Origin of the sequence: Rhodococcus sp. UNC363MFTsu5.1, from assembly GCF_000686785.1 — a bacterium.
Lineage (GTDB): Bacteria > Actinomycetota > Actinomycetes > Mycobacteriales > Mycobacteriaceae > Rhodococcus_G > Rhodococcus_G maanshanensis.
This window is the reverse complement of the sequence record NZ_JMLO01000006.1, coordinates 51,360-106,782: the sequence shown is the minus strand read 5'-3', so window position 1 is coordinate 106,782 and position 55,423 is coordinate 51,360. Positions and strand designations below refer to the sequence as shown.

Annotated in this window: 51 protein-coding genes and 1 pseudogene (2 of these 52 only partly in view); 25 read left to right on the top strand and 27 right to left on the bottom strand. The window is 70.7% G+C overall.

The features are described from left to right. Positions 1-544, bottom strand: partial view of an acyl-ACP desaturase gene (locus tag BR31_RS0110270; protein ID WP_027500881.1) — the 5' portion only. Its footprint begins 413 nt before the window's first position; the window shows 544 of its 957 coding nt (coding positions 1-544); it begins with the start codon at positions 542-544; its stop codon lies beyond the left edge, outside the window. Positions 545-645: 101 nt separating this feature from the next. Here BR31_RS0110270 and BR31_RS0110265 point away from each other — a divergent pair, with 101 nt between their 5' ends. Beyond that, on the top strand, positions 646-1,296 hold the full coding sequence (locus BR31_RS0110265) for a response regulator (RefSeq protein ID WP_027500880.1): 651 nt from the start codon (positions 646-648) through the stop codon (positions 1,294-1,296). Here the strand turns inward: BR31_RS0110265 and BR31_RS0110260 are convergent. Next, entirely contained in the window at positions 1,293-2,945 is a 1,653-nt protein-coding gene (locus tag BR31_RS0110260) for a sensor histidine kinase (protein ID WP_027500879.1), read from the bottom strand. The two genes, BR31_RS0110265 and BR31_RS0110260, sit on opposite strands and share 4 nt — an antisense overlap. An 81-nt stretch (positions 2,946-3,026) precedes the next feature. Between BR31_RS0110260 and BR31_RS0110255 the strand changes: the two genes are divergently transcribed. Beyond that, positions 3,027-3,668 (top strand): Tat pathway signal protein, encoded by a 642-nt coding sequence (locus tag BR31_RS0110255; protein WP_027500878.1) that lies wholly within the window; start codon positions 3,027-3,029, stop codon positions 3,666-3,668. On the opposite strand, the gene BR31_RS0110250 is transcribed toward BR31_RS0110255, so the two are convergent. After that, complete coding sequence (locus BR31_RS0110250) at positions 3,665-4,393, bottom strand: SRPBCC family protein (RefSeq protein WP_027500877.1); 729 nt, start codon at positions 4,391-4,393, stop codon at positions 3,665-3,667. The two genes, BR31_RS0110255 and BR31_RS0110250, sit on opposite strands and share 4 nt — an antisense overlap. A gap of 81 nt (positions 4,394-4,474) precedes the next feature. Then, the gene (locus BR31_RS0110245) at positions 4,475-5,110 is read right to left on the bottom strand and encodes an alpha/beta hydrolase family protein (protein WP_027500876.1); all 636 of its coding nucleotides are present in this window, start codon (positions 5,108-5,110) and stop codon (positions 4,475-4,477) included. A gap of 166 nt (positions 5,111-5,276) precedes the next feature. Here BR31_RS0110245 and BR31_RS0110240 point away from each other — a divergent pair, with 166 nt between their 5' ends. Both BR31_RS0110240 and BR31_RS28160 read left to right on the top strand, forming a co-directional pair. Continuing rightward, on the top strand, positions 5,277-6,743 hold the full coding sequence (locus tag BR31_RS0110240; RefSeq protein WP_051637296.1) for an APC family permease: 1,467 nt from the start codon (positions 5,277-5,279) through the stop codon (positions 6,741-6,743). Positions 6,744-6,757: 14 nt separating this feature from the next. Then, complete coding sequence (locus BR31_RS28160; RefSeq protein WP_037176180.1) at positions 6,758-8,095, top strand: FAD-binding oxidoreductase; 1,338 nt, start codon at positions 6,758-6,760, stop codon at positions 8,093-8,095. Here the strand turns inward: BR31_RS28160 and BR31_RS28155 are convergent. After that, entirely contained in the window at positions 8,038-8,955 is a 918-nt protein-coding gene (locus BR31_RS28155) for a DUF4873 domain-containing protein (protein WP_156042432.1), read from the bottom strand. The genes BR31_RS28160 and BR31_RS28155 overlap by 58 nt on opposite strands. Further along, the gene (locus BR31_RS0110225) at positions 8,955-9,851 is read right to left on the bottom strand and encodes an AurF N-oxygenase family protein (RefSeq protein WP_027500873.1); all 897 of its coding nucleotides are present in this window, start codon (positions 9,849-9,851) and stop codon (positions 8,955-8,957) included. Before BR31_RS0110225 ends, BR31_RS28155 begins: the two co-directional genes overlap by 1 nt. Positions 9,852-10,097: 246 nt before the next feature. Here BR31_RS0110225 and BR31_RS0110220 point away from each other — a divergent pair, with 246 nt between their 5' ends. Then, entirely contained in the window at positions 10,098-10,724 is a 627-nt protein-coding gene (locus BR31_RS0110220) for a TetR/AcrR family transcriptional regulator (RefSeq protein ID WP_081830412.1), read from the top strand. A gap of 19 nt (positions 10,725-10,743) precedes the next feature. On the opposite strand, the gene BR31_RS0110215 is transcribed toward BR31_RS0110220, so the two are convergent. The 3 genes from BR31_RS0110215 to BR31_RS0110205 all read right to left on the bottom strand — a co-directional run bounded on the left by BR31_RS0110215 (position 10,744) and on the right by BR31_RS0110205 (position 12,407). Next, entirely contained in the window at positions 10,744-11,076 is a 333-nt protein-coding gene (locus BR31_RS0110215; protein WP_027500871.1) for a cupin domain-containing protein, read from the bottom strand. 87 nt (positions 11,077-11,163) lie between these two features. After that, positions 11,164-11,649 carry a dihydrofolate reductase gene (locus BR31_RS0110210; RefSeq protein WP_027500870.1) on the bottom strand — a complete coding sequence of 162 codons (486 nt, stop codon included), beginning with the start codon at positions 11,647-11,649 and terminating at the stop codon, positions 11,164-11,166. Further along, complete coding sequence (locus BR31_RS0110205; protein WP_231496442.1) at positions 11,649-12,407, bottom strand: thymidylate synthase; 759 nt, start codon at positions 12,405-12,407, stop codon at positions 11,649-11,651. Before BR31_RS0110205 ends, BR31_RS0110210 begins: the two co-directional genes overlap by 1 nt. A 124-nt stretch (positions 12,408-12,531) precedes the next feature. Between BR31_RS0110205 and cobF the strand changes: the two genes are divergently transcribed. Further along, positions 12,532-13,272 (top strand): precorrin-6A synthase (deacetylating), encoded by a 741-nt coding sequence (cobF, locus tag BR31_RS0110200; protein WP_027500868.1) that lies wholly within the window; start codon positions 12,532-12,534, stop codon positions 13,270-13,272. A 76-nt stretch (positions 13,273-13,348) separates the two neighbouring features. Next, positions 13,349-14,227, top strand: coding sequence for an Fpg/Nei family DNA glycosylase (locus tag BR31_RS0110195; protein WP_027500867.1), 879 nt, complete (start codon positions 13,349-13,351; stop codon positions 14,225-14,227). A gap of 10 nt (positions 14,228-14,237) precedes the next feature. On the opposite strand, the gene BR31_RS0110190 is transcribed toward BR31_RS0110195, so the two are convergent. Continuing rightward, positions 14,238-15,728 (bottom strand): carboxylesterase/lipase family protein, encoded by a 1,491-nt coding sequence (locus BR31_RS0110190; protein WP_027500866.1) that lies wholly within the window; start codon positions 15,726-15,728, stop codon positions 14,238-14,240. Further along, the gene (locus BR31_RS0110185) at positions 15,721-17,193 is read right to left on the bottom strand and encodes a dihydrolipoyl dehydrogenase family protein (protein ID WP_037176263.1); all 1,473 of its coding nucleotides are present in this window, start codon (positions 17,191-17,193) and stop codon (positions 15,721-15,723) included. Before BR31_RS0110185 ends, BR31_RS0110190 begins: the two co-directional genes overlap by 8 nt. Positions 17,194-17,347: 154 nt before the next feature. Here BR31_RS0110185 and BR31_RS0110180 point away from each other — a divergent pair, with 154 nt between their 5' ends. After that, positions 17,348-17,824: a nuclear transport factor 2 family protein gene (locus BR31_RS0110180; RefSeq protein ID WP_027500864.1), complete on the top strand. Its 477-nt coding sequence runs from the start codon at positions 17,348-17,350 to the stop codon at positions 17,822-17,824. 88 nt (positions 17,825-17,912) lie between these two features. Here the strand turns inward: BR31_RS0110180 and BR31_RS32140 are convergent, their stop codons facing one another. Further along, entirely contained in the window at positions 17,913-18,533 is a 621-nt protein-coding gene (locus BR31_RS32140) for a class I SAM-dependent methyltransferase (RefSeq protein WP_231496441.1), read from the bottom strand. Between the two features lie 36 nt (positions 18,534-18,569). Then, positions 18,570-19,517, bottom strand: a pseudogene (locus tag BR31_RS32135) (NAD(P)/FAD-dependent oxidoreductase); the annotation flags it as partial. Between the two features lie 96 nt (positions 19,518-19,613). Here BR31_RS32135 and BR31_RS0110170 point away from each other — a divergent pair. Next, positions 19,614-20,198, top strand: coding sequence for a helix-turn-helix domain-containing protein (locus BR31_RS0110170; protein ID WP_027500862.1), 585 nt, complete (start codon positions 19,614-19,616; stop codon positions 20,196-20,198). Between the two features lie 29 nt (positions 20,199-20,227). Next, complete coding sequence (locus tag BR31_RS0110165; RefSeq protein WP_027500861.1) at positions 20,228-20,992, top strand: SDR family oxidoreductase; 765 nt, start codon at positions 20,228-20,230, stop codon at positions 20,990-20,992. Positions 20,993-21,008: 16 nt separating this feature from the next. Here BR31_RS0110165 and BR31_RS0110160 read toward each other — a convergent pair whose 3' ends face one another. The 3 genes from BR31_RS0110160 to BR31_RS0110150 all read right to left on the bottom strand — a co-directional run bounded on the left by BR31_RS0110160 (position 21,009) and on the right by BR31_RS0110150 (position 24,268). Continuing rightward, positions 21,009-21,254: a DUF2630 family protein gene (locus tag BR31_RS0110160; RefSeq protein WP_027500860.1), complete on the bottom strand. Its 246-nt coding sequence runs from the start codon at positions 21,252-21,254 to the stop codon at positions 21,009-21,011. A 266-nt stretch (positions 21,255-21,520) separates the two neighbouring features. Continuing rightward, positions 21,521-23,251 (bottom strand): FAD-dependent oxidoreductase, encoded by a 1,731-nt coding sequence (locus tag BR31_RS0110155; RefSeq protein ID WP_027500859.1) that lies wholly within the window; start codon positions 23,249-23,251, stop codon positions 21,521-21,523. 30 nt (positions 23,252-23,281) lie between these two features. Beyond that, positions 23,282-24,268 carry an AurF N-oxygenase family protein gene (locus BR31_RS0110150; protein ID WP_027500858.1) on the bottom strand — a complete coding sequence of 329 codons (987 nt, stop codon included), beginning with the start codon at positions 24,266-24,268 and terminating at the stop codon, positions 23,282-23,284. Between the two features lie 245 nt (positions 24,269-24,513). On the opposite strand from BR31_RS0110150, the gene BR31_RS0110145 reads away from it, so the two are divergent. Continuing rightward, complete coding sequence (locus BR31_RS0110145; protein WP_027500857.1) at positions 24,514-25,323, top strand: FAD:protein FMN transferase; 810 nt, start codon at positions 24,514-24,516, stop codon at positions 25,321-25,323. Between the two features lie 15 nt (positions 25,324-25,338). On the opposite strand, the gene pgi is transcribed toward BR31_RS0110145, so the two are convergent. After that, positions 25,339-26,988 carry a glucose-6-phosphate isomerase gene (gene pgi, locus BR31_RS0110140; RefSeq protein WP_027500856.1) on the bottom strand — a complete coding sequence of 550 codons (1,650 nt, stop codon included), beginning with the start codon at positions 26,986-26,988 and terminating at the stop codon, positions 25,339-25,341. A gap of 184 nt (positions 26,989-27,172) precedes the next feature. Here pgi and BR31_RS0110135 point away from each other — a divergent pair, with 184 nt between their 5' ends. Together BR31_RS0110135 and BR31_RS0110130 are read left to right on the top strand one after the other, a co-directional pair. Further along, a complete protein-coding gene (locus tag BR31_RS0110135) occupies positions 27,173-28,624 on the top strand; it encodes an NAD-dependent succinate-semialdehyde dehydrogenase (protein ID WP_027500855.1) in 1,452 nt (483 codons plus the stop codon). 144 nt (positions 28,625-28,768) lie between these two features. Next, positions 28,769-29,692: an esterase/lipase family protein gene (locus BR31_RS0110130; RefSeq protein WP_027500854.1), complete on the top strand. Its 924-nt coding sequence runs from the start codon at positions 28,769-28,771 to the stop codon at positions 29,690-29,692. A 58-nt stretch (positions 29,693-29,750) separates the two neighbouring features. Here BR31_RS0110130 and BR31_RS0110125 read toward each other — a convergent pair whose 3' ends face one another. Next, the gene (locus BR31_RS0110125; protein ID WP_027500853.1) at positions 29,751-30,059 is read right to left on the bottom strand and encodes a chorismate mutase; all 309 of its coding nucleotides are present in this window, start codon (positions 30,057-30,059) and stop codon (positions 29,751-29,753) included. 127 nt (positions 30,060-30,186) lie between these two features. Here BR31_RS0110125 and pcrA point away from each other — a divergent pair, with 127 nt between their 5' ends. After that, positions 30,187-32,643, top strand: coding sequence for a DNA helicase PcrA (gene pcrA / locus BR31_RS0110120; RefSeq protein WP_027500852.1), 2,457 nt, complete (start codon positions 30,187-30,189; stop codon positions 32,641-32,643). A gap of 23 nt (positions 32,644-32,666) precedes the next feature. Here the strand turns inward: pcrA and BR31_RS0110115 are convergent, their stop codons facing one another. Together BR31_RS0110115 and BR31_RS0110110 are read right to left on the bottom strand one after the other, a co-directional pair. Continuing rightward, on the bottom strand, positions 32,667-33,065 hold the full coding sequence (locus BR31_RS0110115; protein WP_027500851.1) for a hypothetical protein: 399 nt from the start codon (positions 33,063-33,065) through the stop codon (positions 32,667-32,669). A gap of 100 nt (positions 33,066-33,165) precedes the next feature. Continuing rightward, positions 33,166-34,239, bottom strand: a complete 1,074-nt coding sequence (locus BR31_RS0110110; RefSeq protein ID WP_027500850.1) for a M23 family metallopeptidase — start codon at positions 34,237-34,239, stop codon at positions 33,166-33,168. 231 nt (positions 34,240-34,470) lie between these two features. On the opposite strand from BR31_RS0110110, the gene BR31_RS0110105 reads away from it, so the two are divergent. The 7 genes from BR31_RS0110105 to purH all read left to right on the top strand — a co-directional run bounded on the left by BR31_RS0110105 (position 34,471) and on the right by purH (position 43,601). Then, positions 34,471-36,357: a hypothetical protein gene (locus tag BR31_RS0110105; RefSeq protein WP_156042431.1), complete on the top strand. Its 1,887-nt coding sequence runs from the start codon at positions 34,471-34,473 to the stop codon at positions 36,355-36,357. A gap of 145 nt (positions 36,358-36,502) precedes the next feature. Continuing rightward, positions 36,503-37,672: an ADP-forming succinate--CoA ligase subunit beta gene (gene sucC, locus BR31_RS0110100; RefSeq protein ID WP_027500848.1), complete on the top strand. Its 1,170-nt coding sequence runs from the start codon at positions 36,503-36,505 to the stop codon at positions 37,670-37,672. A 13-nt stretch (positions 37,673-37,685) separates the two neighbouring features. Next, positions 37,686-38,600, top strand: coding sequence for a succinate--CoA ligase subunit alpha (gene sucD, locus BR31_RS0110095; protein ID WP_027500847.1), 915 nt, complete (start codon positions 37,686-37,688; stop codon positions 38,598-38,600). Between the two features lie 198 nt (positions 38,601-38,798). Next, positions 38,799-39,731: a DUF5336 domain-containing protein gene (locus BR31_RS0110090; RefSeq protein WP_027500846.1), complete on the top strand. Its 933-nt coding sequence runs from the start codon at positions 38,799-38,801 to the stop codon at positions 39,729-39,731. A 107-nt stretch (positions 39,732-39,838) separates the two neighbouring features. Further along, positions 39,839-41,353, top strand: coding sequence for a cell division protein PerM (locus BR31_RS0110085; protein WP_231496430.1), 1,515 nt, complete (start codon positions 39,839-39,841; stop codon positions 41,351-41,353). A gap of 56 nt (positions 41,354-41,409) precedes the next feature. Then, positions 41,410-42,051 (top strand): phosphoribosylglycinamide formyltransferase, encoded by a 642-nt coding sequence (gene purN, locus BR31_RS0110080; protein WP_027500844.1) that lies wholly within the window; start codon positions 41,410-41,412, stop codon positions 42,049-42,051. After that, positions 42,048-43,601, top strand: a complete 1,554-nt coding sequence (gene purH / locus BR31_RS0110075) for a bifunctional phosphoribosylaminoimidazolecarboxamide formyltransferase/IMP cyclohydrolase (protein ID WP_027500843.1) — start codon at positions 42,048-42,050, stop codon at positions 43,599-43,601. Before purN ends, purH begins: the two co-directional genes overlap by 4 nt. 131 nt (positions 43,602-43,732) lie before the next feature. Here purH and BR31_RS0110070 read toward each other — a convergent pair whose 3' ends face one another. The 3 genes from BR31_RS0110070 to BR31_RS0110060 form a co-directional block, all read right to left on the bottom strand. Beyond that, a complete protein-coding gene (locus BR31_RS0110070; RefSeq protein WP_027500842.1) occupies positions 43,733-43,924 on the bottom strand; it encodes a hypothetical protein in 192 nt (63 codons plus the stop codon). Between the two features lie 376 nt (positions 43,925-44,300). After that, positions 44,301-45,170, bottom strand: coding sequence for a DUF559 domain-containing protein (locus tag BR31_RS0110065; protein WP_027500841.1), 870 nt, complete (start codon positions 45,168-45,170; stop codon positions 44,301-44,303). A 182-nt stretch (positions 45,171-45,352) separates the two neighbouring features. Further along, on the bottom strand, positions 45,353-46,318 hold the full coding sequence (locus tag BR31_RS0110060; protein WP_027500840.1) for an alpha/beta hydrolase family protein: 966 nt from the start codon (positions 46,316-46,318) through the stop codon (positions 45,353-45,355). Between the two features lie 109 nt (positions 46,319-46,427). On the opposite strand from BR31_RS0110060, the gene BR31_RS28150 reads away from it, so the two are divergent. Together BR31_RS28150 and BR31_RS0110050 are read left to right on the top strand one after the other, a co-directional pair. Beyond that, a complete protein-coding gene (locus tag BR31_RS28150) occupies positions 46,428-47,645 on the top strand; it encodes a PucR family transcriptional regulator (protein WP_051637273.1) in 1,218 nt (405 codons plus the stop codon). A gap of 202 nt (positions 47,646-47,847) precedes the next feature. Continuing rightward, positions 47,848-48,717, top strand: a complete 870-nt coding sequence (locus tag BR31_RS0110050; RefSeq protein ID WP_037176175.1) for an alpha/beta hydrolase family protein — start codon at positions 47,848-47,850, stop codon at positions 48,715-48,717. 31 nt (positions 48,718-48,748) lie between these two features. Here the strand turns inward: BR31_RS0110050 and BR31_RS0110045 are convergent, their stop codons facing one another. Genes BR31_RS0110045 through BR31_RS28145 form a run of 3 tightly spaced genes read right to left on the bottom strand, consistent with a single transcriptional unit; the run spans position 48,749 to position 51,340 of the window. Next, entirely contained in the window at positions 48,749-49,321 is a 573-nt protein-coding gene (locus tag BR31_RS0110045; RefSeq protein ID WP_027500838.1) for a DUF4126 domain-containing protein, read from the bottom strand. A 55-nt stretch (positions 49,322-49,376) separates the two neighbouring features. Beyond that, the gene (gene mctP / locus BR31_RS0110040) at positions 49,377-51,050 is read right to left on the bottom strand and encodes a monocarboxylate uptake permease MctP (protein ID WP_269321338.1); all 1,674 of its coding nucleotides are present in this window, start codon (positions 51,048-51,050) and stop codon (positions 49,377-49,379) included. After that, on the bottom strand, positions 51,047-51,340 hold the full coding sequence (locus BR31_RS28145; RefSeq protein WP_051637293.1) for a DUF3311 domain-containing protein: 294 nt from the start codon (positions 51,338-51,340) through the stop codon (positions 51,047-51,049). Before BR31_RS28145 ends, mctP begins: the two co-directional genes overlap by 4 nt. A 183-nt stretch (positions 51,341-51,523) precedes the next feature. Between BR31_RS28145 and BR31_RS0110030 the strand changes: the two genes are divergently transcribed. Next, a complete protein-coding gene (locus tag BR31_RS0110030) occupies positions 51,524-52,921 on the top strand; it encodes a sigma 54-interacting transcriptional regulator (RefSeq protein ID WP_027500836.1) in 1,398 nt (465 codons plus the stop codon). Next, positions 52,918-54,957: a vWA domain-containing protein gene (locus BR31_RS28140; protein WP_231496429.1), complete on the top strand. Its 2,040-nt coding sequence runs from the start codon at positions 52,918-52,920 to the stop codon at positions 54,955-54,957. The genes BR31_RS0110030 and BR31_RS28140 overlap by 4 nt, the downstream gene beginning before the upstream one ends. A 22-nt stretch (positions 54,958-54,979) precedes the next feature. Here BR31_RS28140 and BR31_RS0110020 read toward each other — a convergent pair whose 3' ends face one another. Then, positions 54,980-55,423, bottom strand: partial view of a hypothetical protein gene (locus BR31_RS0110020; RefSeq protein ID WP_027500835.1) — the 3' portion only. Its footprint extends 27 nt past the window's final position; only the last 444 of its 471 coding nucleotides appear in the window; its start codon lies beyond the right edge, outside the window; it ends in the stop codon at positions 54,980-54,982.

The following is a 55,423-nucleotide window of genomic DNA, read 5'->3' as shown; positions in this document are numbered from 1 at the left end:
TGCGGTCCGCGATCGGGTCACCGCAGGCCTTGCCGGTGTTGCGGTGCGAGACCCGGGTCGCCAACTCCTGGAACGTCACGTACGAGACCGAGTCGAGCAGTCCGGCGTTCCCCCCGGACGCGAACCCGTTGGTCATGTGGGCCATCCTGGCGTTCTCCAGCGCCACCGGGTCGACGCCGCGGGTGACCACCAGATAGTCCCGCATGACGATCGAGTGCTTGTTCTCCTCCGCCGTCCACCGGCCCACCCAGGTGCCCCAGGCCCCGTCGAGGGAGAAGTGCTCGGCGATCTCGCGGTGGTACGAGGGCAGGTTGTCCTCGGTGAGCAGGTTCGTGATCATCGCGGCCTTCGCGGTGTCGCTGAGCGTGGACTGGCCTGGGTCCCAGTCGATGCCACCGAGCGCCGCGAAGTTCTGCCCGTCGTCCCACGGCACGTAGTCGTGCGGGTGCCAGTCCTTGGTCATCGACAGGTGCCGGTGCACGTTCTCCTCGGCCACGGCCTCCAGTTCGTGCAGCAATTCGAGCTCGGTCAGTTCGCGGGTCACGATCGATCCCCATTCGCAGTGCCGGTGGTCCGCGTCAAGGATTCCCGGGACCGGTGGACCGGGCTAGGGCCGAAGGTCCCCGATGTGCTGGGATCGATGCCATGAGCATGCGGATCTTCCTGGTCGACGACCACGAGATCGTGCGCCGCGGTCTGGTGGACCTGCTCGCGGGCGTCCCCGACTTCACCGTGGTCGGCGAGGCGGCCTCGGTGGGTGAGGCGCTGGTGGCGGTGCCGAAGGCGGAGGTCGACGTCGCGGTCCTCGACGTTCGGTTGCCCGACGGCAGCGGCGTCGAGCTGTGCCGGGACCTGCGCTCGGCGCAGCCGGACCTGCGATGCCTGATGCTCACCTCGTATTCGGACGACGAGGCGCTGTTCGACGCGGTGATGGCCGGTGCATCGGGGTACCTGCTCAAGCAGATCCTCGGCACGGACCTGGTCGCGGCGATCCGGACGGTCGGCGCCGGCGGCTCCCTGATCGACGCCGATGCCACCGCCGCGGTGCTGGGCCGGATCCGCGCGCAACGCGATCAGGGCGCCGCTGTGTCCGGGCTGTCGGAGCAGGAGCGGGCCGTGTTCGAGCTCATCGGCGAGGGGCTGACCAACCGGGAGATCGGCGGGCGCCTGTTCCTGGCCGAGAAGACCGTGAAGAACTACGTGTCCCGGATTCTCGCGAAGCTCGGCATGCAGCGCCGGACCCAGGCCGCGGTGCTGGCCACCGAGCTGCGAGGCAGGCCGGGACGGGACCGCTAGCCTGGCCCGCCCATCGGCACCCGCCAGGTCAGGACGGTTCCGCCGCCCGCCGCCGTGGTCACCTCGCACCGCCCGGCGCACGTGGCCGCGCGACGGTCCAGGTTGGCCAGTCCGCTGCGTGGCTCGTCGCCGGCCATGCCGACCCCGTCGTCGGTGATGGCGATCGTGAATTCGTCTGCGGCTGTGATGGATACGGCGATGGACGAGGCGCTCGCATGCCGCCGGGCGTTGCTCAGACCCTCCCGCAGCACCGCCTCGGCGTGCGGGTGGACCGGCGCGGGGACCAGGGTGTCGATCGGTCCGGAGAACTGGACCGTCGGGGTGACCGCGGACTGCGGGGTGACCTCGCCGATCACGTCGAGCAGTCGCCTGCGCAGGCTCGTCTGGGTGGCGGCGTCGCCGGTCTGCAGGTCGAAGATGGTGGTCCGGATCTCCCGCACGGTCCGGTCGAGCTGCTCGACGGACCTGGCCAGCACCTCGCCGTCGGGCGCGGGCAACGCGATGCTCTGCAGGCTCATGCCGGTGGCGAAAAGGCGCTGGATGACATTGTCGTGCAGGTCCCTTGCGATGCGGTCGCGGTCGGCGAGCACGTCGAGCAGCCGCTGCTGATTCTGCCGGTGCGCGAACTCCAGCGCGACCGCGGCCAGGTCCGCCATCGAGGCCAGCCTGCTGAGCTCGTCGGGTTCCCAGCCGTGTGCGCCCGTGCCAAGGGTCACCACCAGCGCGCCCTCGATGTGCTGCGGCCCGGACACGGGGAGGACCGCCGCCGGGCCCGAGCCCGCGGCGGCCCCGGACGGGGGCAGGGGGTCGCTATCGGTGAGCTGGGCCCGGCCGGTCCGGAGCGCCTCCCCGACCGGTGTGCCCGCGAGGACCGCCACCCCGTCGCCGTGCCGGTGGTCGGTGGTGGCCGCGACGATCGCCGTGCCGGACGAGGCATCGAGCAGCGTGACCGTCGCCGCGGAGGTCAGCTCCCTGACCCGCCGCACCAGCAGGTCGAGGGTCTCCGGGACTGACCCGCCGATCAGCAGGCTGGAGTTGATCGCCGCCACCGCGCGCAGCCAGCGTTCCCTCGTGCGGGACTCCTCGAACAGCCGCGCGTTGTCGACGGCGAGGGCCGCTGACTCGGCGAGCACGGTGAGGATCACCTCGTCCTCGTCGGTGAACTCCGGCGCGTCCCGCTTCTCGGTGAGGTAGATGCTGCCGAACGCCCGGCCGCGGACGATGATCGGGACGCCGAGGAAGCTGTTCATCGGCGGGTGGTTCGGCGGGAACCCGACCGACGCCGCGTGCCGGTCGAGTTCGCGGATCCGGACCGGCCGGGGGTCGTCGATGAGCAGCCCGAGCAGCCCGCGGCCCTCGGGCAGGTGGCCCATCGTCGCGCGTTCGCCCGCGTCGATCCCCTCGTAGACGAACTCGGACAGTCCGCCGCCGGGCGCTCGGACCCCGAGGGCGCCGTACCGGGCGCCGAGGAGTTGGGTGGCCGCCTGCACGATCCGCTGCAGGGTGGGGTCGAGCTCGAGACCCGCCCCCACCACGAGGGTCGCGCGGAGCAGGTCGCGCAGTTTCCCGGGTGACGTGACGACCTCGCTCAGCCGTCCGTGGACGTCGCTGAGCAGGGCGTTCAGGCCGTCGGCTGGAGTTTCGACCATAGGCCGCAGCGTAGTCGCTGTAACGGAAACAGACCGGTTCCGATGCTTTTGGTAGCTAACCCTTCGGTAAAAGGAGCCTCAATGAAGCAGCGATTCACCGTCCGCCGCCGGATTGCCGTGGCCCTCACGTCCGCAGCAGCCGCCACCACACTCTTCACCGGGACGGCCGCAGCCGCACCCGCCGCCCAGCCCACCGCCGACCTCGGCGCGGCCGCCTCCGGGCTGCGCGCCGCCGCCGCGGGCAACGCCGACGCGGAGGCCGCGATCGAGCGGCTGATCGCCTCGCCGCGGGACGTGGCGAAGGGGCTCGGCAAGCCCGTGCTCACCCTGCCGGGGCAGATCTTCCCGGTGCCCGCCTACTCCGACACCGGACAGGGCGGCGAGGTCCTCGGCCAGCTCTACGGCTCGGGGGTGGCCACCAACATGAACAACGAGTTCCGCTTCGGCTTCTTCGGCGGACCGGGGAGTATCGCCGACAACCAGACGGGTGCCGAGCTGAACGTGGTCTGGTACAGCCTGGCCAACGGAACGAGCGGCATCACCCGGCTCGACCAGAACAACAAGGTCGTCCCCACCGTCATCTCCACCGCACCGCTGAACGTCGGCAAGGGCATGGTCGTCGGCGCCGTCTACGGCTCGCTCTGGCACAAGGTCGGCCCGAAGGCGGAGGACGTCGTCAAGAGCACCATCTGGATGCCGAGCATGGGCATGGTGATGAGTTAGCAGCAGGTCCCTGGACTCTCACGGGTGTCCCACCAGTGGGTCCACCGGTCCGCGAGGGCCGCGAACTCCTCGGCGCCCCGGCCGTAGACGCTCAGGATCAGCTGGGCGCCGCCGCCGGGGCGCTGCTCGTTCTGTGGCTGGATCGCGAGCACCAGGAGCCCGGGGCCGAGCGCGTCGACGGTCAGCCCGAGCTGCTTGGGTGAGCGGAACCAGACCGTGCCGCTGATGGCATCGCCGGTCGCGACGAGGGCGGTGTACGCGGACCCGGGCGGCCCGGTGATCCCCGCCACTCCCAGCAACTCCATCGCGGTGGCACCCGAGGTCGGGCCGTCGAGGTAGAGGGTGTGTCGTTCGGCGAGATCGTGGCGCTCCAGCCCGAACTTCAACTGCTGCAGAAACGTCGTCCAGCCCTCGGTGATGTCCTCGTACCAGTCGTCCCACTCCGGGTGGGAACCCTTGGCGGATCGGGTGATCCGTACGATCGTGCCCTCGACGGCGGGCCTCAGGGTGAACCGGTCACCGCCCCGGAGTGTCAGCGTCGATGCAGCGGCATCCGCCTCGACGCCATCGATGTAGATCTCGCGGATCTCGTCGTCGAGCCCGCCGGGGCCGTCGTACTCCCATCCGTGCCAGCGCCGGATGAGCGCGGGATCGCGCAACGCCTGCCATACGCGTTCCGGTTCGGACGCGATGGTGGTCTCGATGACGATCTCCGGCTCGGTCATGACTCCGATTCTGCTGCATCGAGGTCGTCGAAACCAGGCTGGGAACGACTGAACATGTTGAAAAACAGATGATTTCGTGGCTCAGAAGCCGAGCAGGTCGGCGGCGGCCTCCACCGCCAGCGGCGCGGCCGCGCTCTTGTCAGGGGCGAGATCATGGCCCGTGCCCTCGACCAGCACGAGTCGCGTGGGCGTCGGCACCAGTTCGAGGGCGGCGCGCATCTCGTCCGGGGTCCCGAACGGGTCCCGGGTGCCGTGCACGAACACACACGGAACGCGCAGGTCCGGAAGGTGGGCGGTCCTGGCCTTCTCGGGCTTTCCCGGCGGGTGCAGCGGATACGAGAACAGCACCAGTCCGTCGCAGGATTCGGGGTGCTCCGCCGCGAGCATGGTGGACTGGCGGCCGCCGTAGGAGTGTCCGCCGAGAATCATTGGGCCCGAGGTGAGTTCGCGAATCGCCTCCGCGGCGGCCGCGATGCCTTCGCGATCGCCATCCGCGGTGGACGGGCTCGGCGGGCCCTTCGGCCTGCGCTGGCGGAAGGGCAGGTCGTAGCGGAGGACGAGCAGCCCGCGCTCCGCGAATTCCGTTGCCGCCCGCTGCAACATCTTGGCGTCGCGGTTGCCGCCTGCGCCGTGTGCGAGCAGGAGGGCGCCGACCGGATCCCCTGCGGGCCGATGGAGAACGCCGCTCACGCCCTCGCGTTCGAACAGCTCAGTCATGACCTCGACGCTATCGCGTGCCGGACCAGAGTGTTTAGGGGGCCGAACCAACGCTGACATCGGTACCCGATCGGAGGACGATGAAACGGACCGGTCTTGATCCGACCTCCCGGAGACCCGTCACGACAGCACCCGCGGATTCGCGAGCGAAGGTGAGGTGGCCGAGGTGGCCGAGGCTCCGGTGGGCGAGGCCGCCGTGGAGAGTTCCGTCGAGAGCGGTGGCTACCACCAGGAACTGAAGCGGACGCTCGGCTCCTTTCAGGTGTTCGCGATCTCGTTCGCCTTTATCTCGGTGGCGGTCGGCATCTTCGGGACCTACGACGACGTGCTGCAGAACGCGGGGCCGGTGGGGATCTGGCTCTGGTTGATCGCGGTGGTCGGTCAGATCCTGGTGGCGCTGGTGTATGCGCAGTTCGCGGCCCGCATACCGCTCAGCGGCTCCACCTACCAATGGGCCTCACGCCTGGCCAACCCGAAGATCGGCTGGGGGTTCGGGTGGCTGACCGTCTGCTACCTGTCATTCGGGGTCGTGGCGGTCGACAATGCCCTCGCCAGCCAGGCCTTCATGCCGCTGTTCGGCATGGAGCCGGACGAGGACACCGCGCGCGCGATCACGCTGGTGATGATGTTCGTCCAGGCATTTCTCGTGGTGTTCTCGACGCGCATCGTCGCCATGATCAACGCGAGCGCGGTGGGGCTCGAGCTGGTGATCGTCGTGGTGCTGGCGATTGCGCTCATCGTCGCCGTCCTGATCACGGGCGACGGCGGGGCGGGCAACCTCACCTCCCGCGGTGTCACCGAGGACGCGCCCGATTACTTTGCCGTCGGCGGCGGGTTGATGGCCGCGATGATCATGGGCCTGGCCACGCTGGTCGGATTCGATGCCGCCGCGAACCTGGCCGAGGAAGCCAAGGATCCCTTCCGTAGCGTCCCGCGCGCGATCGTGGGATCGGTCGCGGCGGCCGGGGCGCTGGGAATGGTGTTCCTGATCGCACTCACCGTCGCGATCGACGACATCCCCCGGATCAGCAAGAGCGAGTCGCCGGTCGCCGCGATCATGCGCGATCAGCTCGGTCCCGTGATGGAGCGAACACTCCTCGTCGCGATCACGTTCGCCTTCTTCGCCGCCGGGATGGTGACGATGGCCGCGTGCTCGCGGATCGTCTTCGCGATGGCGAGAGACTCACGGTTCCCCGCGTACCGGGTGATGCGGCGGATCAACCCGCGCACGCAGACCCCGATCCAGGCGACGATCCTGATCCTCGTCATCGGGGTCGTCCTGATGGTCGCGCTTCCTGGCGATGCGCTGCTGAAGCTGATCGTGGCTGGGACGCTCCTCACGGCCATCGTCTACACGGCCACGGTTGTCCTCTACCTCGCCGTGCGCAGGCGGTTGGACCGCAAGGAGGGCGGATTCAACCTCGGGCGATTCGAACTACCCGTCGCGATCGGGGCGCTCGTGTGGATGGCCGTCGTGTTGTTCGTGCTGATATCTCCGGGGGAGGCGTTCGTCCCCGTCCTGATCGTCGCGGGTCTGCTCGTCCTTGGCGGGCTGTTCTTCCTCGCCATGTGGGTCTTCGACCGCGAGGTGCTCGAGACCGAGCCGGGGGACATCAGCGTCTACAAGCATTGACCGGAGGTGACCGAGTGGGTGCTACCGCGAGGCTGACGGGTGAGGTGGTGTGTCCGGGTGATCCGGGCTACGAGGCGGCGCGAATCGGCTGGAACCGCTTGTACTCCCGCTATCCCGAGGCGATCGTCTTCTGCTGCGACGCACACGAGGTGGTCAACGCGGTCGAATGGGCCCGCACGGAGGGCATCGCGCTGCGCGCCCGCAGCGGACGCCACAGCCTCGAGGGTTGGTCCTCGCTCGACGGCGGCCTGGTCGTCGACGTCAGCCGGATGAAGGGCGTCGAGATCGACGAGGCGGCGCGCACCGCGACGGTCGGGACGGGGCTCACCCAGACCGAGGCGGTCGCGGCGCTGGGGCGGCGCGGATTCGTGGTCCCGACCGGCTCGGAGGGGGGTGTGGGCCTCGGTGGCGTGATCCTCGGCGGCGGCTTCGGATTGCTCACCCGCAGCATGGGTATGGCCTGCGACAACCTGCTCGCCGCCGAGGTCGTGGTCGCCGACGGCGCGCGCTCGGCGAAGGTGGTGCGGGCCACCGAGAGCGCCGACTCCGACCTGCTCTGGGCGTGCCGCGGCGGAGGAGGCGGCAACTTCGGGATCGCGACGGCCTACACGTTGAAACTGCACGAGCTCGCCGATGTCACCTTCCTGATCGCCAGGTGGACCGGGCGCGACGAGCTGGGCGCGCTGCTCCGCGCGTGGCAGCGGGACGCGCCGGTCGCCGACGAGCGGCTGACCAGCGCGCTCGAGGTGGAAGCCGGCGCGGTGGAGCTCTCCGCGTTGCTCTACAACGGCTCGCGCCGGGAGCTGACCGAGCAGCTGCGCTCGCTGCTGACGATCGGCGACCCCGACGTGACCTTCATGGAGGGCGCCTGGCCCGAGGTGTACGGCAGCGTCGACAGGGGTCCGGACGACGTGGCCAACTGGAAGTTCTACTCCCAGTTCGTCACCCGTCCGTTCCCCGACGAGGCGATCGATCTGGTCGTCCGCTTCATGGATGACGCGCCGAGTGCGCCGAGCAACTTCTTCTGCTCGAGTTTCGGTGGTGCCGTGCGGCACGCACCGCCGGGCGGGTCGGCGTTCCCGCACCGCGACGCGTTGTTCTACTGCGAGCCGGGCGCGGCCTGGAACGACCCCGAGCTGAACTCGAGGGCCCTGGGCTGGGCGGCCGGTTTCTGGCGCGCGCTGCGCCCGTACTGCGACGGCGCCTACGTCAACGTGCCCAATGCCCCGGCATCGGACTGGGAGCGCGACTACTACGGGCTCAACCGTGAGCGCCTCCGTCAGGTCAAGGCCGCCTACGACCCGGAAAACGTGTTCCGCTTCGAGCAGAGCGTGCCGCCCGAGCCCTGCTGAGGACGGACCGCCGCGACCTGCACCCGCTCGAGCGGGTACGGGGGAGGGCCGACCCCGGTGATCCGGTAGTTGCCCCATGGGTCCTGCTCGGCCAGCGTCGCGGGTGTGGCGGGTCCCTCGGCGATGGTGAGGTGCAGCGCGGAGCGGCCGCGCCGCTTGAGCTCGGTCAGGCCGGAGCCCGCGATCCGGCCGTACCAGTGGTAGTTCCCGTCGAGCGGTTCGAAGTGGCCGTTCAGGTGGACCTGCACCGTCAGCGCGACCTCGTCCGCCGTCAGCACCGCGGCTCCGGCATAGGCGTCGTCGTCCTCGCGTTCGTCGGCGTTGCCGAGTTCGAAGGCGCTCCGCTCAGGGCCGCGCAGGGCGCGCGGTCTCGACCTCCACCGCGACCGGGTAGGCGACCGGCGGACGATCCGGTTGAACTCGCGCTGGGCCCCGGCGCGCACCTCGATCCGGGTCGCCTCCTCGGCCGCCATCATCGCCAGGCAGGTGCGGATGTGCCCCGCCTGCTCCGCGGCGTGCTCGTCGGTGACGAGGAAGAGGTTCGGGAACCCCGAGCGCGCGATGCCGAGATAGGCCGCCTGCTCGCCCCGCGCGGCCTCCTCGAGGCTCGCCCCGCCGCGGCCCGGGATGGGGACGGCGGTGGCGGGACCGGCCACCAGGAGCCGGGGCCGATGGACCTCGCCCCGCGCGGTCCGCACCCGCCACCGGTCCGCCGTCTCGTCGAAGTCGCAGGAGACCGGGTCCGGCCCGCCGGACAGGTCGAGGACGACACGGCCGCCTCGCCCGGTGTCCTCGAGCGTGCGTGCGATGCCCGGTCCCGCGGATCCGGCGCCGACGATCAGCACCCCGGCCTCGGGCATCACAGGAAGCCGCCGCGCCGCCACATCGCCCGTGAGCTCGCCCGCATCAGCCCGTTCTCCTCCAGGAACGCGGCCAGCGACTCGAAGCCGCGTCGCTGGTTCTCCCGGAAGTAGGGGTTCGCCAGTGCCTGCCTGCGGGCCTGCTTGGGATCCAGCCCGGCCCGTGCGTACATCACCGGGTTGGTGAACAACCGCTGGAGCAGCGGACCGCCGATGCCCTGCACCGTGCCGACCCACAGCTGCTCGATCCGGTGGCTCTGCGCCACCCGGCGCCGCACGCCCTCGCGGGCGAAGCGGATGTGCCGCGATTCCTCGGTGACATGGATCTGCATCAGCCGCGAGATCATCGGCTGCAGCTGCGGGTCGTCGAGTACCCGGCGCTGGGTGGCGTCGAAGATCTCCTCGCCGATCAGGGCGGCCACCCACAGCATCGTGCCGCGGAAGGTCTTGGGTAGGAGGTTGACCACCAGGGCCTGGTGCCGTCGCAGCTGGTACGGCTTGGCGCCGATCCGCTCGATCGCCCGGCCGAACATGGTCATGTGCCTGCACTCGTCGCCCATCTCGGTGAGCACGTACCGGGTGTGCAGCGAGGCCGGGTCGCCCCGCAGCAGCGCCCGCAGCAGGGCCTGGTTGAGGATGTTCTCGAACCAGATCCCGACGCTGAGGATGTTCGCGGATTCCTGCCGGGAGAGCTCGATCCGCTGGGCCTCGCTCATCGACTCCCACATCGGCGTCCCGTAGAGGGAGAGCACGTGCGGGGGCAGGAAGTACTTGCCCTCCTCGAGGGGCGCGTCCCAGTCGATGTCCACGACGGGGGCGTAGGAGCGTTTGACCGAACCCTTGAGCAGTCGATCCGCGACCGTCTCCCGGTCCAGCGGTGTGGCGGCCTGCGACATGGCTGTCCTCCGTGGCTGATCCCGGTGTGGTGCCGGGCATTTCGCGTGCGCGTTTTCGTTCTCTGTAAAAACGTAAACCTGGCGACGGGTGAGGTCAATAGATACCTGTGAACCTAATTCACATACTTTTGCCCGCTCCGGGCGTCGGCGCCGGCTGAGGGGGTGTCGCCATAGAATCGGCCGGTGCGGCCTTCAGTGAGACCAGTGGATCCGGACGCGATCCGGGAGCAGATCCTGGACGCGGCGATGGAGTGCGTCATCGAGCTGGGGTTCACCTCCCGTCTGCACGCCGCCATCGCGCAGCGCGCCGGCCTCTCGCGGCCAACCGTCTACAAGTACGTCGGGGATCAGAACGCGATCTTCGGCGCCCTGTTCCAGCGGGAGATCACCCGGTTCTTCGTCGTGCTCGATCCCGTGTTGCGTGGGCAGGAGCGGAGCCTGCGGAGCGACCAGAAACCGGAGCGGAGCCTGCGGAGCGACCAGAAACCGGAGCGGGACCTGCGGGTCGGGTTCGTCGACGCGATCGTGTTCGCCGTGCAGTACGCCCGTGCGCACCCGCTGTTGCAGAAGGGCCTGCGCGACGATCCCCAGGTGGTGCTGCCGTGGTTCACGGTGCGGGCCAAGCCCTTCGTCGAGCTCGGCGCGAACCTGCTCACCCCGCACTTCCAGCGGCTGTTCACGCCCGGTCAGCTCGCGGAGGTCAGCCCGAAGGCGATCTCCGAGTGGGCCTTTCGGATCATCGGGTCACTGATCGTCACCGAGGGCATCGTGGACACCACGCAGGAGCAGTCGCTGCGCGAGTTCGTCAGCTCGCTGCTGTCGATCGCGTTCATCCCCGCGCCGGACCCGGGGCTGGTGCGCGGCGCGGGGTGACACCCGCTCGGCCGGGCCGCTACTTGGGCACGGCCACCGTGAGCAGGAAGGCGACGTCCTCGAGTGCCTCGACGCTGTGCCGGGCCGCCGGGATGACCAGCATGTCGCCGGTCGAGCCCTTCCAGGAGTCCTCGCCGCTGATCAGTGCGAGCTTGCCGCTGAGCACCAGCAGGGTGGCCTCGCCAGGGCTGTCGTGCTCGGCCATCACTTCGCCCGCGCTCAGGCCGACGACCGTCTGCCGGAGACTGCGCTGATGGCCCCCGTAGATGGTCTGCGAGCTGCGCCCGCTGGTGGCCGCGGCGGCCAGCTTGAGCTGCTGCCGGGCGACGGCTGTCAATGACTTCTTGTCCATGAAGCGCCTCTCCTTGGGCTTGGGGAAAGACCTGCCCTTGGAGTATGACGCACCACCCCACCCATGGGGCGTTACTGGCGGAACCGATCAGCCGCGGATGTAGGTGCGGAACCGGAACTTCAGTCCGTCCCTCTCCGAGGTCATCCAGTCGCCGGTCGTCGCGGGAGTCCACTCGTCGCCGATCGTCGGCGCGTATGCATCGCCCTCGGTGTCCACGTCCACCTCGGTCACGACCAGTCGGTCGGCGAACGGCATTGCCGCGGTGTAGATCTCGCCGCCGCCCATCACCCACGTCTCGCCGGGCCCGGCCAGGGCGAGGGCGGACTCGACCGAGTGCGCGGCCTCGGCGCCCTCGGCCCGCCAGTCCCGGTCGCGGGTCACCACGATGTTGCGTCGGTCCGTGAGGGGCCGGAACCGCGGTGGCAGCGAGTCCCAGGTCTTTCGGCCCATCACCACCGGGTGCCCGGAGGTGACGTCCTTGAAGTAGGCCATGTCCTCGGGAATCCGCCACGGGATCGCCCCGTCGCGGCCGATGACGCCCGCCCGGCTCTGCGCCCAGATCAGTCCGAGCACTAGATCGCCACCGGTGCCTTGATGGCGGGGTGATGGCGGTAGCCGACGATCTCGATGTCCTCGAACTCGTAGTCGAAGATGGAATCGCGGGGCGCGAGCACGAGCTCCGGGTACTCGTACGGCTCGCGGCCGAGCTGCTCGGTGACCTGGTCCACGTGGTTGTCGTAGATGTGGCAGTCGCCGCCGGTCCAGATGAACTCGCCCACCTCGAGGCCGGTCTGCGCGGCGATCATGTGGGTGAGCAGGGCATAGCTGGCGATGTTGAACGGCACGCCGAGGAACAGGTCGGCGCTGCGCTGGTACAGCTGGCAGCTGAGCCGGCCGTCGGCGACATAGAACTGGAAGAAGGCGTGGCACGGCGCGAGCGCCATCTGCGGGATCTCGCCCACGTTCCACGCCGAGACGATCATCCGGCGCGAATCGGGATCGGTCTTGAGGGTCTCGATGACCTGGGCGATCTGGTCGATGTGCTCACCGCTCGGCGTTGGCCAGTTCCGCCACTGCACGCCGTACACGGGGCCGAGCTCGCCCTCGGGGGAGGCCCACTCGTCCCAGATGGTGACGCCGCGGTCCTGCAGCCACTTCACGTTCGACTCGCCGCGCAGGAACCAGAGCAGCTCGTAGACGATGGACTTGAGGTGCACCTTCTTGGTGGTGATCAGCGGGAAGCCCTCGGACAGGTCGAAACGCATCTGATGGCCGAACACGCTGCGGGTGCCGGTGCCGGTGCGGTCCGCCTTCGGGGTGCCGGTCTCCATGACGAGTCGCAGCAGGTCTTCGTAGGGGGTGTGCACAGGGGCCAGTTTAGGCGGCTCCGCCGCCCGTGAGTCCTTCCGGCCCCGTGGCGGACCAGAAGGACTCACGGGCGATAGCCTGCCGGTCATGCGTGAACTCCTCGTGATCGGCATCGGCGCCGGCGACCCCGACCAGGTGACCGTGCAGGCGATCAAGGCGATGAACCGGGCCGAGGTGTTCTTCGTGATCGGCAAGGGCGCCGAGAAACAGGACCTCGTTGACCTGCGCACCGGCATCCTGGACGAGCACATGCGCGGGCCCTACCGGATCGTCGACATCGTCGACCCGCCGCGGGACCGGACCCCCTCGGACTACGAGGGCGTGGTCGACGACTGGCACGACCGCCGCGCCGCGATCTTCGAGGAGCAGTTCGGTGCCGTCGAGGGCGTCGGCGCGATCCTGGTGTGGGGCGACCCCTCGCTCTACGACAGCACCCTGCGGATCGTCGAGCGGGTGCTCTCCAGGGGCATCGCGACGTTCGAGTACTCGGTGATCCCCGGCGTCACGAGCGTGCAGTCGTTGGCGGCGCAGCACCGTATCGTGCTCAACCGGATCGGCGAGCCCGTGCACATCACGACCGGTCGACGCCTGCGCGACGGCCTGCCCGACGGGGTGCGGGACGCGGTGGTGATGCTCGACGCGGACTGCAGCTTCACCGAGGTACCCGGCGACGACGTGCAGATCTGGTGGGGCGCGTACCTGGGCACCGAGGACGAGGTGCTGATCTCGGGGAACCTGCGCGAGGTCGAGGCCGAGATCGTCCGCGTTCGGGCCGAGCTGCGCGAGCGCAAGGGCTGGATCATGGACACCTACCTGCTGCGGAGCTGATGCGCACGGTGCGCGTGTCGTACCCCAACCGGGGTAAGACGCGCGCACAAGCGCCGAAGGTGCCTAGGCTGTTGGCATGCCCGAACTGCCCGAGGTAGAGGCCCTGGCACAGTTCCTGCGCACGCATGCCGTCGGCTCGGTGGTGGGCCGCATCGACATCGCGGCGCTGAGCGTGCTCAAGACGTTCGACCCACCGATCACCGACCTACAGGGCAAGGACGTCGTCGGCGCCGCCCGATTCGGCAAGCATCTGGGGATCCGGTGTGGCGACGAGGACGGGCTGTGGCTGATCACCCACCTCTCCCGTGCCGGCTGGCTGCGCTGGACCGACCACCCGAGTGCGACGCCGCCGAAGCCAGGCGGCAAGAGCCCGCTGGCGTTGCGGGTGCACCTGTTCACCCCCGACGGCGGGACCCCTGCGTTCGACCTGACCGAGGCGGGCACCAAGAAGCGGCTCGCGGTCTGGGTGGTGCGCACCCCCGGCGAGGTGCCAGGGATCGCGAAGCTCGGACCCGACGCGCTCGACATCACCGAGCCGGCCCTCGCCGAACTGCTTGGCAAGAGTTCGCAGCGGATCAAGACCGTGCTCACCGACCAGTCCGTGCTGGCAGGGATCGGCAACGCGTACTCCGACGAGATCCTGCACCTGGCCAAGCTGTCGCCGTTCGCCACCGCGAACAAGCTGACCGCGGAGGAGGTGGCCACCCTGCACGCGGCGATGCGGGCGGAGCTGACCGATGCCGTGGAGCGCTCGGTTGGTCAGGATGCCGCGCGGCTCAAGGGCGAGAAGCGTTCCGGGTTGCGGGTGCACGCGAGGACCGGGATGCCATGCCCGGTGTGCGGGGACACCGTCCGGGAGGTGTCGTTCGCGGAGCGGTCCTTTCAGTACTGCGCGACCTGCCAGACCGGCGGCAAGATCCTCGCCGACCGGCGGCTGTCGAGGTTGCTGAAGTAGGTTCGCGGTGTCAGCGCCGGTGCCGGTACCCGATCCACGCCCGGCGCAGGTCGCCGCGCGGATCGCTCTCGATCCGCGCCGTCGTGTCGATGATCAGCGTCTCGCGCCGCGCCACCGTGTAGGCGGGCCAGGTGGACCGGGGCGAACCGTACCGGGCGAAATGCAGCCAGTGCGACTGCACGATGGCCGTGGCCTCCCGCAGCCCGCGGCGCCCGCCCAGCACGGTGGCCGCGCGGCCGAGTGCAGCGTCGCCGATGCCGAAGACCGCGAGCAGTTCGGTCGCGTGGGTGGCGCCGAAGCCGGTGACGTTCAGCAGCCGCGGGGCGAAGTCGTAGCGGTAGCCGAAGGTCGGTGCGGTGGCCGCGTGCGCCTGCGCGACGAGGATCGTCGGCTCCCAGAAGGTGGCGTCACCGCCGACCCGTACGGCGGCCCCGCGATCCGGGTAGCCCGGGTAGGCGGCCAGGATGCGCGCCTTGAGCTCGGGGTCGGTCTCGGAGAACATCTTCTCGATCCGGACCGGGTCGGTGGGGATGATGTCGAGGAACCGCGGGAACATCGTGCCCTCACGGGCATTGGTGCCGATGATCAGGGGGACGGCGTGCGCGGAGCCCTCGGCGAACGCGTCCAGCGGGTGTAGCGGCAGGAGGTCGCCGTCGACCAGCGGGGCGAACGCCCTTGTACCGGGCTGCTCGTCGGCGCCGCGAGCGGTGAGGGCGTCGCCCGCACGGACCAGGGCATCGGGGTCCGCGGTGCTCAGCGCCAGGGCGGGATCGTCGACGGCGCCGAGGATCTCGAGGAACTCGGCCGCCCAGGCCTTGGCGCGGCCGGGGCCGTACGCGGAGGCGGCTGGCGGGCTCTGCGCGATGGCGCGTGCGAACAGTCCCTCGGCCGCGGGCACGCACATCAGGGTGGTCACCGCGTTGCCACCCGCGGATTCCCCGAACAGCGTGACGTTGTCCGGATCGCCGCCGAACCCGGCGATGTTGCGGCGCACCCAGCGCAGCGCCGCGAGCTGGTCGCGCAGGCCGAGGTTGGACTCGAAAGTCCGGTCGGGGGTGGAGTATTCGCCGAAATCGAGGTAGCCGAGCGCGCCCAGCCGGTAGTTGAGCGACACGTACACGATGTCGCCGCGCCGGACCAGCGTGTCGCCACGGTAGACGCCGGTGGACGAGGATCCGCCGCTGTACGCGCCGCCGTGGATGAACACCATCACCGGCCGCGGGACGGAACTCCGTGCGGCGGGCGTGAGCACGTTCAGCGTCAGGCAGTCCTCGTCGGTGCGGATCCCGCGCCGCTGGGCTCGCCCGGACTGCGGCGCGGCCGGGCCGAAGGCCAGCGCGTCGCGCACCCCGGGCCAGGGCTCGACCGGCCGCGGGGCGCGCAGCCGGAGGTCGCCGACCGGTGGCGCGGCATACGGGATCGCGCGCCAGGACCGGAGGCCGTCGTGCTCCCGACCGCGGACCCGGCCCGCGTCGGTGGCGACGATCAGTGGGTCAGCCACGCCGGGCCTCCAGCAGCCGCAGCCAGACCTCGCTGACCGTCGGGTACGAGGGCACCGCGTGCCACAGCGACTCCATGGGCACCGCTCCGACCACCGCAACGGTGGCCGCGTGGACCAGCTCCGCCACCTCGGTCCCCGCGAAGGTCGCCCCCACCAGGGTGTCGGTGCCGCGGTCGATCACCAGCTTCGCGCGGCCGGCGAAATCGTCCCGCGCCAGCGATGATCCGGCCACGGCGATGTCGATCTCGACGGTCTCGACATCGATGCCGTCCGCGCGGGCCGCGCGCTCGGTGCGGCCGACCGAGGCGACCTCGGGGGAGGTGAACACCACCTGCGGCACCTGGGCGTGGTCCGCGCTCGCGGTGAACCGCGCCCCGTCCAGGCTGCGGCCCTCCGCCCGGGCTGCGATCACGTCGCCGCACACCCGGCCCTGGTACTTGCCCATGTGCGTCAGCGCCGCGCGGCCGTTGACATCGCCGACCGCGTAGAGCCATTCGCCGGGTACGCCCGTGACGGCGAGGCGGTCGTCGGTGGGGGTGCGCCCGTCACTCAGCCCCACGGCGGCGAGGCCGAGACCGGAGGTGGCGGGGTGGCGTCCGGCCGCGACGATCACCTCGTCGACGGTGATCTCGCCCGGTTCCCCGCCGTCGAGGGTGATGGTCACCGGTCCGCCGTGGATCCGGCCCACCCCGGTGTCGCGCGGCTGCTCGCGGCGCACCGCGCTGGGGCTCGTGCCGAACCGCACGGTCGCACCCGACGCCCGCAGGGACTCGGCGACGAGCTCGCTCGCGAACGGCTCGGCGGAGGCGAGCAGCGCCGACCCGCGGACGATCAGGGTCAGCTCGCGCACCCCGAGGGCGAGCAGCCACGTCGCGCACTCGGTGGCGACCACGCCGCCGCCGATGATCGCGACCCGCTCGGGCACCTCCCGGAGGTTGGTGGCGTCCCGGGAGATCCACGGCAGCGCCTCGCGCAGCCCTGGCACCGGTGGTATCGATGCGATGGTGCCGGTGGCGAGCACCACCGCGTGCCGCGCCCGCAGGGCGCGGGTGGGCGGATCGCCGTGGCCGCCGGTCGAGAGCTCGACGGTGCGTTCGCCGGTGAGCGCGGCGGACCCGTGGATCACCTCGATGCCAGCGGAGGTCGCCCACCGCCGCTGGCCGGAATCGTCGTGGTGACTGGTGAATTCGTCGCGGCGGGCGAACACGGCCCTGCGGTCCAGCGTCGCGTCGCCTACGGCCTCGCGGACGCCGGGCATGGCGCGGGCCCCAGCCAGCACCTCGGCCGGCCGCAGCAGGGCCTTGCTGGGCATGCAGGCCCAGTACGAACACTCGCCGCCGAGCAGTTCGTGCTCGATGATCGCGGCGGTCCGATCCGATCCGGCGATGGCGTAGGCGGCGGCGTTCTCGCCAGCCGGCCCGCCGCCGATCACGATGACGTCGTAGTCCTCCGTCGATGTGGCCATGGTTCCCACCGTAGAGCGGTGAGCGGCGCCGGGCGAGACATTCGCGTGGCGGCACATCTCGGTTCGGCATTGCTTGCGCTGCGCATTTCGACCGGCCGATACTCCAAGATGGACGACTCCCGTTCGCGAGAACACTCTCGGGTAGGAGGGCACCATGAGCACCGAACCCGGCGCCGCCGCCGCCGACCACGCGGCGACGATCGGAGCGCTCTACGCCGCGTTCGCGCGCGGCGACATCCCGGCGGTTCTCGGCATGCTGGCCGAGGACGTGCGCTGGGAGGACTGGGCCGACAGCTTTGCGCAACGTGCCGACGTGCCGTGGCTGCGCAGGCGGGGTGGCCGTGCCGGCGCGGCCGAGTTCTTCGGGATCGTGGGCGGGTTCGACATCGGCGAGTTCGCGGTCCTGTCGATCATGGCGGGCGAGAGCCAGGTGGCTGCCGAGATCAGCATCGACGCCGTGGTCCCCGGTGGCGGTCACTACCGCGACGAGGAACTGCACCTGTGGTCCTTCGACCGGAACGGGAAGATCTCCCGGATGCGGCACTACGTGGACACGGCCAAGCACATAGCGGCCGCGGGCGGCGTCGACACCACCTCGCGCGTGGTGAACGGATCGTCAACCGAGGGGTGACGGCGCCGGGTCTGCCCACCGACCTCGGCCTCGACAGGGCGACTGTCGAGGCCGAGGTAGGTTCCGCGGCGGCCGGGGGCGCGACGGGTCAGGGGCGCCTGCGGGCGAGCAGGACCGCGTCGTGGATGGTGACCTCGCGGTCGTCGGGATCCGTCGCGACGCGTGCCCTTGCCTCGGCCACGACGACGTCCCACTCGTCGGGGTCGAGCGAGGCCGCGATCTCCTCCGCGGTGAAGAACAGCTCCGGTACCGGCGGCCGCGGCACCGTGGTCTGCAGGTCGGACGGGTGGTGGCCGACGATGAGCAGGCTCCCGCCCGGCGCGACGGCGGCCGCCAGCCGGGCGTGCAGGACACCGCGCTGCGGCTCCGGCAGGTGCATGAAATGCGCGGTGACGAGGTCGAAGTGGCCCTCGATCGGCCCGGTGGTCAGGTCGGCGTACACCCAGTTCAGTCGGTGCGCCACGTCCGCGCCGAGGGCCTCGGCGCGCGCGGCCGCCCGCTGCAACGCCGTGGTCGAGAAGTCCACCGCGGTCACCCGCCAGCCGCGTTCGGCCAGCCAATGCGCGTCGGCACCCTCGCCCGCGCCGACGTCGAGTGCGGTGCCAGGCGTCAGCTCGGCGGCCTCGGCCACCAGGTGGGGGTTCGGGCGCCCGCTCCAGACCCCGGTCTTCGATCGGTATCGCTCCTCCCAGGCACGCTCGTCGTCCACGGTGATCGGGCCACCCGGCGCCGGATCCTCCGAGTGCAGGTGGGCGGCCACCGCGAGCCGGGTGTCCTCCGCGATGAGATCGGCATTGATGGCCGCGCCCGCGGTCAGCCCCGCTGCGGCCGCGACGATCACCTGGGCCTTGAGGTCCGCGACGTTGCCGGCCGCCCACACCCCCGGGACCGCGGTGGCCCCCATCGGATCGGCGGCGATGTAGCTGCCGATCACGTGCCCGGCCATCTCCTGCTCGGTGGGCTCGAGGCCGAGCTCGCGCAGGAAGCCGGCGCGGGCCTCGAAGCGCGGCGCGACGACCATCGCGTCGCGGGGCACGAGCTCGCCGCTCCGCATGCGGACCCCGGTGAATCGGTCGTCGGCGACGTCCAGCCCGGCGACCTCGCCGCGCACGACCGCGATGCCGCGGGCCTCGAACTGCTCGAGCTCCTCGGCGCTCGGCTCGGCCGCGGTGTGCAGGAACACGGTGATGTCCGCGCTCCACTGCCGCCACATCAGTGCCTGGTGCGCGGCCATCGGTCCGGTGGCCAGGATCCCGATCGCCCGGTCGCGGACCTCCCAGCCGTGGCAGTACGGGCAGTGCAGCACCTCGCGACCCCAGCGTTCGGCGATGCCGGGCACGTCCGGCAGTTCGTCCACCAGGCCCGTGGTCACCAGCAGCCTGCGGGCGGACACGGCCGTGCCGTCGGCGAGTCCGACGCGGAAGCCGCCGCCCTCGGCTGGCAGCGCCGAGGCCACCGTGCCGCTCACGATCTCGCCGCCGTACCCCTGCGCCTCGGCCCGGCCCGCCACCAGCAGCTCGGCGGGCGGGGTGCCCTCGCGGGTCAGGTAGTTGTGCACGTGCCCGGCCGGGGCGTTGCGCGGCTCGCCCGCGTCGATCACCAGGACCGAGCGCCTGGCACGCGTCAGCGCCACCGCCCCGCTGAGCCCGGCGGCGCCGCCGCCCACGATCACCACGTCGTAGTGCTGTTCCACCCTCGTCCTCCTCCGTTCGTCCGCCTTCGTCGTTGCACTGTCCGTCCCCGGAGCCGAATCCGGCAAGCTGCGTTGCCGAAGTGGCAAACTGGGTGCATGGCAGGCGACCCGCACGCGCTCGACGACGTCCTCGACGCGGTCGGACCTCGGCTGCGCGCGATCCGCAGGCAGCGCGGCGCGACGCTGGCGCAGCTCGCGGAGAGCACCGGGATCTCGGTGAGCACCCTCTCGCGGCTCGAATCCGGGCAGCGCAGGCCGACCCTGGAACTGCTGCTCCCGCTGGCCCGGGCGCACCAGCTGCCGCTGGACGAGCTCGTCGATGCACCCGCGACCGGCGACCCGCGGATCCACCCCCGCCCGATCAGCCGCAACGGCGTCACGATCATCCCGCTGACCCGCAGGCCGGGCGGGATCCAGGCGTTCAAGCACGTCTTCCCCGCGCGGCCGGCGGTGGACGAGCCGCGGTTGCAGACGCATGAGGGCTACGAGTGGTTGTACGTCCTGTCCGGGCGGCTGCGGCTGTGTCTCGGCGACCAGGACGTGATCCTGATGCCGGGGGAGGTGGCGGAGTTCGACACCCACGTCCCGCATTGGTTCGGCAATCCCGGGCCCGAGCCTGCGGAGATCCTGAGCCTGTTCGGGCCGCAGGGCGAGCGGGCGCACGTGCGCACCCGGGTGTGAACCCCCTTACCGCACTAGGCTGATCCGCTGTGACCTCCACGGCGAAGACGCGAACCACGATCCTGATCACCGGCGCCAGCTCCGGGCTGGGCGCGGAGATGGCGCGCCAGTTCGCCTCCAAGGGGCGCGATCTCGCGCTGTGTGCCCGCCGCATCGATCGGCTCGAGGAGTTGCGCGCCGAACTCCTTGCCGCGCACCCGTCGATCAGGGTTGCGGTCCGGACCCTCGACGTCAACGACCACCGTGCGGTGTCCGAGGTGTTCGGCGAACTGGACGACGAGCTGGGCGGGCTCGACCGGATCGTGGTCAACGCCGGGATCGGCAAGGGTGCGGCGATCGGCACGGGCAAGCCAGAGGCGAATCTCGAGACCGCGCAGACGAACTTCGTCGGTGCGCTGGCCCAGGCGGAGGCCGCGATGGCACTCTTTCGCGCCCGCGGCGCAGGCCATCTGGTGCTGGTGTCCTCGATGAGTGCGGTGCGCGGACTACCGAAGGCGCAGACCGCCTATTCGGCGAGCAAGGCGGCGGTGTCCGCGATCGGGGAGGGGCTGGCCGCGGAACTCTCGCGCAGCCCGATCGCCGTCACCACCATCCTGCCCGGCTACATCCAGACCCCGATCAACGAGAAGGTGGCCAAGACGCCGCTGATGGCGGACACCGTTGCCGGGGTGCGGTCGATGGTGAAGGCGATCGAACGGGAACCGCGGCGGGCCGTCGTCCCCGGGTGGCCGTGGCGACCGATCGATCTGGCGCTCCGCGTGCTGCCGACCGGGCTGACCGGCCGCTTCCTCTAGCCGGCGCGGCCTGCGGTTACTGCAGATAGCCCTCGACCTGGCCTGCGGGGCTGACCGGGACTTCGTCCGGTGGCAGGCCGGCGTCGATGCGGGCCCGGCGCTGGCGCAACAGGTCCCAGCACTGGTCGAGGGTCTCCTCGATGGCGGCGAGCTGCGTCTGCTCCTGCTCGGGATCGAGGTCGCCCGCCTCGGTCTTCGCGCGTAGTTGATGCTCGGTGTCGACGAGCAGGCGGATGCTCGCGAGGATGTCCTGTTCGCTCATCAGTGAACTCCACTCCTAGGGGACTGCGGGTTCCGCGATCCACCATAGGCCGGTTCCGGTTGCCCTGTCCGGCGCCCGAATGCGAGCAGCCCCGCGAACACCACCAGCCAGGCGCTCCACAACAGGTATCCGGCGAAGTTCGCCCGCTCGGCGCCCGGCAGGTCCAGCGGCGCGAACACACCGACCGCGATCAGGTCTGCAGAGCCGAATCCCAGTGCGGTGAACCAGTTCGAGTGGGGTTTACGCCAGCTGCTGGGGTGATCCGGCTAGCGCCGCCGGCGGAGCCGTCCGAGCACGGACGTCTCGGTTCTCCGGCCCGCAGCCCCGGCGATCAGCGCGAGCTCGGCCTGGTCGGTGATCTTCTCGCGGATGCGGCCCCGCTCGGCGCCGCGGCTGCGTTCGGCCTCGTCGATCAGCTGCCATCCCGCGCGGTCGATCACCGCCGACTGTCGCTCCCGCACCAGCCGGTTCAGCGCGGCCGCGCCCGACCGGGGCTCGCGCAGCCGACCCGAGTTGAAGTCGTCGACGAGCCGGGTCACGGTCTCCTGCGCGCAGGACTTGTTCGTGCCGATGAACCCGCTCGGCCCGCGCTTGATCCAGCCGGTGGCGTACGCGCCCGCGAGCACGGATCCGCCCGGTCCGTCGAGCACCCGCCCGTCGGCATTGGGGATCACCCCGGCCGAATGATCGAACGGCACCCCCGCGATCGGCACCCCTCGGTACCCGATCGAGGTGAGGACGAGGCCGGCCTCGAGTCGTTCCGTCTCGCCGGTCGACTCGACCCGCACGCTGCCGTCCTCCCCGACGGTCAGCGCGTTGCGGTCGAACTCGACTCCGGTGACCCGGTCGTCGCCGCTGATCGCGGTCGGGGACAACAGGTAACGCAGCGAGATCCGCCGCCGCTCGTGACCCGGCTCGCCATCGAGGCGGGCGGACCGGAGCAGCGACAGCTTCTGCGCGACCGAATGCGAGAGCTCGCCGTCTCGGGCGAGGAGTTCGGTCGTGGGGTCGAGCACCATCTCCTCGGGGTGGACCACCACGTCGACGTCGGGCGCGTCGAGAAGGCCGGCGAACTCGGGAACCGTGAAGGCGGACTGGGCGATTCCGCGCCGCGCGACGATCACGACCTCCTCGATCCGGCTGCCGCGCAGCGCCTCGAGGGCGGCTGGCGCGATGTCGGTGGCGGCGAGACGGTCGGGGTCCGCGGTCAGGATCCGGGCGACATCGAGTGCGACATTGCCGTTTCCGATGATGACGGCCCGCCGGTGGGACAGGTCGAAGCGATCGCCGGCGTGGTCGGGATGGCCGTTGTACCAGGCCACCAGGTTCGTCGCGGAGGTCGAGCCGGGGAGGTCCTCGCCGGGGATCCCGAGGCCGCGGTCGGTCGAGGCGCCGACCGCGTAGATCACGGCGTGATGGTGCGCGAGCAGTTCGTCGTGGGTCAGGTGTTCGCCGATCTCCACGTTGAGGAAGTACTCGAATCCCGGCTGGGCGGCGATCTTGTCGTACAACCGGGAGACCTGCTTGGTCTTCTGGTGATCGGGCGCGACGCCTGCGCGGACCAGGCCGTGCGGCACGGGAAGCCGGTCGAAGACGTTGACCTGCACCCCGGGCTGGGTGAGCAGCTCGTCGGCCGCGTACATCGCGGCCGGGCCCGCCCCCACGATCGCCACCCGCAGCGGACCCCGGTCGCGGTGGACCTCGGGTGCGGGCACCACGGGCGCCAGCACCGGCCGCGGGCGCGGCTCCTTGTAGAAGTCCGCGTTGATCGTCAGGAACGGCTGCTGCGACTCCGAGAGCTTCGAGTGCGGGACGATCGCGTCCACCGGGCACGCGGAGATGCAGGCACCGCAGTCGACGCACGAGGCCGGGTCGATGTGCAGCATCTCCGCGGTCAGGAAGTCGGGCTCGTCCGGCGTCGGGTGGATGCAGTTGACGGGGCAGGCGTACACGCAGGACGCGTCGCTGCAGCAGGATTGGGTGACGACATGGGGCATGGCGAAACGACTTCCGATCCGGGGGTCTGGTCAGGCGGCGCTGCGGACCGGCTCGCTGCGGTAGCGCGAGCTCTTGCCGTCGATCTTCAGGCCCTTCCAGACCAGGCGGGATGCGGGGTTCATCAGTCCGCTGTCGGTGGCGAGCATCCGCACGTCCGCGAAGTAGTCGCGCAGGGTCTGGCGCGCCTCGGGGGTGCTCCAGAACAGGTCCTTCTTGACCTGCTTCGGGATGTCGAACTCGCGCCAGAACTGCTTCGGCGGGATCACGATGACGTCGCACAGGATGCGCATGATGATCGGCATCGCCAGCGAGGCGAAGAACCGTCCCACCTTCGACATCTTCGGGACGCGCCGACGCAGGAACTGGTGCGCGAACGAGATGTGCCTGGCCTCCTCGGCGACGTGAATCGCCATGACACCCTTCATGATCGGGTGGATGACACCGTCCTCACGCAGGACGGCCTTCTGGATGTGGTCGATCGGTTCCTCGCCGGCGAGGACGCCCATGAAGAAGATCACCGGCAGCGTCGAGCCTGCCAGCGGGAGGAACGGCGAGACGAAGCGCATCAGCGGCCCCATGCCGGGGGTGTCCTTGCCGATCCGGTTGACCATCTCCTGGAACATCAGGGTGTGGTTGCACTCCTCGATGGTCTCGTGGGTGCAGTACCGGGCCTCGGGGGATCCGTTCTCCAGCGAGAAGACGTACTGCATCATCCCGCGGATCAGGATGTTCTCGAACTGCAGGCCGACCTTGGCGACATTGGCCTGACGCCACATGCCGATCTCGATCTGCTTGTCCAGGGGCAGCGACTGGTACCACGGGTGGCTGCCGAGCGGGTCGCTCTCCTTCTGGAGGACCCACCTGGGGTCGTTCGGGATCACCGCGAACTCGGGGGAATCCCAGTCGATGTCCTCGAAGGGATCGAAGTGCTTGTGCACCGACGCTTCCGACAGCATCGTCAGGGACTCGTCGTACCTGGCCTGATCGGATCGATCGGTCGCTGTCGTCAGTGTCATGGCTACTCCCGCTGTCGCTGTCGTTGCTGAGGCGATCGCGCACGGCATCGTCTCTTCGGTGCGGCGTACCGGCCGCGGTGTCTCGATGTTCAGGTAACTGTAACCGTGAGTCGCATGCAAATCCAGGCCTTTGGCCAATTCGACGGCGGCACCGGGGAAGATTCGCTCAGTCGCTGCTCAGAAACCTGGCGCATACTGGTTTAAGCAGACTCGCCGCGTCGGCGGCCCATCCGTGGAGCACGATCATGGTTCCGAGCATGCAGTGGCGCACCTGGGGCAGTGAGGTGGAGATCCAGGTGACCGAGGGGGCCGCGCTCGACGCTGCGGCCGATATCGCAGCCGCCACGCTCACCGACGTCCGCGCCGCCTGCGACCTCACCCGCGGCGACGCCGAGATCCATGCCGTCAATCTCTCCCAGGGCATGCCGGTCAAGATCAGCCGCCGCCTCACCGCACTGATCCGGGCCGCGTTGTGGGCGGCCCGGATGACCGGGGGTGCCGTCGACCCGCTCTCCCACGACACGGCCGACCCGCGCAGGGTGCCCCCCATCCATCCCGAGGGCACGTTCGAGGACGTGCGGCTGGACTCCGACACGGTTTTCGCCCCGTTCGGGGTCTACCTCGACATCACCGACACCGCGAAGGCAGGCATCGCGGATCGGGTGGCCCACACTGCCGCGGGGGCACTCGAATGCGGTGTCCTGATGCGGATCGGTGACACCATCTCGACGGCCGGGCACTGCCCGATCGGGGGATGGCAGGTGGAGATCGGGGCCGGCGCGCCGATCGAGGTCCTCACCGGGAAGGCGCTGTCCTCAGCACGTCCCGCCGTGCGGGCGGAGTGGGATGCCGACGGCGGACTGGACGGCGTCACGGTGATCACCGAGGACAGCCTGTGGGCCTATGCGGCGGCGGCCGCCGCGGTGAGCCGGGGAGTGGCCGCGCTGCGCTGGCTCGACGAGAACGAACTCGCCGCCCGCGTCGCGTACCGACGGGGTGCGGTGCGCACCACCGACGCGTGGGCGCACCTGCTGCCCCACGGGCACGTCGCCTAGGCGCGCCGGGAGTACTCAGACCGCGCGGCCCCGCCTGCTGCGATACCACCGCACCAGGGTGTCGGTGGACGAATCGGCTTGCTCCGCAGGGGCTTCGGGGTTGGTGAGGATCGGGCCGAGCTCGAGTGCCTGGGTCTTGCCCAGTTCGACGCCCCACTGGTCGAAGGAATCGATGCCGAACACGACGCCCTCGACGAAGACCTGGTGTTCGTACAGCGCGATCAGCTGGCCGAGCGCCGAGGGGGTGATCCGGGGCGCGAGGATGGTCGTCGACGGCCGGTTGCCCGGCATCACCTTGTGCGGCACCAGTTCCGGTGCGGTGCCCTCCGCCGCGATCTCCTCCGCGGTCTTTCCGAACGCCAGGACCTTGGTCTGGGCGAACAGATTGCTCATCAGGATGTCGTGCATGCTGCCGGTGCCGTCGAGCGTCGGCAGGTCATCGGTCGGCTCGGCGAACCCGATGAAGTCGGCGGGGGAGAGCCGGGTGCCCTGGTGCAGCAACTGGTAGAAGGCGTGCTGGCCGTTGGTGCCCGGCTCGCCCCAGAAGATCTCGCCGGTCGGGGTGGTCACCGGCGACCCGTCGGCGCGCACCGACTTGCCGTTCGACTCCATGGTGAGCTGCTGCAGGTAGGCCGCGAACCGGCCGAGGTCGTTGGAATAGGGCAGTACCGCACGCGAATCCGAGTCGAAGAAGCTCGAGTACCAGAGGCCGATGAGGCCGAGCAGTACCGGCGCGTTGTCCTCGAGCGGGGCGGTCGCGAAGTGCCGGTCGATGGTGTGGAAGCCCTCGAGGAACTCGCCGAACCCCTCCTTGCCGATCACGCACATCAGCGACAGCCCGATGGCCGAGTCCACGGAGTAACGTCCGCCGACCCAGTCCCAGAAGCCGAACATGTTGTCGGTGTCGATACCGAAATCGGACACCCGCTCGGCGTGGGTCGACACGGCGACGAAGTGTTTGGCGACGGCGTCCTCGCCGAGGGCCGCGGTGAGCCAGCGCCTGGCCGCCGTTGCGTTGGTGAGGGTCTCGAGGGTGGAGAAGGTCTTCGAGGCGACGATGAAGAGCGTGGTCGCCGGGTCGAGACCGGCCAGCTTGCTCACCAGGTCGGAGGGGTCGATGTTGGAGACGAACCGGGCCGCGATGCCCGCGTCCGCGTAGTGCCGCAGCGCTCGGTACGCCATCACCGGACCCAGATCGGAACCGCCGATGCCGATGTTGACCACGGTCGTGATGCGCTCGCCGGTCGCCCCGCGCCACTCGCCCGAGCGGAGTCGATCGGTGAAGTGCCCCATCCGTTCGAGCACCTCGTGTACGTCGGCGACCACGTCCTGGCCGTCGACCACCAGGGTCGCGTCGGCGGGCAGTCGCAGCGCCGTGTGCAGGACGGCGCGGTCCTCGGAGGTGTTGATGTGATCGCCCCGGAACATCGCGTCCCGCCGCTCCTCGACCCCTGCCGCGCGGGCCAGCTCGATCAGCAGTCGCAGGGTCTCGCGCTCGACCCGGTGCTTGCTGTAGTCGATGTAGAGATCGCCTGCCGTCACCGTGAGCTCGATGCCGCGCTTGGGATCCTCGGCGAAGATCTCGCGCAGGTGCCGCGTCCCGACCTGGTCGTGGTGCGCGCGAAGCTCCTGCCAGGCGGCGGTGGCGGTGATGTCGAGACTCATACGTCGAGACTAGTGGGGGAGAACCGGCGGCGCTCAGCGCTTCCCGGTGCGGGCGCTCCTTGATCGATCGTGTCCGGCGGTTCGCCGAGTGTGCACCTACAGGCGGGACCACTCGGGCGACGCGACGGAAGCTGCACACTCGACGGGGCCTTCCATTACGCGCGTGGGCGGGCAGTATGGAGCCATGGACGAGCGAACTCTGATCGAGTCGGTTCCGACGAAGCTCTGGATCGGCGGAAAACAGGTGGACGCGGAGAGCGGCGCGACGTTCACGGTGGTCAACCCCGCGACCGGCGAGCCGCTCGCCGAGGTCGCGGACGCAGGCCCCGCCGACGGCCTGCTTGCGCTCGATGCGGCGGCGGCCGCCCAGCGCGAGTGGGCGGCCACCCCGGCGCGCAAACGCGGCGAGATCCTGCGGTCGGTGTTCGAGGCGATCACCGCCCGCGCCGACGACTTCGCCCTGCTGATGACGCTGGAGATGGGCAAGGTGCTGGCCGAGAGCAAGGGCGAGGTGGCCTATGGCGCCGAGTTCTTCCGCTGGTTCAGCGAGGAGGCGGTGCGGATCGCAGGCCGCTACACCAACGCGCCCGCCGGCACCGGCCGGATCCTGGTCGGCAAGGCCCCGGTCGGGCCGTGTTTGGCGATCACCCCGTGGAACTTCCCGCTGGCGATGGGGACCCGCAAGATCGGGCCCGCCCTCGCCGCCGGCTGCACGATGATCGTCAAGCCCGCAGCCGAGACGCCGCTGACCATGCTGTTGCTCGGACAGCTCATCGCCGACGCCGGGCTGCCCGACGGCGTCCTGTCGGTACTGCCGACCTCGAACGCGAGCGCGCTGACCGGACCGCTGATCGACGATCCGCGGCTGCGCAAGCTCACGTTCACCGGGTCGACCGGGGTCGGGCGCAAGCTGATCGAGCAGTCCGCGAAGGGGCTGCTGCGCACCTCGATGGAGCTCGGCGGGAACGCGCCCTTCGTCGTGTTCGACGACGCCGACCTGGACGCCGCGGTGGACGGGGCGATGCTGGCCAAGCTGCGCAACGGCGGCGAGGCCTGCACCGCGGCGAACCGATTCCACGTGCAGAACTCGGTCCGCGAGGAGTTCGCCGCCAGGCTGACCGAGCGGATGCGTGCGATGACTCTCGGACCGGGCACCGACCCGGATTCGAAGCTCGGGCCCCTGATCAACCCCGCTCAGCTCGAGACCGTCAGCGAGCTGGTGCGCGACGCGGTCGCGGTGGGGGCGCAGGTGCGACTCGGCGGCCAGGCGCCGGGCGGGCCGGGCTACTTCTACCCGGCGACGGTGCTGGCGGACGTGCCCGTCGAGGCCCGCATCCTGCGCGAGGAGGTGTTCGGTCCGGTCGCCGCGATCGCCGGGTTCGACACCGAGGAGGAGGGCATCGCCGCCGCCAACGACACCGAGTACGGACTGGCCGCCTACATCTACACGCAGAGCCTGGATCGGGCGCTGCGGGTGGCGGAGGCGCTCGAGACCGGGATGGTCGGCGTGAACAGGGGCGTGATCTCGGACGCCGCCGCGCCGTTCGGGGGCGTCAAGTCCTCCGGGTTCGGGCGCGAGGGCGGCAGCGAGGGCATCGAGGAGTACCTGGAGACCAAGTACATCGCCCTGCAGTGACGCGCCGTCTGGGTCGGTGAACTGGGCCGCCAATTACTCCCGATACGGCCTCTGGCGCCGCGCCGTGCCGGATAGGCTGTCGCGAAACGTCGGCAAATTGGGGGGATCGTGCGACGGAGGCTGTATCGGCGCGCGCCGGGATCGATGCTGGTGATGGTGGTTCTCGCCGCCCTCTGGACCGCGGCGGGTGGTACCGCGCGGGCCGAGTTGCCGGTGGACTACAACCTCTTTGCGGGCATCCCGCACGAGCTCGCGAATCCCGGTGGTTCGCTGCCCGGTTCCAACGACTGGTCCTGCAAACCCTCCGCGGCACATCCGAATCCGGTGGTGCTCGTGCACGGCACAGCCGCCAGCGCGCAGACGAACTGGGGCGCGTTCGTCCCAGTTCTTGCCAACGAGGGCTACTGCGTCTTCGCGCTCAACTACGGCGCATTGGACGTGCCCTGGCCGCTCTCGGCGATGGGCGGTATGCGACCCATGGACGAAAGTGCAGGCGAGCTGGCGGCTTTCGTCGACCGCGTGCGCGGCGCGACGGGGGCGGCGCGGGTGGATCTGGTCAGCCACTCGCAGGGCAGCGTCGTCGGCAACTACTTCGTCAAGCGCCTGGACGGTGCGGGCAAGGTGGACAAGTTCGTGTCCATCGGCGGACCCTGGCTGGGCCCGTGGGGCGACCAGATGGAACTGTGGCGCGGGATCGGGCGGCAGCTGGGCGTCGAGCCCGATGTCCTGGACAGCATGGTCTCCGCGGGAGTCTGCGTCGCCTGTTCGCAGCTGGTAGGCGGTTCGGAGTTCATGCGGGAGCTGAACGCCGACGGCGTGTACGCCCCGGGCGTCGCCTACACGAACATCGCCACCGTGTACGACGAGATCGCCTACCCGTACACGAGCGGCCTGGTGGCCGCGCCCAACGCGGTGAACATCGTGGTGCAGGACGGTTGCCCGACCGATTTCTCCGAGCATCTGGCGATCGCGGGCAGCCCGCGGACGGCGGGCTTCGTGCTCAATGCGCTCGATCCGGCGCATCAGCGGCCGGTGGTCTGCGAGTTCATCCCGCCTGTCACCGGGTAGCCCGGTCGTCGGCGACGATCGAGGGGCCTCTCGAGCCCGCCGAATCGAGAGAAGCGCCCTACTCGAGCGAGCCGGTGCCGCCGAGGCGGCCGCGGCCGAGGCGCAGCAGCAGCATCGCCAGGGTGTGGCCCTCCTGGCCGAGGTCGCTGAAGCGCTCGAGAACCTTCATCTCGCGGCTGTGCACGAGGCGCGGGCCGCCGGAGGCCATCCGGGTGCGGCCGATGATCTGGGAGACCTCGCTGCGGCGCTTGATCGCGGCGAGGATCTCGGCGTCCAGTCGGTCGATCTCCAGTCGGAGCTCCTCGATCTCGGCCTCGCTGGTGGGGAGGTCGGGATCGGTGGCATCCGATGGAACTGAGCCGCCCATGTGTGTTTCTCCTCGTGTCAGATCAGGAATCACAGTTTGCCACGGGCGCGAGGGGCTGACCATCGCCGGGGCGGCGGGCCGGTCCGGGGGCGCCGCTGTCGGTGCGCGGCGGTAGCGTTGACAGACGATGAACACATTCTCAGCAGCAGCTCACGCGGGTACCCGCACCCCTTCGGCGGCCCTCCTCGAGGGGCTCAACCCGCAGCAGCGCGAGGCGGTGGTGCATGCCGGTTCGCCGCTGCTGATCGTGGCGGGCGCGGGCTCGGGGAAGACGGCCGTGCTGACCCGTCGGATCGCGTATCTGCTCGCCGAGCGGGACGTCGCGCCAGGGCAGGTCCTGGCGATCACGTTCACCAACAAGGCCGCCGCGGAGATGCGCGAGCGCGTGGCGCACCTCGTCGGGCCCCGGGCCAACAACATGTGGGTCTCGACGTTCCACTCGAGCTGTGTGCGGATCCTGCGGATGCAGGCCGCGCTGCTGCCGGGACTGAACTCGAACTTCACGATCTACGACGCCGACGATTCGCGCCGGCTGCTGACGATGATCTCGAAGGACCTCGAGATCGACGCGAAGCGGTACTCCGCGCGACTGCTGGCCACCCACATCTCGAACCTGAAGAACGAGCTGATCGACCCGGAGCGGGCCGCGGCCGACGCCGACAAGGACCCGAACGAGCTGGTCCGGCTGGTCGCGAAGGTGTACGGGCACTACCAGGCCCGGCTGCGCGCGGCCAACGCGATGGACTTCGACGACCTGATCGGCGAGACCGTCGCGCTGCTGCAGAACTTCCCGCAGGTGGCCGAGTACTACCGGCGCCGGTTCCGGCACGTGCTGGTCGACGAGTACCAGGACACCAACCACGCGCAGTACGTGCTGGTGCGCGAGCTGGTCGGCGGAATCGCGGACAGCGCGTCCCTCGTCCCGCCTGCCGAGCTGTGCGTGGTCGGCGACGCGGACCAGTCGATCTATGCGTTCCGCGGCGCCACCATCCGCAACATCGAGGAGTTCGAGCGGGACTACCCGGACGCCCGCACCATCCTGCTCGAGCAGAACTACCGATCCACCCAGAACATCCTGTCGGCCGCGAACGCGGTGATCTCCCGCAACACCGGCAGGCGCGAGAAGCGGCTGTGGACCGACTCCGGCGAGGGGGAGTTGATCACCGGCTACGTCGCCGACAACGAGCACGACGAGGCCTATTTCGTCGCCTCCGAGATCGACAAGCTGGTGGACGCGGGCGACGCGAAGTTCGGCGACGTCGCGGTGTTCTACCGCACCAACAACTCCTCCAGGGCGCTGGAGGAGATCTTCATCCGCCTCGGCCTGCCGTACAAGGTGGTCGGCGGCGTCCGGTTCTACGAGCGCAAGGAGGTTCGCGACGTGGTCGCCTACCTGCGGGTGCTGCAGAATCCCGACGACACCGTCAGCCTGCGCCGGATCCTCAACACCCCGCGCCGCGGCATCGGCGACCGTGCCGAGGCCTGCGTGGCCGTGCACTCGGAGCAGCGTGGGGTCGGCTTCGCGCAGGCGCTGCGGGACGCGGCGGACGGCGTGGTGCCGCTGCTGAACACCCGCTCGCAGAAGGCGATCGTCGCGTTCCTCGAGATGATGGACGGCATCCGCGAGACGATGCAGCCCGACGACACCGGGCTGATCGACATCGGCGAGGTGGTCGAGGCCGTGCTCGACCGGACCGGCTACCGGGCCGAGCTCGAGGCGAGCAGCGATCCGCAGGACGGCGCACGACTGGACAACCTCAACGAGTTGGTCAGCGTGGCGCAGGAATTCAGCTCGGATGCGCGCAACGCCGCCGGCGTGGAGACGGAGATCGACGAGAGCCTCGAGGGCGCGCTCGCGGCGGCGTCCGAGGACGCGCTCGACCCCACCGAGGGCGAACCGGACCCGGGGTCGCTCGCCGCGTTCCTCGAGCGGGTGTCGCTGGTGGCCGATTCCGACCAGCTGCCCGACAACGGCGACGGCGTGGTGACCCTGATGACCCTGCACACCGCGAAGGGCCTCGAGTTCCCCGTGGTGTTCGTGACCGGCTGGGAGGACGGCCAGTTCCCGCACATGCGCGCGCTCGGTGACCCGGCCGAGCTGTCCGAGGAACGCAGGCTGGCCTACGTCGGCATCACCAGGGCCCGGCATCGGCTGTACCTCACCCGCGCGGTCATGCGCTCGGCGTGGGGGCAGCCGATCACGAACCCGGAATCACGATTCCTGCAGGAGATCCCGTCGGACCTGCTGCACTGGCGGCGGGAGGACCCGGGTACCGGCGCCGGTGGTGCGATCGGTGGCGGGCGTCCCCGCGGCGGCCAGGGCTACGGCGGCGGTGGCGGCTTCGGTGCCGGTCAGGGCTACGGCGGATCGGGCAACGCCACACCGAGCTTCGGTGCCGCCCGAGCGCGCAACAACCACCTGGTGCTCGCCGTCGGCGATCGCGTCAGCCACGACAAGTACGGTCTCGGAACGGTATTGGAGACCAAGGGCAGCGGGCCGACGGCGACGGTCACCGTCGACTTCGGCTCGGCGGGCAAGGTGCGGCTGATGCTCATCGGCGGAGTCCCGATGGTCAAGCTCTAGCCCGATGGTCAAGCTCTAGGACGCTACGAGGAACTCCCGAGCGGCGACGGGACGGCGTCGAACTCCAGCGTGGTCGTGGCCGGGTCGCCGCCGGGCGCGTCGAAGGTGAAGACCGCGACGTACCGCCCCGGCTCGTTGACCCGGGTGGCCACGGTCGCCCCGCCCAGCGTCAGCGGGACGGTGAGAGTCCGGTCGTCGCCGTCCGGTTCGGTGATGTGGACGAGAACCGGGGTGGTCGAGTCCGCGCCCGCCGGGACCGGGCTGACGGCCATGGCGAGCGTCACCAGGTTGTCCGAGTACACGGTCCCGATCGGCGGGAGGGCGGTGATCTGGTAGGTGGCGGCCGATGCGGCCGGCGCCAATGCGAGCGAGACTGCGCCTGCGAGTGCGGCGACGACGACTGACCCTCGGGAGTAGTTCACGCGAACCCCTTGCTACGTAGACGTCAACGGAGTCTGGCGAACCGAAGGCTAATGCAGACGGTGCCGTTCCGCCGGACGAATGCCGGGGTGGGGTTCGTTCCTAGTCGCGCTCGACGCCGAGGCTGATGCCGCGGGTCGCGAGCCAGGGGAGTGGATCGATCTTGTTCTCGCCGCCCAGGTGCACCTCGAAGTGCAGGTGCGGGCCGGTGGAGAAGCCGCGGTTGCCCATCCGTGCGATCTGATCGCCCGCCATGACCTTCTGACCGACCGAGACGTTGGACGAGTCGATGTGGCCGTAGACGGTGACGGTGCCGTCGGCGTGCCGCAGCCGCACCCACATGCCGAAGCCCTGCGCGGGCCCGGAGTCGATGACCTCGCCGTCGGCGACCGCGTAGATCGGGGTGCCGATGGCGTTCGCGATGTCGACGCCCGCGTGCAGCGTGCCCCACCGGGCGCCGTAGCCGGAGGTGTAGGCGCCGACGGCGGGCAGTACGAAGAGCGGGCGACGGGCGGCGGCCTCGCGGGCGGCACGCTCCTCGCTGAACCGCTGGCCCTTGGCGAGCAGGTTCGAGAACTGGCTGAGATCCGTCGGTGCCGCGATGTTGAGGACCTGCGGAGCCTGCGAACCGGTGTTCGCGGCCGTGTCGGCGGCGAACTGGGCGGCCTGCGGCTCGGCGGTCGCGGCGGTGCTCGAGGAGCTCTCGTCCGCGGCCAGGTTGAGCTCGGCGGTATCGGTGCTGCTGGGGCCGTTCAGGCTGGCCTGCCCCGCGGCGACGACGGCGCCTGCGGCGACCGCGATGACTGCGGCGCGACCCTTGAGGGCGGTGGGGGGAGTGGGGATCCGGTGCGCTCCACCGCGGCGAGCGGGAGCTGCGAGGTCCGAATCGAAAGAGGGGTCGAGCTGGTCGAGCGAGGTGGAGCGGTAGGTCGTCGAACGCGGTGTTCCCAGATTCGCGGATCCGATGTAACGATCCGGCACGCGCTGCGAATAAGTCTGCGTGGTCTCGTTGTCGCCGAAGTAGTCGAAGCTCGATCTACTGGGTTCGACCTGTACCTGGTGGCGAGTCTCTACCGCGTGACCTGCGGGAATCGAGTAGACCGTGGTTGCGGCCTCGTTGACCTGCTCCTGCGGGGCGTACTGGCTGGGCTGGAAGGGTGCGCGATGCCTGGACAACTTGCCGCCTTCCTGTTCGTGATCTGTCTGTGACTTTGACCCCAGCGACGGTAACGAAACGGTTGCGAGCGCCGCAACTCCTAGCGCCATCTGGTTGGGATATGTGAGATGCATCACAGAGTGATCACGGCCGGGCCTGGGAATACGCCGGAACGCGGGTGTAACGCGGCGAGCCGGATTCTTGTGAAGTTCGGTCGAGATCGACGCCGATGACCCGTTAGCGTCGTCCGCGTGGCGCCCTCACCCGATCTCAGAACCAGTTCTCGGGCCCAGCCCGAACGCATCGACGCCAGGGACGGGTTCGACTCGTCCGAACCGTCGCGCAGTCCGGGTCCGGTCGCGATCGCGGCGGTCGCGCTCGCCCTGCTCGGTGTCGCCGCGACCGCGGTCGCCCCCGTGCTCGGCGTCGTCCGCCAGGAGACCGGGCCCGCCGTCGCCGCGGCCGCCGTCACGGCCGTCGTCTGTGCGGCGCTGGCGCCCGCATTGGCCGTGCTGGCCCTGGTGGGCCGCAGGCCCGCGGTCGCGGGCACGGTGTTGGCGGGTGCGGGCGGGGTCTCGCTCGGGCTGGTGGTGCTCGACCTCCAACTCCTCGACGACGCGATCAACGCGAACCGACTCGAACTGTTCCGACCGCTCACCGCCGCGTCACTCGATGCGGGATCCGGTGCCTACGCGATCCTCGCGGGGCACGTCCTCGCGGTGCTGGCCGGGCTGCTCGGGCTCGTCGCGGCGGCCAGGGCGTCGCACGCCGACGGCTACGGCCACTCCGACTACCCGGATCACGACGGTGCGGGCGTCGGCAGCCGGATCGGCGCCGGGCTCTCGATTCTCGCGGTGGCGGCCGCGGTGGTCCTCGCCGCGGCCCTCTTCGCGCCGCCGCTGAGATCGACGGACCCGGTGCTGCTCGTGCCCGCCGTCGTCGAGTCCGCGGCCCCGATGGCGTTGGGCGCGGGACTGATCGGGGTGGCGGTGCTGATCGTGGTCGCCGCCGCGCTGGCCGCGATCTCGCCGTTGGGCGCGGCGGGTGCCATCGTCGGGGCGGCGGTGGCGGCGCTCGGTGTGGTCGGGGTGCGACTGGTCGCGGGCCTGCTGGCGGGTGACGGCGTCTCGGTCGGTCCCGGCTCTGTGGTGGCGCTCGCCGCGTGCGCGGTGCTGATCGCGGTCGGCTGCGTGATCCCCGCCGCGGCCGCGGCCAGGGCGCGTCGCGGGCTGGCGCAACTCCTGGCGCAGTCCGCCGCCGCGGCCACGGCGCCTGCGGCCGCAGGCGGCTCCAAGTCCGCCGCCCGCGCGAGGGCGGCCGCGGCCGAACGGGCCAGGGTCGGACGCTGGCACGTCGCCACCGCCGTGGTCGGGATCTCGGCCGGGCTGCTCGGCGCGGTCGGGGCGCTCCTGCCCGTGTTGTCGGTCCCGGCCGGGGTGCCCGAGCCGCGGATCCTGGCGACGAGGGTGGTGCTGCTGGCGGGGGTGGTGCTCGTGATCGCCTGCGTCTGGTTGCTGCTCTCGGAGTTCGCGGCCCTGGTGCGCCCCGCGGTCGGGGTGCTGTGGGCGGCCCAGGTGATGGCGGTCGCCGCGGCGCTGCAGGCGCTGGTGGTCGCGGGCGACCTGCCGGGTGTCGGACCCGGCCCCGGCGCGGCGCTGCTCGCCGTGTCCACCGTCGCGGCGGCCGCGACCGGACTCCTCGCGCTCTGTGCCGGGTCGGCGGAGCGCGACGGCATCGACACCTCGGTCGACGTGCCAGTCCGGCTGCCGGTGCTGATCGTCGGGTCGGTCGCGGCGCTCGCGTCGGTGGCCGCCCTCGGTCTGCCGCTGTATCGCGGTGTCGACTTCGGCCCCGACTCGTTCGCGCACTGGCCGTGGGGCTGGGATCTGTGGGGCCGCGCGCTCTTGGCGGTCGTCATCGTGGCGGCCGTGTTGGTCGCCGCGCGGTCGAGGGCGGCGCGGGGCGCGTCCCTGATGATCGGCGCGGTGACCGGAATGTCCGTATACCTGATGGGGTGGCCGCTGACACGCGCCCGGGTGGCGGAGCCGGCGATGGGCGCGGGGGCGGTCTGCGGGCTCGTCGCGGTGGCGTTGCTCGCGGTGACCGCTTTCATGGTGGTTCGTCGAAATCGCCGGTGAGCTGACGCTCACGCCCCCTTGCGCCGTGAGATATGCCACATAGCATCAATGCGGTCGATAGACGATTGATTCAACTAGATAAGGTCCCGAACGGACCCGCTCCTACCCCTCGAGCGGGCGTCAACGCAGACGAGACGGTGAGCAGATGGATCTCTTCGAATACCAGGCGAAGGAACTCTTCGCCAAGCACGGCGTGCCCACGTCGGCGGGCCGTGTTACCGACACTGTCGCCGGCGCACGCGAGATTGCCGAGGAAATCGGCAAGCCCGTGATGATCAAGGCACAGGTCAAGGTCGGAGGCCGCGGCAAGGCCGGCGGCGTGAAGTACTCCGCCGACGTCGACGCGGCCGTCGCGAACGCCGAGTCCATCCTCGGGCTCGACATCAAGGGCCATGTCGTCAAGAAGCTGCTGGTCGCAGAGGCGAGCGACATCGCCGAGGAGTACTACATCTCCTTCCTGCTGGACCGGACGAACCGCACCTACCTGGCCATGTGCTCGGTCGAGGGTGGCGTCGAGATCGAGGTCACCGCCGAGGAGAACCCCGACGCCCTCGCGAAGATCCCGGTGGACGCCGTCAAGGGTGTCGACCTCGCGTTCGCGCGCAGCATCGCCGAGGCGGGCAAGCTCCCGGCCGAGGTGCTCGACGCCGCGGCCGTGACCATCCAGAAGCTCTGGGAGGTCTTCATCAAGGAGGACGCGCTCCTCGTCGAGGTCAACCCCCTCGTGCGCACCCCCGACGACCAGATCCTGGCCCTCGACGGCAAGGTCACCCTGGACGAGAACGCCGGCTTCCGTCAGCCCGGCCACGAGGCCTTCGAGGACCGGGACGCCACCGATCCCCTCGAGCTCAAGGCCAAGGAGAACGACCTCAACTACGTCAAGCTCGACGGCTCCGTCGGCATCATCGGCAACGGCGCGGGTCTGGTCATGTCCACCCTCGACGTCGTCGCGTACGCGGGTGAGAAGCACGGCAACGTCAAGCCGGCCAACTTCCTCGACATCGGTGGCGGCGCCTCGGCGGCCGTCATGGCAGCCGGCCTCGATGTCATCCTGAACGACGCCCAGGTCAAGAGCGTTTTCGTCAACGTCTTCGGCGGCATCACCGCCTGTGACGCGGTCGCCAACGGCATCGTCGGCGCCCTGCAGACCCTTGGCGACGAGGCCAACAAGCCGCTCGTCGTGCGCCTGGACGGCAACAACGTCGAAGAGGGCCGCCGCATCCTCGCCGAGGCCAACCACCCGCTGGTGACGGTCGTCGCCACCATGGACGAGGCCGCCGACAAGGCCGCCGAGCTCGCCTTCGCAGCGAAGTAAAGGGACTAGAACAATGGCAATCTTCCTGACCAAGGACTCCAAGGTCATCGTCCAGGGCATCACCGGCGGCGAGGGCACCAAGCACACCGCCCTCATGCTCAAGGCGGGCACCCAGGTCGTCGGCGGCGTCAACGCCCGCAAGGCCGGCACCACCGTCTCGCACACCGCCGCCGACGGTTCCGCCGTCGAGCTGCCGGTCTTCGCGACCGTCGCCGAGGCCATGGAGAAGACCGGCGCGGACGTCTCCATCGCGTTCGTCCCCCCGGCCTTCTCCAAGGACGCCATCGTCGAGGCCATCGATGCGGAGATCCCGCTCCTCGTGGTCATCACCGAGGGCATCCCGGTGCAGGACTCCGCGTTCGCGTGGGCCTACAACGTCGAGAAGGGCAACAAGACCCGGATCATCGGCCCCAACTGCCCCGGCATCATCACCCCGGGCGAGGCACTGGTCGGCATCACCCCGGCCAACATCTCCGGCAAGGGCCCGGTCGGCCTGGTCTCCAAGTCCGGCACCCTGACCTACCAGATGATGTTCGAGCTGCGTGAGTACGGCTTCTCGACCGCCATCGGCATCGGCGGCGACCCGGTCATCGGCACCACCCACATCGACGCCATCGAGGCGTTCGAGAAGGACCCCGAGACCAAGATCATCGTGATGATCGGCGAGATCGGCGGCGACGCCGAGGAGCGCGCGGCCGACTACATCAAGGCCAACGTCACCAAGCCGGTCGTCGGCTACGTGGCCGGCTTCACCGCCCCCGAGGGCAAGACCATGGGCCACGCAGGCGCCATCGTCTCCGGCTCCTCGGGCACCGCGCAGGCAAAGAAGGACGCCCTCGAGGCGGCAGGCGTCAAGGTCGGCAAGACGCCGTCCGAGACCGCCGCTCTCGCGCGCGAGATCCTGCAGAGCCTGGTCGTCGAGGCCTGAGTGAGCTGAGCGGCTGAGCGCCGCTCCTGACTCACCTTTCGAGGGGCACCTGCCCGCGCTCACCGCGCGGGAAGGTGCCCCTCGGCTTTTTCATCCGAGGGGCGGGCGCTGCGGGCTCAGGGTTCACACAGAGAAATGCGCTAGCGTTCATTGAGGAATTGACCAGTCGCACAATGCAGACCCTCCCTAGGAGATGTCATGACTTTCACGCCTGCAGGGTCCGGTTACGGTCCAGGCGAGCCGCCGTCCGGGGGACTCGGGTCGAAGGGCCTGCCCTTCCTGCTCACCCTCGGCGTCCTCGGGCTCTCCATCGTCAACTTCCTGCTCGGGTTCGCCCCGTTCGCGAAGGTGACCACTTTCGGTGACGAGACCCTGACACAGAGCTCCTTCGAGGCCGGTTACCCGATCCTGGCGCTGGCCTTCCTGCTCTTCGGTGGGCTGCTCGCTGGTCTGTCGCTGCTGCCCGAGCAGCCGTACAAGGGCGCGGCCGCGGCCGCGTCGGTGGTGGGATTCCTCATCGCGTTGTTCTTCATGTTCAGCCTGTCCGAGGGCGTCTCGCTGGCCATCGGCGGCATCATCGGCCTGATCCTGGCGTTCGTCCAGGCCGGGGTCGCGGTGGCGGTGCTGTTGTTCTCGCTGGGCATGCTCAAGGTGCCCGCTCCGAAGCCGGCCGGCTACGCGCCCCAGGGTTACCCGACGTACGGCCAGCCGCCGCAGGGGTACGGCCAGCAGCAGGCACCCGGCCAGCCCTACGGGCAGGCACCCCAGGGCTACGGCCAGCCGCCGCAGGCGCAGGGCCAGCCGCAGGGCCAGCCGCAGGCGCAGCCGGGCTACGGACAGTCGCAGCCCGGTTATGGTCAGCCGCAGCCCGGTTACGGTCAGCCACAGCCCGGTGGCTACGGCCAGCCGCAGGGCTACGCACCGCCCACCAACCCCTACGCCCCGCCCGCGCCTCAGCAGGGCTACGGCCAGGCGCCGCAGGGGTACGGCCAGCCGCAGCAGTCCGGCCCGCAGGACGCCCCGACGGGCCCCGCGCCGCAGTCGCCCGAGACGCAGGCACCCGCCGCGGACGACGGAACCGCCGCCCCGACCCAGGCCTTCGGATCGGCCCCGAAGCGGGACGCGGACTAGCGACACCCCCGCTCGACGCCCCCCGGTGAGCCGGGGGGCGTCGTCGTTTCGCGACCCGTCGGCGCGCCTGGCAGACCGCCCCGAACACAGATGTCACCCTCGAGGAGATGAGTTCCTTGCGCAGCAGCGACACCCTCCGCCGTCCGAGCAGGCGGCGGACACCGGCGGCACCGAGGCCGACGCCGAACCCCGAGCAGGTCCGCACCCTGCTCGCGGTGGCGTTGCGGCCCGCCCTTGTCGCGCTGGCGCTGATCGCCGCCTGCATCCTCGTGACGCTGGTCGCGGCGAACAGCGATCTCACCGGCACCAGCGGCGCTGTCGCGGCGAGCTGGCTGGCCGTGCACCAGGTGCAGCTCACCATCGGCGGCGCCTCGCTCGGCGTGCTGCCGTTGGTCCCCACGATCCTGATGATCTGGTCGGTCGCGCGCGGCTGCGCGCACGCCGTCACCGAGCAGACCCCGCGACACGAACAACTCTGGGTGCTCGGCGCCGCGCTCGCCGGCCCGTTGCTGGTCACCGCGCTGGCGTTGGCCGTGATCAAGGACGCGTCGTCGGTGATCGCGCTGGCCCCGCCCAACGCGCTGGCCGCCTTCGCCTGGGTGCTCGGCGTGCACCTGATCGGTGCAGGCATCGGGATGGGCAGCAAGCTGTGGCGCCCGATCTGCGCCCGCCTCGGCGTCCCGGAGTGGGTGCGCGCGTCGGCCAGGCCGGCCCTGAGGGCCGGGCTCGCCCTGCTGGCGTCCGGTGCGGCGCTGACCGCGGTGGCGCTGATCTCGTCGTGGGCCGAGGTCGGCGAGCTGCTCGAGGCCGGTGACGGCTTCGGCGGTGCGCTCGGCCTCACGCTGCTCTCGATCCTGTACCTGCCGAATCTCGCGGTCGGGAGCGCGGCGATGCTGGTCGGGTCGACCGCGCACATCGGCGAGGCGTCGCTGAGCGTGTTCACCGTCGTCGGCGGGCCGCTGCCTGCGCTGCCCCTGCTCGGCGCGGTGCCCGCCGGGCCGAGCGGCGGCGGCTGGCCCGCCCTGCTGCTGATCCCCGCCGTCCTCGGCGTGCAGCTCGGACGGGACTGCGCGCACCGCGCGGGCGGTCCGTCGGTGGCGGTGCGCAAGGTGCTGGTCGCGGCCGCCGCGGCGGCCCTTGCTCTGGGCCTGCTCGGTTTCGCCGCGGGCGGGGAGCTCGGTTCGTTCGGGACGGTCGGGGTGGACCTCGCCATGTTCACCGGGCTGTCCTTCGCCTGGCTCGCGGTGTTCGGGTCGCTGACCGCGCTGGTCGTGGCCAGGCGCGAGGGTGGCGGCCAGGAGCGGGAGCGGTCGAAGCCCGCCGATCAGCCCGAGCCGCCGCGGACCTACACGCTGGCCGCCCGAATGCTCGACCGCCCGGAGCCGCCGCCGGTGAAGGAGCTGCCTGAGGCCTCGTACATCGAGGGCGAGGTGGTGGTCGAGGCCGAGGTGGTCGATTCCGGCGGCGACCCGGCCGCGCAGGCGGGCGATCACGGGGTGGACGCCACCGACGCGGTGGACGCCGAGATCGACGACGCGGTGGTGGACGCCGAGGTGGCGGACGTCACGTCCGATCCGGCCGAAGCGGACCTGCCCGAGGGCACCCGGACCAGCAGCGACTAGGATTCTTCCCGGCCGGGGCACACTCCGGTCGCTGGCCCGCACACAGGAGTAGAGCGCTGACTGCCTCGCGTGAGTACTTCCGCCCCGGCTCGACCGAGCCGGTCCGAGTCGTGGTCCTCGCTTCCGGTACCGGGAGCCTGCTGCAGTCGCTGATCGCGGCCGCCGTCGACGACTACCCCGCCCGCATCGTCGCGGTCGGGGTGGACCGCGACTGCGCCGCCGCCGGGCACGCGGAGACCGCGGGCATCCCCGCCTTCCGGGTCGGGCTGCGCGATCACGCCGACCGGGCCGCCTGGGACCGCGCGCTGACCAAGGCGACGGACGCGTACCAGCCGGACCTCATCGTCTCCGCCGGGTTCATGAAGATCCTCGGTCCCGAGTTCCTCGACCGCTTCGGCGGCCGCATCATCAATACCCATCCCGCTCTGCTGCCCTCGTTTCCCGGCGCGCACGCGGTGCCCGATGCCCTGGCCTACGGCGTGAAGATCACCGGTTCGACCGTGCACCTGGTCGACGCGGGGGTCGACACCGGACCGATCCTGGCCCAGGAGCCGGTGCCCGTGCTCGAGTCCGACGACGAGGCGAGCCTGCACGAGCGGATCAAAACGGTGGAACGGCGACTGCTGGCGGAGGTTCTCGCCGCCGTCGCCACCCGAGGTGTTATTTCCGATGGACGAAAGGCCGTGATCCCGAAGTGACCGAACGTAAGGCTGTGCGCCGCGCATTGGTGAGCGTCTACGACAAGACCGGCCTCGTGGAACTGGCCACCGGGCTGCACCAGGCCGGGGTCGAGCTGGTCTCCACCGGCTCCACGGCCTCGAAGATCGCCGACGCGGGCATCCCCGTCACCAAGGTCGAGGACCTGACCGGCTTCCCGGAGACCCTCGACGGTCGCGTGAAGACCCTGCACCCGCGGGTGCACGCGGGCATCCTCGCCGACACCCGCAAGGACGAGCACCTCGATCAGCTCATCGAGCTGGGCGTCGAGGCGTTCCAGCTGGTGGTCGTGAACCTGTACCCGTTCACCGCCACCGTCGCGTCCGGTGCGACCCCTGACGAGTGCGTCGAGCAGATCGACATCGGCGGCCCGTCGATGGTGCGCGCCGCCGCCAAGAACCACCCGTCGGTCGCGGTCGTCGTCGACCCGGGCAAGTACGAGGACGTGCTCGCCGCCATCTCGGCAGGCGGATTCACCCTGGCCGAGCGCACCGCCCTTGCCGCGCAGGCGTTCCAGCACACCGCGTCCTACGACGTCGCGGTGGCGAGCTGGATGACGTCCGTGATGGTCGAGTCCGACTCCCAGTTCCCCGAGTGGGCAGGCGCGAGCTGGAACCGCACCGCGGTGCTGCGTTACGGCGAGAACCCGCATCAGGCCGCGGCGCTGTACGAGGACCCGGCGGCTCCCGCGGGGCTCGCGCAGGCGAAGCAGTTGCACGGCAAGGAGATGTCGTACAACAACTACACCGACGGTGACGCAGCCTGGCGCGCCGCCTTCGACCACGCCGAGCCCGCGGTCGCGATCATCAAGCACGCCAACCCCTGTGGCATCGCCGTCGGCGCGGACATCGCCGAGGCGCACCGCAAGGCGCACGCCTGCGATCCGGTCAGCGCCTTCGGCGGCGTCATCGCCGCGAACCGCGAGGTGACCGTCGAGATGGCCGAGCAGGTCGCCGAGATCTTCACCGAGGTCGTGATCGCGCCGTCCTACGCCCCCGGTGCCGTCGAGGTGCTGGCCCGCAAGAAGAACGTGCGGGTGCTCGAGGCCGCCGTCCCGAACGCGACCGGCGTGGAGCTGCGCCCGATCTCCGGCGGGGCGCTGCTGCAGGAGCGGGACGTGCTCGACGCCGAGGGCGACGACTCGGCCAACTGGACCCTCGTCACCGGTGACGCGGCCGACGCCGCGACCCTGAAGGACCTCGAATTCGCTTGGCGCGCATGCCGTGCCGTGAAGTCGAACGCGATCCTGCTCGCTCACGACGGCGCCTCGGTCGGCGTCGGCATGGGCCAGGTCAACCGCGTCGACTCCGCGCACCTGGCCGTGCAGCGCGCGGGGGACCGGGTCACCGGTTCGGTCGGCGCATCCGATGCGTTCTTCCCGTTCCCCGACGGCTTCCAGGTGCTCGCGAACGCGGGCGTCAAGGCGGTCGTGCAGCCGGGTGGTTCGGTCCGTGACAACGAGGTGATCGAGGCCGCGCGCGAGGCGGGCGTCACGATGTACCTGACCGGGGCGCGCCACTTCGCGCACTGAGGTACTTCTCGCGCCGACGTCCTGACGAGGGTGCACGCTCGCGGGTTCTCCCGCCGAGTGTGCACCTTTCGTCGTTTCCACCGGGGCGACGCCCCGGTATGTGCACGCTCGACGCCGCGGCCGCGGGATGGTCAGGCGGCCGAGCCGGAGATCACGATCCGGGCCGCGCCGCGGTCGAGCAGCTCGCGGGCCAGGTCGGTCGCGGCCGCTCGCTGAGCGGCGTCGGTGTGGGAGAGGTCGAGGGTGACCGCGTGGCCGGTGAGGTCGGCGGGCAGGGACGTCAGTGGCGGGGCCGTGGACAGTTGGCTGATTCGAAGCTTCATGGGGAACTCCTCGTTCTGGACTTGTCGAGTCTGTCTGTGTTTTGTGTGCGGAAGGTTTCCGCTCGGGGGTGTTCGGGTAAAAGAAAAGGCACCCGGGCGAATGCCCTGGGTGCCGAGAACGGATCCGCTACGTCAGGATCGTTCTCGGGATACGCGCTTGGCCGACATGTGGCAATGCCACGCGGGTACGGCGCTGAGGTGCGCGTAGTGCGTCATGGTGGCCGTCCCTTCGGTCTAGGCGTCGTTGGTTAGGCGAGAACGGTACAGCACACCGGGGACCCGCGCATCTCCAATATCGGCGCGGTGGTCGCCGAGTGTGCACCTACCGATGCATCGGCCGAGGTGGGGAGGCGGAAACTGCACACTCGGCGGACCGTCAGACCGGGGCGCCCGCCGCCCGCAGTGCGGCGCGGGCGCGGGCCGCGACCGTGTGCGGACGCAGTCGCAGCTGGGCGGAACCGACGCGCACCACCCGCCACCCGAGATTCGTCAGCAGCTCGAGCCGCTCGAGGTCCCACGCGCGCTGGCTCTCGTCGGTCCAGTGCTGGTCGCCGTCGTACTCCACGAGCACCTTCCAGCGTTCCCACCCCATGTCCGATCGCGCGACGACGCGGCCGCGCGCGTCCCGGACGAGGATCTGCGTCGCCGGGCGCGGCAACCCGCCGTCGATCAGCAGCAGCCGGGTTCGCGTCTCCTGCGGCGACTCCGCGCCGCCGTCTACGAGTTCGAGGACCTGGCGGAGCTGGACGATTCCCCTTGCCCCGCGGTGGTTCTCGGCCAGCGCCCCGATCTCCCCAGGCTTCGTGTCGGTGGCATTGCACAGCGCGTCGAGCGCCTCGACCGCGCGGTCGAACCGCAGCCGACGGCCGAGGTCGTACCCGGTGCGGGCCGGGGTCGATGCGATCCACCCACCCGCGACGCAGATCTCGTCAGGGGCCAACGCGTCGCCGTGGATCAGGACTCCCCGCGTGCCGCGCCTGCTGCCCGTTCGGAACAGCTCCGCGCGAGCGCCCGGGTCGATCCACTTGGCGCCGTGCACGGCGGCGGCGGACATCCCGGCGAGGATCCCGTCCTCACCGGCCCAGAGTGCCGCAGCCCGGGCGCGGAGGATCGCGTCGAGTCCGATTCCCTTGGCGATGTACACATCTCGGTGGATCTGGTGGTGGTCCAGGCGCAGCTGCCGGTCGGTCATGGCGCCGGCCGCGACCGCCGTGCTGCCCAGGAACGGTTCATCGAATTCCCCCATGCCTCGACACTGACCGACGGGTCGCCGCGGCGGTGGGGCGTTCGGTCACCTGTGGACACCCGATTCGGTTGTCCACAGATCGGTCGAAAGTGCAGCTGTCGGGGCATCGGTCGGGTAGGCGCGACGGTAGGTGCACACTCGGCGACCGGCGCGGTGCCGGAGACGACCGCGGCCAGGGAGGACTAGAGCCCCGCGAGCCAGTTGCGGAAGCCGGCGCCGAACTCCGCGGAGTAGGGCAGGTCCTCGATGTAGTCGGCACCGGTCGAGTCCCGCTCGCCGATCTCCTTGAGCACATGGTTGGCCGTGGTCATCCGCACCGACGTCAACGCCGCCGCGGACAGCGCCGCGTCCAGCGCGTCCACGTCGGCGTCCGCGACCTGGGTGTCCCGGGCCGAGCAGCTGGTCAGCACGGGCAGTCCCGCGGGCAGCGCGCCTGCCAGCACACGCGGGTCGAGCGCGTCCTCCTCGGCGAGCGCCTTGGCGTTGACGGGCACGAATCCGGCCATCCGCAGCGGCTCGGGCAGGTCGTCGGGGAGGGTGCCGTCGGCGCGCAAGGACTCGACGGCCTCGGTCAGCGCGGTGCGCAGCTCATCGGCCAGCTCGAGCGGGAGCGCCCCGGCACCGAGGGCCCCGTCGACCTGCGCGTTGATCTGCCGGGTCAGCAGGTCGAGCAGCCGTACCGCGAGCGGCTCGAGCAGGCCGAGCCCGGCGAGGGCAGGGGCGTCGTCGGCGACGGCCAGCGCGAGCCCGACGAGCGCGCCCTCGCTGTGCCCGATCACCACCAGCCGGTCCGCATCGACACCGGGTTGCGCCGCAAGGTAATCCAGTCCGTCCGCGGCCGCGTCGACGAAGGTGGAGAAGCCGAGCCCGGCGACGTCCTCGACCTCGTACGGCCCGAGCCCGGTCTCCCCGCTGCCGAGCTTGTCGTAGCGCAGGCTCGCGAAGCCGGCGTCCGCCAGCGTGTCCGCGAGGAAGCGGAGGGTGCCGATGGACCCGGGCATCAGGGCGCTGTCGCCGTTGCGGTCGGTCGGCCCGCTGCCTGCGAGGAGCAGGGCCGCTGGCACCGGGCCCGACACGCCGTCGGGGACCCGTAGGCTGCCGTGCAGGGTGACGTCGCCGCTGGCAAAGGTGATCTCGGTGTCGGCCATGGCCCACTGTCTACCAGAGCGTCGGGCCGAGGAACGAGCCCGTCGGCGCCGCCCCGCGGGCTACCATCGCGCTCATCACGCACCGTGCCTGCGGCTGCGGGATGGTCTCGTGGAGAAGGGCGGCGGCTGGGTGCGCGACGGGGACAACGCCTCACACATCCTGACCGCGGTGGCGCGGCCGCTCTCGGGCCGGCTGCCCGCGATCGCCACCGGCCTGGCCGAGCAGATCCTCGCCGAGGACGGCGCCTACGCGGCCCTGGTTGCCCCCGTGGAGCTGCGGGACACGATCCTGCACAACCTGCGTCAGGCCATGACCTCGATGCTGGACCGCTCCGAGGATCGTCCCGTCGACCTCTCCGATGCCGCGTGGACCGGCCGGACCCGCGCCGAGCAGGGCCTGCCGCTGTCCTCGCTGCAGGACGCGTACCGGCGCGGCTGCCGGCTGCTCTGGCAGGCCATGATCGAGACGGTGGCGGAGGAGTACCCGGCCTCGCTGCCCGACCTCTTGCCGTGCGTCGGCGACCTGTGGGACATCGTCGACCTCCTCGTCGGCGCGGTCGCCGATGCCTATCAGGAGGCGGAATCGGAGCGCCTGGCCCGGGACGGCGAGCGGCGGAACGCGGTGCTCGACGTCCTGCTGGGCGGGCCGGGAGCCGACTTCCCCGTCGGTGGGGGAGCCGGCCTCGTCGCGGAGGCGTCGGCCTTTCTCGGCCTGGCCGAGCGCGGCCGCTACGCGGTGGCCGTGGTGCGGTCGGTCGGGCGGGGCGCCGGTCTGCCCCGGGGTCGGGGGCACGCGGCGACCGGGGGCTTCCACATCCTGTGGCGGATCCGCGCGGATCACGAGGTGGGGCTGATCTCGCTCGGGTCGGACGAGGTGGCCGAGCCCGCTCGGCTGCTGGAGGAACAGGGGGTGTCCGCCGGGATCAGCCCGGTGGTTGGCTCGCTGGCCGAGCTGGCCAGGGCCCGTTGGCTGGCCGAGGTCGCATTGCAGACCTGCGCGCCCGGCACCGACGAGGTGGTGGTGCTCGATCGAAGACTGCCCGCTGCGCTGGTCGCCGCTCAGCCGGACCTCGCGGAGCGACTCCGAACGGTGGTGCTCGGCCCGGTGCTGCGGTTGCCGCCGGTCGAACGCGACCTGCTGCTCGACACCGTGACCGCCTGGCTGGACGCAGGCGGCTCGGCGGCGGGCGCGGCCTCGGCGTTGTACTGCCACCGCAACACCGTCCTGAACCGGTTGCGGCGGATCGAGGATCTGACCGCCCGTTCGATCACCGACCCGCGCGCGATGATCGAGCTGGCCCTGGCCGTGGAGGCCGCCCGCCGATAGCTCGATCTGGGCAGCCGAGCCAGTGCGGGGGCCGCCCGATTGTGCTCGGGCACAGAGCCCGCGCGGAGATCGGATTTCCGCCAACGGGCGGCGGGGGTGCGGCATAGCTTTCACGCCAGTACTCCCGTCACCGGGCAGGAGACATGCTGTGCCGGTGCGCAACCCGCCCTCGGGCGACTATCGAAAGGGAAGAGGTTCGCGCATGCGCACTCGCACTTCCATGGTCAGGGCCTGGCTGGCCGCCGCCGTCACGGCCGCCATCACGGCCGCGGTCACCGCGCTGACACTGACGGCCGTCGCCGCCCCCGCTCAGGCCGAGGGCATCCCGAGCGTCGGGCGGAACTGGGCCGCGCCGGGTCCGTATGCGCCGGAGGTCAGCATCGGTGCGGTGCACACGCTGTACTACCCCCAGAACATGGGGGCGCACGGGGAGAAGCACCCCGTGGTGATCTGGGGCAACGGCACCGGGGTGCTCCCCGGTGCCTACACCCTGCTGCTGCGGCACTACGCCAGCCACGGCTTCATCGTGGTCGCCGCCAACACGCCCGCGAGCAACTTCGCGATCACCATGCGCAGCGGAATCGACCTCATCGAGGGTCTCAACGCCGACCCCGCCAGCGTCTTCCACGGCAAGGTGGACCTGGACCGGATCGGCTCGGCCGGCCACTCCCAGGGCGGATCGGGTGCGATCAACGCCGCCGTCGATCCCCGGGTGGACACCGTCGTCGCGATCCAGCCGGGCCCGCTCAACGACGTCGATCTGATCGACGAGCCGGTGCTGTTCCTCGCCGGTCAGTTCGACGCGATCGTCTGGCCGGTCCTGGTCAAGGGCATGTACAACGACGCCGATCATGTCCCGGCCGAGTACGCGGAGCTGCGCGGAGCCACCCACTTCGGCACCGGTATCTCGGGCGGCGACATGCGCGGTCCGTCCACGGCCTGGCTCCGGTACTGGCTGATGGACGACCAGAACGCCCGCGCCGAGTTCTTCGGCCAGAACTGTGGATTCTGCTCGGACAGCGGGCAGTTCTCCGACTTCCGCCGCAACGGTCTGGCCAAGCAGATCCCCTGACGCCGGTGGGTTGCCGGCGCTGCGGCGCGACCTACGCCTGCCGCAGCGCCCGCACCCGACGCACGCCCTTCCACGCGAACCACAGCAGGACGGCCAGCAGCACCGGGATCAGCAGCGGGAGAACGAAGGCGACCAGCACCATGACGAACGAGAGGACGTCCTCGACCACCGAGATCACCGGATTCGCCAATCCGGCGGTACCCGCCGTGCTCGCCGCCCTCGTCCCGGTCTGGGCGGCGCTGAACGCCAGCGCGGTCGGCGCGCCGACGATGATGCCTGCGATCACCGCGCCGGTGGGGCCGAGATCAGTGAACACCGCGCCCGCGGCGATCGCCGCCGCGATCGGCCGGGTGAAGGTACCGAACACGCCGAGGGCGTTGTCCACCACGGGGATCAGGTCTGCGAGCAGTTCGACCGCGGTCGCGACGGCCAGCGCGACCAACGCGCCCGTCGAGCCGACCCACGCGAAGCTCTCGCCGAGGACGATGCCGAACAGCTCGAAGTGCGCGGCCGCACTGAGCATCAGCAGCGGCAGGAAGGTGCGCAGCCCGGTGGCCGCGGCCAGACCGAGTCCGAGCAGGACGGGCAGCAGCCAGGTCTCCATGGGCAGAGTCTAGGAGTCTTCGGCGGCGTGCCAGCCGGATTCCCGACCGTGCCCGTCACGGGCTGGGGGTGGCCTCCGTCGGGGTCGGCGGCAGCGGTGCCACCCGGGGATCGCCCGCGTCCGCGAAGTAGTCGCCCCTGATGGTCGCGTCCACCCCCTCCGGCGCCTTGACCGCCCGCATGACCAGCGTGAGCACCGCGGCGACGATGATGTTGACCACGAACGCCGTCAACGCGATGTAACCCATCTGCGCGATACCGGGGATCGAGGCGAGCGAGCCGGCGAAGTGCGGCGTGGTGGCGGACGAGACGTTGTACGCCGCGATCGTGCCGTACACCATGCCGACCGCCCAGCCCGCGAGCAGCGCCCAGCGGTGGAACCAGCGGGTGTAGAGCCCGAACACGATGGCGGGGAAGGTCTGCAGGATCCAGATGCCGCCCAGCAGCTGGAAATTGATGGCGTTCTGCTTGTCGAGGGTCAGCACAAAGATCAGCGCGACGAACTTGACGAACAACGAGGTCAACTTGCTGACCTTGGCCTCCTGCGCAGGCGTCGCTCCGGGCCTGAACCATTCGCGGTACACGTTGCGGGTGAACAGGTTCGCCGCCGCGATGGACATGATCGCCGCCGGCACCAGCGCGCCGATCGCGATCGCCGAGAACGCGACCCCGGCAAACCAGGCCGGGAACGCGTCCTCGAATAGCTGCGGGACCACCAGCTGCGCATTGGGTTTGCCGTCGAGGCCGATCGGCTTGGTGCCTGCGGCGATCGCCACCCAGCCGAGCAGGGCGAGCAGGCCAAGCAGGAACGTGTAAGCGGGCAGGATCGCGGCGTTGCGCCGAATGGTGTTGCGGGACTTCGACGACAGCGTGGCGGTGATCGAGTGCGGGTACATGAACAGCGCCAGCGCCGAGCCGAGCGCCAGGGTCGCGTAGGCCCAGTACTGCTGGCTGTTCGGGATGAACGTCCCTGTCGGCTTGCCGGTGGCGGGATTGGGGGTGGTCATCTTGGCCTCGGCGGCGTCGAAGATGTGGCCCCAGCCGCCGTAGCGGGACGGCAGGTAGATCACCGCCACGATGATGACGAGGTAGATCAGCGTGTCCTTGACGAACGCGATGATCGCGGGTGCCCGCAGGCCCGACGAGTAGGTGTAGGCGGCCAGCACCGCGAACGCGATGAGCAGCGGCAGGTCCCTGGCGATCACGTTGTCCGCGCCGCCGATGCCGATGACCTCGAGCACCGCCTGGATGCCGACCAGCTGCAGCGCGATGTACGGCATCGTCGCGAGGATGCCGGTCAGTGCCATCGCCAGCGACAGCCACCGGGAGCCGTACCGGCCGCCGACGAAGTCCGCGGTGGTGACGTACCCGTGCCGGTGGCTCACCGACCACAGCCGCGACATGAAGACGAAGATGATCGGATACACCACGATCGCGTACGGGATCGCGAAGAAGCCGCTCACCGAGCCGAGCGCGAACATCGCGGCAGGCACCGCGATGAAGGTGTAGGCGGTGTAGATGTCGCCGCCGATCAGGAACCACGTGACCCAGGTGCCGAAGCTGCGGCCGCCGAGCCCCCACTCGTCGAGGGTCTGCAGGTTCGACGCCCGGCGCCAGCGCGAGGCCAGGAAGCCCATCACCGTCACGAGCGAGAACAGGGCGATCAGGACGGCCAGTGCCACGCCGTTGACACCGGTCTCGCTCGCGGCCAGCATGGTCGTGGCGTTCACCGCTCGGACCCGTCGCCGTCGACCTCCTGCGCGGGCCCGTCGGTCATCGGCCGGTGCGGGCGGGCCTTCAACACGATCCGGTAGGCCGACCAGGTGGCGCCCGCGCAGAGGAACACCCACAGGAACTGGTACCAGAAGAAGAACGGCACGCCGCCCAGTTCGGGGCCCGTCCGCGCGTAGCTCGAGACCCACAGGATGGCAACGATCGGGAGCAGCAGCAGGACCACTGCGAGGGCCAGCAGGCGCTTGTTCGCAGGTGGGGTGGTGTTGTGATCGTGCTCCGCGGTCATGATGGGCACTCCGCATCTCGACGCGGCGGACTGCCGAGTGCAACCCGCACCCGCGGAAAACTACCCCGCGGTGTGCCGCGGTGTCGGCGATCCGAGGTCTCGAATCGGCCACGCGGCCCGCGGCTCGGTAGATGCCGATTTGGCCACACGCGTGCCGAATTCGCCGAACGCTCGTAGCGTGAAGTGGTGACTGCCACCGCTCCCGATGGTTTTCCGCGCACGGTCGGCGAACTGCGCGCGTCCGGACACGTGCTGCGACCGGTCCGGGACGAGATGCGAGAGAACCTGCTCGCCGCGCTGCGCGACGGCCGCGAGCCGTGGCCGGGGATCGTCGGTTTCGGCGACACGGTGCTGCCGCAGCTCGAGCGGGCCCTGATCGCGGGCCACGACGTCGTGCTGCTCGGCGAGCGCGGCCAGGGCAAGACCCGGCTGCTGCGCACCCTGCCGCTGCTGCTCGACGAGTGGACCCCGGTGATCGAGGGTGCGGAGCTGGGCGAGCACCCGTACGAGCCGATCACGCCCGCCTCGATCCGCCGCGCCGCCGCCATGGGCGACGAGCTGCCGGTGGCCTGGCGGCACCGCGACGAGCGCTACTCGGAGAAGCTCGCGACCCCGGACACCTCGGTGGCGGACCTGGTCGGCGACGTGGATCCGGTGAAGGTCGCCGAGGGGCGCAGCCTCGGCGATCCGGAGACCATCCACTTCGGGTTGGTCCCGCGCGCGCACCGCGGCATCGTCGGCATCAACGAGCTGCCCGACCTGGCCGAGCGGATCCAGGTCTCGCTGCTGAACGTGATGGAGGAGCGGGACATCCAGGTGCGCGGGTACACGCTGCGGCTGCCGCTGGACGTGCTCCTGGTGGCCAGCGCGAACCCGGAGGACTACACGAACCGCGGCCGCATCATCACCCCACTCAAGGACCGATTCGGCGCCGAGATCCGCACCCACTATCCGGCCGCGCTCGAGGACGAGATCGCGGTCATCGAGCAGGAGGCGCACCTGCGCGCCGAGGTGCCCGACCACCTCCTGGAGATCCTGGCCCGGTTCACCCGGCTGCTGCGCGAGTCCGCCTCGGTGGACCAGCGCTCGGGCGTGTCCGCCCGGTTCGCGGTGGCAGGGGCCGAGACCGTCAGCGCGGCCGCCGTGCACCGCGGCGCTGTGCTCGGCGAGGCCGACCCGGTGGCGCGGCCGGTCGACCTGGGCACGGTGATCGAGGTGCTGCGCGGCAAGGTGGAGTTCGAGTCCGGTGAGGAGGGGCGCGAGCTGGACGTGCTCGAACACCTGCTGCGCCGGGCGACCGCGGACACGGTGCGTGAGCGGCTCGGCGGGGTGGACCTGGCGCCCCTGGTGGCGGCGGTCGAGGCGGGCGGGCCGGTGATCACCGGCGACCGGGTGACCGCGAAGGACCTGCTCGGTGAGCTGCCCGAGATCGACGTGCTGGACGAGGTGGCCGCCCGCTTCGGCGCCGAGAGCACGGGGGCGCGGGCGTCCGCGGTCGAGCTGGCGCTCGAGGGCCTGTACCTGGCCCGGCGCATCGCGAAGTTCCCCGACGACGACGGACAGCTGGTCTACAGCGGATGACCGAGCCGCCGCGACCTGGCTCCCGGCATCCCCGGTCCGGGGGTCGGGGTGATCCGCACCGGGCGCGGTACGGGCCGTACCAGGGTGGCCCGGACCCGCTGCTCCCACCGGTGGACCTGCGGGAGGCGCTGGAGGCGATCGGCAACGACGTGCTCGAGGGCGCGTCACCCAGGCGGGCGCTGCGCGAGCTGTTGCGCCGCGGCACGGCGGACACGCGCGGCCTCGACGATCTCGCCGCGCGCGCGAATCGGCGCAGGCGAGAGCTGTTGGAGCGCAATCATCTCGGTGGCACCCTCGACGAGGTCCGCGAGCTGCTGGAACGGGCGTTGCTCGCCGAGCGCAAGGAGCTGGCGCGCGCGTTGGACGACGACGCCCGGTTCTCCGAGTTGCAGCTCGACGAGCTGCCCACGTCGACGGCCCAGGCCGTGCGGGACCTGTCGGAGTACCGCTGGCGCGACGCGTCCGCCCGTGCGGACTACGAGAAGATCCGCGAGCTGCTCGGACGGGAGCTGCTCGATCAGCGGTTCGCCGGGATGAAGGAGGCCCTCGCAGGCGCGACCGACGAGGACCGCGACCGCATCGACGCGATGCTCCGCGACTTGAACAACTTGCTGGACAAGCACTCTCGCGGCGAGGACACCCAGTCCGACTTCGACGAGTTCATGGCGGCGCACGGCGACTATTTCCCGGAGAACCCGCGCAACACCGAGGAGCTGCTCGATTCGCTGGCGCGGCGGGCCGCGGCGGCGCAGCGGCTGCGCAACTCGCTCACCCCGGAGCAGCGCGCCGAGCTGGATGCGTTGGCGCAGCAGGCGTTCGGCAGCCCCAGCCTGATCGACCAGCTGGAGCGGCTGGATGCGAACCTGCGGGCGGCGCGTCCCGGCGAGGACTGGGACGGCACCCAGCGGTTCCGCGGCGACGACGGCATGGGCCTCGGGGAGGGGACGGGGGCACTGGCTGACATCGCCGAGCTCGAGCAGCTCGCCGAGCAGCTCTCGCAGCAGTACGCGGGCGCGCAGCTCGACGACATCGACCCCGAGGCGCTGGCCAGGCAGCTCGGTGACGGGGCGGCGGCCGACGCCCGCACGCTGGCCGAACTGGAGCGGGCGCTGCAGCGGCAGGGCTTCCTCGCGCGCGGGGCGGACGGCCAGTGGCGGCTCTCGCCGAAGGCCATGCGCCAGCTCGGACAGTCGGCGTTCCGGGATGTGGCGCAGCGGCTCTCGGGTCGGCGCGGCGAGCGCGACACCCAGCGGGCAGGTGCGACGGGGGAGCCGACGGGGGCCAGCAGGGGCTGGGAGTTCGGTGACACCGAGCCGTGGGACGTGACCCGCACGGTGACGAACGCGGTGCTCCGGGCCGCGACGGGTGGCTCCGCGCCCTCCCTTCCCGTGCGGCTGCGGGTCTCGGATGTGGAGGTCGCCGAGACCGAGCAGCGCGTGCACGCCGCGGTCGCCCTGCTCGTCGACACCTCGTTCTCGATGGTGATGGACGGCAGGTGGGTGCCGATGAAGCGCACGGCCCTGGCGCTGAACCACCTGATCACCACGCGATTTCGCGGCGACGACCTGCAGCTGATCGCGTTCGGCCGCGTGGCCCAGCAGCTCAGCCCGGCCGAGCTGGCCGGGCTCGACGGCGCATGGGACCAGGGCACCAACCTCCATCACGCGTTGCTGCTGGCGGGCAGGCACCTGAGGCGTAACCCGAACGCCCAGCCGGTCGTGCTCATCGTCACCGACGGGGAGCCGACGGCACACCTGGAACCGGACGGGCACGCCTTCTTCGACTATCCGCCGCATCCGAAGACGTTGGGGCTCACCGTCCGTGAGCTCGACAACCTCGCGCGGCTCGGCGCTCAGGTGACGATATTCCGGCTCGGCGACGATCCGGGGCTGGCCAGGGTTGTCGACCGGATGGCGCAGCGGGTCGGCGGCAGGGTCGTGGCCCCTGACCTGGACGGGCTCGGTGCGGCGGTGGTCAGCGACTACATGCGGCGCCGCTCCGCGGCCCGTGCGCGATTCGTACCCGGGTCGGGGTGAAGATCGCGCACAGTCCGGGCCGCTACCCGCTGATCACCTGTCGGTTCCCGAGGGGCGCGGCGAGCTGGACCTCGAGGGTGGCCTGCACCGCGATCATGACGCAGACCCTGTCGACCACGTCCGCCCTCGTGCCCGTGCGCAGCGCGATGGTGACGGAGGAGGCGGACTCGGTGACCGTGGCGTCGGCGCCGTAGCACTCGGGCGCCCCGGCGGTGAAGTGCACGGCCACGCGGTCGCCGGTCTCGCCAACGACGGTGTAGGACTCGAAGGGGGTCGGGTGCGCCTCGACGATGGTCGGGTCGGCCGTGAACACCATGCCGGGCTCGGCGTCGGGGTCGTTCACCGGCGGCGGTGCCGGGCTCGTCACCGCGACGATCGGCGCCTGGGTGGTCACCGCGGGCGAACTCGGGGCGGTGGCCGGACCCGACGCGTCGCCGTCGGAGCAACCGGCCAGGGCCAGGCTGAG

What these genes read in the sequence shown, in the direction of transcription:
- BR31_RS0110265 (WP_027500880.1), top strand. Translation starts at nt 646, where the DNA reads ATGAGCATGCGGATCTTCCTGGTCGACGACCACGAGATCGTGCGCCGC.
- BR31_RS0110260 (WP_027500879.1), bottom strand. Translation starts at nt 2,945, where the DNA reads ATGGTCGAAACTCCAGCCGACGGCCTGAACGCCCTGCTCAGCGACGTC.
- BR31_RS0110255 (WP_027500878.1), top strand. Translation starts at nt 3,027, where the DNA reads ATGAAGCAGCGATTCACCGTCCGCCGCCGGATTGCCGTGGCCCTCACG.
- BR31_RS0110250 (WP_027500877.1), bottom strand. Translation starts at nt 4,393, where the DNA reads ATGACCGAGCCGGAGATCGTCATCGAGACCACCATCGCGTCCGAACCG.
- BR31_RS0110245 (WP_027500876.1), bottom strand. Translation starts at nt 5,110, where the DNA reads ATGACTGAGCTGTTCGAACGCGAGGGCGTGAGCGGCGTTCTCCATCGG.
- BR31_RS28155 (WP_156042432.1), bottom strand. Translation starts at nt 8,955, where the DNA reads ATGCCCGAGGCCGGGGTGCTGATCGTCGGCGCCGGATCCGCGGGACCG.
- BR31_RS0110225 (WP_027500873.1), bottom strand. Translation starts at nt 9,851, where the DNA reads ATGTCGCAGGCCGCCACACCGCTGGACCGGGAGACGGTCGCGGATCGA.
- BR31_RS0110220 (WP_081830412.1), top strand. Translation starts at nt 10,098, where the DNA reads ATGGAGTGCGTCATCGAGCTGGGGTTCACCTCCCGTCTGCACGCCGCC.
- BR31_RS0110215 (WP_027500871.1), bottom strand. Translation starts at nt 11,076, where the DNA reads ATGGACAAGAAGTCATTGACAGCCGTCGCCCGGCAGCAGCTCAAGCTG.
- BR31_RS0110205 (WP_231496442.1), bottom strand. Translation starts at nt 12,407, where the DNA reads ATGGAGACCGGCACCCCGAAGGCGGACCGCACCGGCACCGGCACCCGC.
- cobF (WP_027500868.1), top strand. Translation starts at nt 12,532, where the DNA reads ATGCGTGAACTCCTCGTGATCGGCATCGGCGCCGGCGACCCCGACCAG.
- BR31_RS0110195 (WP_027500867.1), top strand. Translation starts at nt 13,349, where the DNA reads ATGCCCGAACTGCCCGAGGTAGAGGCCCTGGCACAGTTCCTGCGCACG.
- BR31_RS0110185 (WP_037176263.1), bottom strand. Translation starts at nt 17,193, where the DNA reads ATGGCCACATCGACGGAGGACTACGACGTCATCGTGATCGGCGGCGGG.
- BR31_RS0110180 (WP_027500864.1), top strand. Translation starts at nt 17,348, where the DNA reads ATGAGCACCGAACCCGGCGCCGCCGCCGCCGACCACGCGGCGACGATC.
- BR31_RS0110170 (WP_027500862.1), top strand. Translation starts at nt 19,614, where the DNA reads ATGGCAGGCGACCCGCACGCGCTCGACGACGTCCTCGACGCGGTCGGA.
- BR31_RS0110160 (WP_027500860.1), bottom strand. Translation starts at nt 21,254, where the DNA reads ATGAGCGAACAGGACATCCTCGCGAGCATCCGCCTGCTCGTCGACACC.
- BR31_RS0110155 (WP_027500859.1), bottom strand. Translation starts at nt 23,251, where the DNA reads ATGCCCCATGTCGTCACCCAATCCTGCTGCAGCGACGCGTCCTGCGTG.
- BR31_RS0110150 (WP_027500858.1), bottom strand. Translation starts at nt 24,268, where the DNA reads ATGACACTGACGACAGCGACCGATCGATCCGATCAGGCCAGGTACGAC.
- BR31_RS0110145 (WP_027500857.1), top strand. Translation starts at nt 24,514, where the DNA reads ATGGTTCCGAGCATGCAGTGGCGCACCTGGGGCAGTGAGGTGGAGATC.
- pgi (WP_027500856.1), bottom strand. Translation starts at nt 26,988, where the DNA reads ATGAGTCTCGACATCACCGCCACCGCCGCCTGGCAGGAGCTTCGCGCG.
- BR31_RS0110135 (WP_027500855.1), top strand. Translation starts at nt 27,173, where the DNA reads ATGGACGAGCGAACTCTGATCGAGTCGGTTCCGACGAAGCTCTGGATC.
- BR31_RS0110130 (WP_027500854.1), top strand. Translation starts at nt 28,769, where the DNA reads ATGCTGGTGATGGTGGTTCTCGCCGCCCTCTGGACCGCGGCGGGTGGT.
- BR31_RS0110125 (WP_027500853.1), bottom strand. Translation starts at nt 30,059, where the DNA reads ATGGGCGGCTCAGTTCCATCGGATGCCACCGATCCCGACCTCCCCACC.
- pcrA (WP_027500852.1), top strand. Translation starts at nt 30,187, where the DNA reads ATGAACACATTCTCAGCAGCAGCTCACGCGGGTACCCGCACCCCTTCG.
- sucC (WP_027500848.1), top strand. Translation starts at nt 36,503, where the DNA reads ATGGATCTCTTCGAATACCAGGCGAAGGAACTCTTCGCCAAGCACGGC.
- sucD (WP_027500847.1), top strand. Translation starts at nt 37,686, where the DNA reads ATGGCAATCTTCCTGACCAAGGACTCCAAGGTCATCGTCCAGGGCATC.
- BR31_RS0110090 (WP_027500846.1), top strand. Translation starts at nt 38,799, where the DNA reads ATGACTTTCACGCCTGCAGGGTCCGGTTACGGTCCAGGCGAGCCGCCG.
- BR31_RS0110085 (WP_231496430.1), top strand. Translation starts at nt 39,839, where the DNA reads ATGAGTTCCTTGCGCAGCAGCGACACCCTCCGCCGTCCGAGCAGGCGG.
- BR31_RS0110070 (WP_027500842.1), bottom strand. Translation starts at nt 43,924, where the DNA reads ATGAAGCTTCGAATCAGCCAACTGTCCACGGCCCCGCCACTGACGTCC.
- BR31_RS0110065 (WP_027500841.1), bottom strand. Translation starts at nt 45,170, where the DNA reads ATGGGGGAATTCGATGAACCGTTCCTGGGCAGCACGGCGGTCGCGGCC.
- BR31_RS0110060 (WP_027500840.1), bottom strand. Translation starts at nt 46,318, where the DNA reads ATGGCCGACACCGAGATCACCTTTGCCAGCGGCGACGTCACCCTGCAC.
- BR31_RS0110050 (WP_037176175.1), top strand. Translation starts at nt 47,848, where the DNA reads ATGCGCACTCGCACTTCCATGGTCAGGGCCTGGCTGGCCGCCGCCGTC.
- BR31_RS0110045 (WP_027500838.1), bottom strand. Translation starts at nt 49,321, where the DNA reads ATGGAGACCTGGCTGCTGCCCGTCCTGCTCGGACTCGGTCTGGCCGCG.
- BR31_RS28145 (WP_051637293.1), bottom strand. Translation starts at nt 51,340, where the DNA reads ATGACCGCGGAGCACGATCACAACACCACCCCACCTGCGAACAAGCGC.
- BR31_RS28140 (WP_231496429.1), top strand. Translation starts at nt 52,918, where the DNA reads ATGACCGAGCCGCCGCGACCTGGCTCCCGGCATCCCCGGTCCGGGGGT.